This is a genomic window from Paenibacillus sp. HJGM_3, from assembly GCF_045062745.1.
GTDB lineage: Bacteria > Bacillota > Bacilli > Paenibacillales > NBRC-103111 > Paenibacillus_AA.
Genome location: NZ_JBJGED010000034.1, coordinates 1 through 57,671, shown reverse-complemented (window position 1 = coordinate 57,671; position 57,671 = coordinate 1). Strand labels below are relative to the sequence as shown.

The following is a 57,671-nucleotide window of genomic DNA, read 5'->3' as shown; positions in this document are numbered from 1 at the left end:
TTATCGTGGATACGGCTTTCCGCGATGCCACGTCGGAATCGGACGACCCCGACGCCGAAGAGCCGGATGCCGTGTCGTATTCTACAGAGCTGACGGTGGAAGTGAAGGTGACCGACGAGCTTCCCGGCGAGGTGAAGCGGGTCAGCCTGTTCTATAAGCGGAACGGCGCGGCCGCGTACAAGAGGGTGAACCTGCTGCGTACCGGAACGGATACGTATGCGGCAGTCGTTCCCCGTTACGATTTGATTTACGCGGATTATATGGACTACTATCTGACCGCCTCGGACGGCTTCCAGTCCGTATCGACACTGGATAACGGCGGTGTTGCGAAGCGGCTGACCTTCGAGCGTCAGACCGAGCCTTTGGCGCTGAATGTCGAAGCGAATGCCTACATCCGCGGAAGCCAGGTGCTCGAGGGCATCAGCAAGACCGCCGGCAGCGCCATGACGCTGTCGATCGACGGGCAGCCGCTCGACGCGCAGTCTTCGCTGCCGCATGATGCTTACCTTCAGTTCGACGCGCATGACATCGAAGGTCCGGGCTACAAGAACGGCCTGTTCATCAACGATCAGCTGGTGACCTTCCTGCCGGCGGCAAACAATTACACAAAGGTGACGCTCGCACTGCCCAAGGGAATGCTGAAGCCCGGCGACAATACGATCTCCATCACATCGGGGAACAAAATCGACCCGAAGGGGCTGGAGGGCAATAACGACGACTTCTGGCTCGCGAACGTGCAGATTCTGAACTGGAACGGCGAGAATGTCGCGATCACGTCCGCCAAGAGCGTATCGGATCAAGGCGTCGTCAAACCGATCGCCGATCCCGCCGCACGCATTCAATTGAAAGATGCGCTGCCGCAGGTTCATTACACGATCCAAATGCCGGCTGATTCCTTCACGGCGGTATCCGCCACCGTAAATACGCAGGAGCTGCAGGACGGAGAGCACCTCTTCGGCTTGACGGACACGGCCGGTCATCGGGTCGAAACGAAAGCCGTCGTCGACAATACGGCTCCGGTCATCCATCGTCTGGGTGTAGAGGATGGCAAATCGTACAAAGGGCCGGTAACCCTGGAGGCCGACGCAGCCGACAGCACGTCCGGCGTGCAAGAGATCACCGCAGAGTTGGACGGACAAGCCGTTGAGCTTCCCGCCAAGAAAGATCTGGAGAAGGGCACCCATACGTTCGCTGTAACGGTGAAGGACCGCGCAGGAAATACGACGACACGATCGGTTTCCTTCGACACGACCAATGATCGTCCCGACCAGCCTTCGAACCCGCAGCCTTCCAAGGACATGACGGTTCGCGACGGGCATAAAGCGGACCTGAGCGTCCAGTTGACCGATCCGAACGGCGATGCGATGGACGTGACGTTCTATCAGGCGTATAAATACGATTTCGCCGGAGCCTCCGCTTCCGCGATCCATGCCTACTCGAATTCGACCGACCGCGAGCCGCCGCTGGAGCTGGCACCCGAAGGAGAGACGCCGTTCTCGGCCGATGCCATCGCCAACGTGAAGGAGCAGGACGGCAAGTATTTCGTGACCGATTCTCCGGGGCAGTTCCCGTATCATCGGTTCGATTTTACGCTGGAGGAAGATCCCGCGGCGGATGACGAGGTGGAAGTCACCTGGAACGGACACTCGCTGCCGGGCCGCCAAGTGACCATGTATACGTGGAACTACAAGACCAAGAAATGGGTATGGGCGGCTTCGGGCAACGGCGACAAGGATTTCGAACTGAAAGCAAAGGTCAACGCCGGAGACATGGTAAAGGATCGCGTGCTTCATGTGCTGATTCAAGACCTGTTCCCGTCTCCGGACGATGTGGACTTCACATTCGCCTGGGTCAGCGATACGCAGTACTATTCGGATTCGTACCCCGAAATTTACAAATCCATGATGCAATATATCGTGGACCAGAAGGAAGAGAAGAAGATTATCTACTCGATTCATACGGGCGACCTGATCGACGACTGGGACCGGCCGGACGAGTGGAAGGCGGCAAGCGACAGCATGAAGCTGCTGGATGACGCAGGCATGCCGTACGGCGTCGTGGCGGGCAACCATGACGTGCATTTCGCCGAGGCGGATTACAAGGAGTACTATAAGTACTTCGGCCGAAGCCGGTTCGAGAATCAGCCAACCTACGGCGACGATCTGAACAATAACCGGGATCATTACGACCTGGTCTCCCAGAACGGACAAGACTTCATCGTCATGTACCTGGGCTGGGACATTCGGGAGGAGACGGTGAAGTGGGCGAACGATATTCTGAAGAAATATCCTAACCGTTACGCGATCCTGGCGACCCACTCCTACATTTCGCCGAGCGGAGCTTATGGAGCGGACGGGTACGGGCAAAAGATTTGGGATGAAATCGTAGCGAAGAACAACAATGTGTTCATGGTGCTGTGCGGCCATTTCCACGGAGCGGCCTATAATGTCAAGCACGTCGGCGACCGCACCATTGTGGAGATGCTTGCGGATTACCAGTCGGGACGTCAGGGCGGATCGGGCTATATCCGGTTCCTGCAGTTCGACCTCGACAACCAGAAGATTCATGTCAATACGTATTCGCCGTATCTGAATGACGAGAACTTCTACGACGAGCCGGGCAAGGACGAGTTCGACATCGACTACCCGACGCGTCCGGTGGAGAAGCAAGTCGCAACCGATTATATCGGTGTCAATGTGTACACGAAAAAGGTCATAGGCGCCCGCCAGAAGGTGAAGAGCGGAACGACGGCCAGCGAAGACTGGAAGTCCCTGCCGTGGGATAAGGAGTTCAGCTGGTACGTGACCGTGAATGACGGCTTCGGCGGAAGCCGGGGGTCCGACGTCTGGCGATTCCGGATGGAAAAGCCGGGAAACTCCAGGAAGTAACGACTTAGAAAGTGATGGTAACGAGGCAGGCAGGGGGGGAAGCGGTCTTGGCGGACCGCTTTCGCCCGCCGCCTTCCAAATTGCTTGATTCGGAGGGTACGGATATGTTGGCTTGGCTTAACAAAACGCCTGCCGTCCGCAAGCTCCTGACGGTATGGGGCATTGCGGCTCTGCTGGTTATCGTTCTACCGCAAGGCGCCTTGGCGCACATGTCGACCGTCGGCTATTCGGATATTCAGGTGGCGGATCATGCCATCGATTATAAGCTGTATCTTGATCCGGCCGAAGTGGCGCAGTGGGTTGACAGCCACTCCGACGGCGTCTTCGTGCTGGGAGGCGGGAGCGAATCGAAAGCTTCCGGCGAAAAGGTAGGGTGGACGGAAAAGGACCTGCTGCCTATGGTCACCCGCTATCTCGAGGTACGAAACAACGGCAAGACGGGAACTCCCAAGTTAACGGACATCTCGCTGCAGAAGCGGCAGGGTACTTCCTATCTCTATATGAACCTTCACTATGCATTCAACGACCCCGTCGATACCTATACGATCCGGTACAACTTCTTCTTCGACGATCTGGATCCGCAGCATCAGAATTTCGCGACGCTGCATGCCGGCGATGCGAAGACGGACATCATCTTCAAGGCCGGGAACCGCACGGCCGAGGACCGAGCAGCGGCTACGGCGGGCCATCGGGTCACCACGAAGCTGACGGTGCCTGCCTGGGTGATGACCTTCACGGCATACGTCCGTCTCGGCATCGAGCATATCTGGACCGGCTACGACCACTTGCTCTTTATCGCCGCACTCATCCTGCTGAGGCAGCCGGTGCGCAACTATGTAAAGATCATAACGGCCTTTACGATCGGGCACAGCGTGACGATCGCGGTCGCCGCGTTGGATCTCGTCAGCATACCGCCCCGCATCGTCGAGCCATTGATCGCGCTCAGCATCGTGTATGTAGCCGTCGAAAACCTATGGAACAAGCAGCTCCAGTGGCGGTGGGCCGTGGCGCTCGGCTTCGGCTTGATCCACGGCTTCGGCTTCGCCCAAGTGCTGCAAGGCTCGCTCGGCGACCGCTATCTGTTGTCTTTGTTCTCGTTCAACCTCGGCGTCGAGCTCGGTCAGCTCACAGTGCTTGCCGTTCTGCTGCCGCTGCTCCTTCTGGCCAGCCGCACCGCTCGGTACCGCACCGCCGCCTACGCCGTCTCCGGGCTGATCGCCGCGGTAGGGCTGGTATGGTTTGTGGAGCGGACGGTGTTGTGAGGCGGTTCCAATTGTCGAACACCGATAAAAGGTGAAAGAAGGGTTCCTTCAGCCAATTATGGTTGTCGGGACACCTTCTTTTTTAGTTACGCTTTGATCTTTGCACACTAGCCCGAGGCGAGCGCATTTGAGTCACCTTTTCCATAAATAAAGTCACATTATCAAATAGCCGAAGACGGCGGTCAGTTGATTTAATGAAGACAGTGAAGAGGGAAAGGGGGGAACGCAGCATCCAATCGACATGACGGAGGGAGATGAGAGTGAACGGCCGGTACGGGAAGGGGCTGCATAGGCGGAAGAAAAAGGGATCATCCATCTAATTACGTGTGAAAGAGGTGTTCTTATGAAAAAAACGTTATCCATCCTGTTGTTGACTGCGCTGATGTTCGCATCCGTCGTTCCGTTCTGGGAAAAGGCGGCGAAGGCGGCTATCGTTGTAGTGTACGCGGAAGACTTCGAAGACACGAGCGTCGGTCAAGTGCCGGATGGCTGGACGGCCAGTACAGGCGCCAATTTGGTCGGCGTCGTCGAAGACGGTACCGGTAATCGGTATTTGGCATCGACGGAGAACGCCAACAACACGTCGAATGTGGCCAGCGTGAGCTTCTCTCCGGTCTCCTCGACGGTCACGGCGGAAATGCGCATATTGGCCCAGCAGACGACCGGGACGGCGTGGTTCACGCTGCGGGACAGCAGCGGGAACAAGGCGGTCGAGCTTGCGTTCGACCAGAATCGGTTGGCGCGCAAGCTGCCGAACAACACGCACAGCCAGCTGCGTACCTACACCGCGAACCAGTGGTACGCCATTCGCGTGGATATCGATTTGGCAGCACAGAATTACGATGTCGCGATCGATGGGGTTTCGTACGCTGCCAATGCACCGCTGATGAACACGGTTGCCGACGTTGCGCAATTCGACTTCTCGACGTACCGGTATCAGAGCGGCACGTTCCGGGTGGACGATATCGAAATCAGTGGAGAGAATGCGGTGCCGCAGGCGTCCAATGTCATGATCGCGGGCTCGCCCGAACCGGGTATGACGCTGACCGGCCAATACGCGTACACTGATGCGGAGTCGGACGCAGAAGGTGCGACAACGTTCCAATGGTATCGGGGGACATTGGCCAATGGCTCGAACAAAATCGCCATTAGCGGCGCCACATCGCAAACGTATACCGTGACGGCCGGAGATGAGGGACAGTATTTGTTCTTCGAGGTAATACCGGTTGCGGCGACGGGTGCCGCTCAAGGTACGGCCGTGCTGAGCGCTTCGTTATTGATCCCGACAGCGGCCGTGTATTCGGAGGATTTCCAGGGCACTACCGTCGGTCAGCTACCAGCGGGGTGGACGGCCACCACCGGCGCGAATGCCGTGACGGTAGCGGCCGATAGCGGGGGCAACCGGTATTTGAGCACGACCGAAAACGCCAACTCCGTTACGAACGAAGCTAAAGTCGGTTTCACGCCACTGACAGATGACGTTTCTATGGAAATGCGCATATTGGCCCAGCAGACGACCGGGTCGGCCTGGTTCACGCTGCGGGACAGCAACGGAGTAAAGGCGGTCGAGCTTGCGTTCGACCAGAACAGGCTGGCTCGCAAACTGCCGGACAATACGCATAGTACTCTGCAGAACTACACCGCCAACCAATGGTACGACATTCGCGTGGAAATCGATATGTCTGCACAGGTTTACGACGTGGAGATTAATGGAGTCCCAATGGCGAGCGGCGTTGCTCTAATGAACGCTGTCAGCGATATCGCCGAGTTCGGAGTTTCGACATACCGGTTCCAGAGCGGCACGTTCTTGGTAGACGACATCGTGATCGACGAGGAAGATTACGTACCGCCGCCGCAGGACCCGAATACGCACACCGGCTCGTGGGCGATGCGTTACGTCTCGGAAGGCAGCGGGCTTTGGTCCGGGCCGCATCAGGTCGTACAGGGCTTGCAGACTAACACCGTTTATAATGTATCCGCTTGGATCAAAGGGGTTAGCGGCATCAAGCTCGTGGCGAACACGACGAACTGGGCAACGATGATCGGGTCGAGTGCATCGGTTGCCGCCAACAATACATGGCAGCAAGTCTCGTTCTCGTTCAACTCGGGCTCTAACACGGCGATCGTCCTGCAAATTCAGACCACAGTAACGGGCGAAGGGGCGCTGTACATCGACGACTTCTCTTTGAACGCGCAGGGCGGCGGGTCTAATCTCATCTTGAACCCGTCGTTCGAAGGAGGCAATACGAGATGGAATGAAGTAAAGTCGCCTTACTTTATCGTGCGTCCGGCCATCGACCCGATCCCGGCTCCGCCGGCGAAGCCCTACTACAAGGGGGCCTGGTCCACGTATGAAGCGGAATGGGGACTGTTAGCCGGAGGTGCGACGCTCCGCACCCATTCGCCTGCGTCGGACGGCAAAGTGATCGATCTCAATGCAGTTAGCGAAAGCGTCCAGTTTACCGGTGCAGACGGGGGCAACAAGCTGAATCTCCGCTATTCGTCGCAAGCGGCAGGCACGATCAGCCTGTATGTGAACGGGAGCGACGCCGGCAATATTACGCTGGCGAACACTTCGGGCGCTTACGCGGAGCTGAGCATGCCGATCTCCATTGCGCCCGGGGCGACCGTGAAGCTGCAGTACGACAGCGGCGACACGGCCATCGGTTTCGATCTGCTGCGCATCTACTACCAGTATGAAGCCGAAAGCCTTACCCTGGGAGGGGGCGCGACGTCGTACGCGGATCCTTATGCATCCGGCGGCAATGCTGTCGGCGTCACGGCGAGCGGTGCCCAGGTCACTTTCACGAATGCAATGGCGATCGACGAGCTGGCCATTGGCTATGCGGCGACGAGCAGCGGCAGCGGCAGCCTTTACGTGAACGGCACGCATGTTAAAGATATTTCCTTCGCGGCTTCCGGCGCGATGAGTGGGCAGAACGCGTATTACGAGCAGAGCGTCTATGTCGACATCCCTGCAGGTGCTCAAGTGTCGGTACGGAGCAATGCGGGAGTGACGCCGTTTAATTTGGACTATATCAAAGTGGTACCGCGGAAGACGTACGATTCCAGCTACACCGACATGCCGGACGCTCCGACAATCATCGGAGCTTACGTAGGAAACAGCGTGTCGGGCGCCAATCAGTTCATGGGCTGGCTCGGACGGAACGATGTCGCTTTCCTCGGTTACGGCGGCGACGCGAGCTGGACCGACTTCAATAACAGCATATCGTGGGCGTCGGGCAGTGCCGTGTGGGGGCAGCTGAGCAACCGGATTTTGTGGTCCGTGCCGCTAATCCCGCATGAACGCCCGATGACCGGACAGTACGCCAACCTGGAGGACGCTGCCAAAGGCGTTTACAACGCCCGATACAAACGGGCAGCCGAGGTGTTGCTGTCGCGTAACGCCGATTTCGATGAAATTTATATCCGCACGGCTTGGGAGTTCAACGGGGGTTGGTTCCCGTGGACGATCGTCGCCGGCTCGGGCGAAATTCAGGAGAAGAAGCTTCAGGATTTCATCGGCGCCTATAGACAGTTCGTCAAGACGTTCCGGTCGGTATCGAACAAGTTCCGCTTCGACTGGTGCTTCAACGTCGGATCGCCGCCGTTAGGTCCGGAAGGAGCCTATCCGGGCGATAACTATGTGGACATCATCGGCATGGATATTTATGATGAACAGAACTACTCGCACATCTCCGATCCGGAAGAGCGGTTCCAGTATGCTCTGACGCGGCCGTACGGGATGAACTGGCATCGCGATTTCGCTTTGGCGCACGGGAAGAAGATGGCTTACTCCGAATGGGGAGTCGGCGGCAACGGTTCGGGGGACAGCGCGGACTACATGGAGCTGATGTACAACTGGATCGACTCCAACGACGTGGTGTACCAGACGTACTGGAACGCCACCTCCTCCTACAACGGCAGACTGAGCGACAATCAGTACCCGCAGGCGGGAGCCGTGTACCAGGATTTGTTCGGCAGCTACACCGGCGCTCCTCCCACGCAAAATACGACGGGCAATGTCATCGTGGGGGTGACGAGTCCGCTCGATCGGGGCGAAGGAGGCCAGCAAATTACGGTCACGACCATGCCTGCGGAGTTCAGGGGAATTGCACTCGACCCTGATGGTAATCCGTATGTGACCGGCGTCACCGTTACGCTGCAGAACGGCTCCGGTCAGTACATCAACCTGTCGAACGGAGCAACGAGTTCCACTCCAGTGTACAATAACACCACGTATAACAGCGGTACGGCCTACTGGAGCGTATCCTTGAACAGCCTCAGCTTGCCGGACGGGAATTACGCGATCCGGGTGTATGCGGATGACGGGGACGACAACATGATCGGCATCTGCAACTTCACGCTCGATACGTAGCGGAAAGAGAAAGGAGTTAAGCGCCGGCAAGGTGCTAACTCCTTTTTCTTATGGGCAGTGTTACGCAACTTTCCAAGTGCTGGAAGTGTAAAAGAATAAGGGGATAAAATGGTTACGTTCTAACTACATTCCCCGTAAGGGAGGAGATCACATAAAAAAGCTGTTAATACTATGTTCATCTCTAGGACTTCTTTTAGGTTGTTCGCATAGTGAAATGAAGCCCGATAGCCCAATACACACCACTCACCTGATGAAAGTCTCAATTGATCAACAAGATTACAAGCGCTTTACTCAGTTGTTTTCTGAGGGTAGGGCAAATAGTGTGCAAAAAACCGAATTTGAAGGGTTCAAGACACTAACCCCCGCTAGGACAATCTTCACTAATTATGAATTGTTAAGGTTTGATAATGGAAATATGCTTTTGGTTAGACTGACTCCCCCAAATGAAGATGGTGAAATTGAAATTGAGGATGTGAAAATAGTTCCAGAGGAAATGAAAAGGTTATTTGCCGACGAATAATTCAGAAGCTGTTGAGCTCTAACGTAGCGATATATTCCAGGAGGAGTAGCAATGAAATCAAATGTCTCGGAAATTGTCGTTGTCGAACGCCCTGAGATGAAGGCAATCGTATTGCGTACGATCGCTAACCAACGTGATGTACGTCAAGCATGGAAAGAAATTGAAAACGTTATGGCGGATCACTCTGGTAGGCTGAATACAGACGAAGGGCTAGTATTCATACCGGAGTGGCAATGGGCGACAAGGGTCGAAACCCTGTGGGTAGGAGTGGAAGTCAGATCTCTGGATCGTGTTCCGGAAGGGTTTGAAACGATAACCATCCCAGCTAAAAAATATGCCAAAACTACAGTGCGCGGTGACCGCAGTCAAATGGATCGCACTTACGATTCTTTGTGGAAATGGTTTGAAAGTGTGGGTTTTGAAAGAGATATGACAATAGGTTCGTATGGATATGAGATGAATCGTCTCATACCGGTAAATCCATTTCACATACCTGCAGATGTAATCGAGTATTTTGATTTCGATATTTATGCACCGGTAAAATAACGGACTCTATAAGTTCTACGAAAAGAGGACCGATGCAGCATTAGCGCTGCGCGGTCCCTTTTTTACTAGTCCGTCGATAGTAAAGGAAACGCCGGACACCATCTTTACGGTTGAAGCGTAATCGAAGCGATGCTGCCGTTTGTGCGGAAATCGTTGGTGTATGCGATCGTGGCAACCGCGTTCACAATCGTGCCGTCCGGCCCCTTCACCTTGATCGTCGGATTCGAGGTGTACCCCGAGCCGGGGTTGGTGATCGTGATACCGGTCAAGACCCCATCGGTCACGACGGCGGTGGCCGTTGCCCGTTCGTGCTTCCAGAGCTGGCCCTTGCTGCCGTTATAGCGGTAGTAATTGGACACTTCGTCCAAACGCTCATTCGTAATGCCGTAGGGAGCGAGGATGCTCATCAAGGCGGCTTTGTTGCGCTGAGCCTCTTCGGCCGTCGGGCCGCGATCCAGGCCTGCAGGCTTCACACCGCTGAACGCCTCTCGGAACACCTCCGTCGGGACGCCGAGGGCGGCTGCGATCAGGACGACCGGACGCCCGTGATCGACGGGATCGGTCTCGAATCCGCCGGAGATGGCCACCGTTTCATCGCCTTGCGGAGTGGCAGCGGGCTCGTGATTGGCCCCTGTGCCGCCCGGTGCAGGTGCGGGACGACCGCCGCGACCTCCGGGACCGTCGGATCCGGCAGCAGCGCCTGATGCAGTTGGATCTTGGCAAGGCTGGTCGCCATTCCTCTCACCCTTCCGTTCTCCCTGTTTAGGCTTTCCTTGCCCCGGAGGCTTCCGCTGGCCATCTTCCCGAGGCGGGGCTTTCTGCGTGCCTGGGTCAGGCGCGGTGTCGGCAGTCGCGACAGGGTCCGCCGCCAGCGCTTGGTTCCAACCGATCGCACTGCCTCCGCCTACTACCAACAGGGCTGCCACTGTTCCAATAACCATCGCTTTCGTTTTGTTTTTCATTTTCCTCGTTCCTCTCTTCATTTGGATTGTTCTTCCTTGACCCCTATCCTACAGAGACTTGGTGAAAATATGGTGAAAGCCGCAGGTCGTTCCGTTATACTTTTTTAAGAATCCTATTATTGGAAAAGGGGCTAAGGTATGAAGCTCTTGTTGGCGGAAGACGACCTGCGGTTGGGCGAGCTCACCGTGCACTTGCTGAAGAGGAAAACCGGCTGCACGATCGACTGGGTGACGACGGGGAGCGAAGCGTACGACTATGCGCAAGCTTCCAGCTACGACGTGGTCGTGCTCGACTGGATGATGCCGGAGGGAGACGGCCGCGAGACGTGCGACCGGTTGCGCAAGTCCGGGTACGGCGGAGCGATTCTCATGCTGACGGCCCGGGATGCGCTGCAGGACCGGGTGGAGGGGCTGGATGCGGGAGCCGACGATTATTTGGTGAAGCCGTTCGAGATGGATGAGCTGCTAGCGCGATTGCGGGCGCTGATGCGGCGCACCTTCGTTCCGCTGCAGGAGGATGTCATCCAGGTGCAAGATCTGGAGCTGCGGCGTACAAGTCAGATCGTCGCGTGGGGGGATCGAGTCATCCAATTGTCACCGCGCGAGTATCAGATTTTGGATCTGCTGCTGCAGAACAGAGGCCGCACCTTGACCCGCGAGGTGATCCTGGACAAGGTCTGGGGGCTGGACGCGGACGTGAACCTGAAGACGATCGACGCCACCGTGAAATTAATCCGCAAAAAGCTGGAGCCGACGGAATCCCGCGAGCTGATTCAGAGCGTGAGAGGCGTGGGGTACAAAGTCGATGCTTAAGTGGAGTTCGATCTCGAAGCGGCTCCTCGAAGCCGATCTGTTCGACCGGACGCGCCGCACGCTAACCCTGCAATACAGCGGGATGCTGATCCTGTTCCTCAGCCTGTTCGTCCTAATCGTTTATAGCCTGCTCTACCTGTTCATTTGGAACGATCAATTCCACCGTTTGAACGAGCTCGCGAACAGCGAGATCGACACTTTGCAGAGATGGGCCGATAAGGAGAGCGATCCCTATCGGCGTCCGCCGCGCGAGATCGAGGATGCGTTCTCGATCAGTTCGGACCAGTCGTTCTACTATTGGATCGCCGAGAACAGGAGCCTCCAGCTGGGGGATGAAATCCAGCCGGAGCTTCGCCCCCAGGTGATGGACCAAATCGCGCAAGGCCGGGTCAAGGGGAAGGGCATCAACAAGATCGCCCTGCAAACCGTAGTGAAGCCTTCTGCCGGGATGAAGGAGAGGCAGGAGGAGCAAGCCCGCTTCATCGTCGCCGTTCGGGAGCTAACGAAGAAGGGGGAACGCATCGGCACCTTGTACGTGGGCAAAGAAGTCACATTCCAGCATGACCTGTTCCGCTGGCTGCTGCTCCTCTTGATCGGGCTGGCGCTGCTGTTCTTCCTGCTGGCGCTCTGGTTCAGCCACCGGATGGCGCGGCGAGCGATTGTCCCCATCGCTCAGGCCTACACCAAACAGCGTGAATTCGTGGCCGACGCCTCCCATGAGCTGCGGACGCCGCTCAGCGTCCTGCTCTCCTCCATCGAGGCGCTTCAACTGGAGGAGGCGCTGGAGCGCGAGCCGTTCACCCGCCAAATGCTGAACGGGATGAAAGAGGAGGTCCGCTCCATCACCAAGCTGGCCGCGGGATTACTCCAGCTGGCCCGTTCCGACTCCGGAGAGCTCGTGCTGAACCGCTCGCGATTCTCGCTGAACGACGCGGCGGCCGAGGTCATTCGGAAGCTTCAGCCTTTGGCTCAAGCCAAGGATATTACGCTTCGTCTCCATGCACCGGGCGCGATCGAGGCGGATTGGGATGCGGAGAAAATGAATCAATTGCTCGTCCTGTTAATCGATAATGCCATTAAATATACGCCGGAGCGGGGGGACGTGGACGTGAGACTGGCCGAGAGCGCGGAAAAGGGGACGCGGTGGCTGACCGTCGAGGTGCAGGACAGCGGGATCGGCATCGAGCCAGAGGCTCTTTCGCGCATTTTCGACCGGTTCTACCGGCAGGACAAATCCCGAACTCGCCAGGAGGGCGGGCACGGGCTCGGCCTCTCCATCGCCAAGAGTCTCGTGGAGGCCGGACGGGGAACGATTCACGTCGACAGCAAGGTAGGCACGGGGAGTACGTTTAGGGTGAGATTGCCCCTGTAGCGCGGGTTCCGCCGGCGGAGCCGGAGCCTGGTCAGATGGGGGGCTATCGGGATCCAAGTAGGGGAACGCGTGGTGACAGTGTCGGGAGGTGAGTTAGTTTGATGGACGTGATGCAAAAGCAATATGAACTCGTTAGAAGCTCGAGGGGAGTTGTATTTCAATATTGTGAAAAAATGAGTTCATTCGATTTTGTCCAAGAAGTCGAAGCTTTTGGAAGAGGGAGTATTCGGAATACGCTCGTTCATATTGCAAACGTTTATGAATCATGGATCGGAAGGTTTTCGCTGAAGTCGTCTGACCCTTACACCCAACCTGATGAAATCTCAAGATATGCATCAGATGTTCCAACTCTTCCAAAGAATGGATTCGATAGTCGATATCTTTTTGCGGGAATATGGGGAAAGATTGGATCACCGAATTATTGGCACTCTTTCTTGGCGTTCAGAAGAGTTTGACCTGACAGCATTGGAACTGATGAGTCATGTGATAACACATGAATTTCACCATAAGGGGCAGATCATGACCATGGGGAGAATCCTTGGATACACTCCCCCTGACACGGATATTATACGTTTCCCTGATGAATAATTCCGAGCAGTCGCCCGGGGTTAGAAACGACGGCGTCTAATGAGGCGGCGCAGCGTTATGCCGGGCCCGGATATTAAACCTTGAGATTCAGGAGGTCTGGCGCATGAGTCAAGATAAGTTAATCCGAAAATTCGACAAACAGGCGAGCATATACGAAGCGAGAAGAAGACAGCGAACGGAAAGAGAATGGCGGGAAAAACTGATCCGTAACGCAAAAGGGCGAGTCCTTGAAGTTGCGGTCGGTGCAGGTGCCAATTTTCATTATTATCCCAAAGGCGTTGACTTGACGGCGGTCGATTTCAGTCCGGAGATGCTGAACAAGGCCAAGACGGCAGCCGCCGAGTATGGCATTCGTGCTGAATTTATTCTCTCCGATATTGAGTCGCTATCCTTTCCCGACGAGTCATTCGACACCGTTGTTTCCACATTATCCCTATGCGGATACGAAGACCCTAGCATCGTGCTCGAAGCCTTTCAAAGATGGTGCAAGCGCGATGGTCAGATCCTTCTGATGGAGCACGGAATCAGTTCCAATCCTCTGATCGGCGGTATCCAGACGCTAGTGAATCCCCTGTTTAAAAAGGTGATTGGCTGTCATTTCAATCGCGATATGGTTAAGATCCTTCAACAGTCCAAATTAAAGATTGAGAAAATCGAACACTATATGTTGGGTGCCGTTCACTTGGTTTGGGCTACGCCTGATAAGCATAATTGAAGCGCCGTAGAGGTGCTTTTTTCATTGATAGATAAGAATTGATATCCTAACGGTGGGCACCTACCTAAAGTGATGGGAATCCGAAGACCCGCCAGGATCCCCGAACGGCATTAGGGTGAAGCCCGTACTCACATTGCGCTAACTTTAGAGGGAAAACCTCCCTCTCATTGGGCCGATTTTACGACTTCCGGCGGCATCAAGGGGAAAACCTCCCTCTCTTTCCGAGCGAAAGCCCCGATTAGACCGATTCCGATTGAAAAAGAGGGAGAAATTCCTCTTCATGGAGCCGATCCGGCGGCCCAGCCATCGAAAAGGGGGAGAAATTCCCTCTCGTGATGAGAACGCAACGCAAAAGCAAAATTTTGGGCAGCGGTCGGAATCCCTCTGCCTGCCCACCTCACGCGCCAACTATACGCCAAGGCCCGTTTTTCTTCGAAATCCAGTCACTTCAGAAGGGTACGGAATTCCGGATATCCTCTCCAATCACAGTTCGCTGTTCCTTGAATTGTTTCAATGCGGCCACAATCAGGAAGCTGACGATGACGAGCAAAAGCCAGGAGCTGATCTTACCGACATCGACGAGACGCCAGGTGTCGGATTGATTCGGGTATTCCCACGCGCTATAGAAGGTCGCGATATTCTCCGCAATCCAAATAAAAAAGCCGATCAGCGTGAAAGAAAGGGCAAGCGGCATCCGGTACCGATAACCGCCGATCTCAAAGGTAACCCAGGTTCGCCAGAATACAAGCAGCACCAAAGCCGACAACCACCAACGAATGTCGATCCAATAATGGTGCGTGAAGAAATTCAAGTAGATGGAAGCCGCAAGCGGGGTTACCAGCCAGAACGAAGGCCAATGAACAAGGTCGACCTTCAGGCGCCGCCAGGCTTGGCACAAGTAGCTGGCCACGCTGGCATACATAAATCCGCTGTAGAGGGGGACTCCGCCCACTTTCGTCCAGCCTTCCTCCGGGTACGACCAGGACCCCTTGTGGACCTTGAACAGTTCCAGAGCCAAGCCGATCAGGTGAAAGACGGTGATCACTTTCAGCTCGTCGCGGGTTTCCAGTCCGGAACGCAGCATCCAGATTTGCATGGCTAGGCAAATGAGTAGCAGCCAGTCGTAACGGGGCAACCAAGGCAGGGGAATGTGTTGGGTCAGGGCCAGTGAGGCAAAGATGACCACGGGAAATACGCAGGACAGCGCTTGCTGCCAGCCGAAGCGAACCAGCTGCAGCAGGGGATGCCGTAAACGGCTTTGCATAAGTTTCTCCCTTTCTAGATGAATAATGGCGAGCTTCTGTATTACATTGTATAACAGCTAAAATATATTGTAAAACGATAAATTTTATGTTAAATTCAATGTGGCCAACGTATTCATCCATTTAAGGAGGATCTTGATGAGCAGCGAACCTATCATCAGCTTGCGTCATGTGACCAAACGGGTCGGCCGGACCACTATAATTGACGACCTTACGTTTGACGTGCCGCCCGGCGAGATTTTCGGCTTCCTCGGCCCGAACGGGGCGGGCAAAACAACCACGATCCGCATGATCGTCGGACTGATGTCGCTCACCAAGGGGCAAATCCTGATCAAGGGAAAAGATATCAAAACCGAATTCGAGCAAGCGATCCGGCACGTGGGCGCCATCGTGGAAAATCCGGAAATGTACAAGTATTTGAGCGGATACCAAAACCTCGTTCATTACGCCCGCATGGTGCCGGGAGTAACCAAGGAACGCATCGACGAAGTGGTTTCACGGGTCAGGTTGGATAACCGCATCCACGACAAAGTGAAAAAGTACTCCCTCGGCATGCGCCAGCGTCTGGGTGTCGCCCAAGCGCTGCTGCACCGGCCGTCCCTGCTGATTCTTGACGAGCCGACGAACGGTCTGGACCCTGCGGGAATTCGCGAGCTGCGCGATTATTTGCGGCATTTGACCCGTACGGAGAAAATCACCGTTGTCGTCTCCAGCCATCTGTTGTCCGAGATGGAGCTCATGTGTGATCGGGTCGCTATCCTCCAGCGGGGCAAGCTGGTCGATGTGAAGCCGATTCACCAGTTTACCCAGGCGAGCGACCGGACTCATACTTATCTGATCGAAGCGCAGCCGCCGGAGCAGGCGCTGGAAGCCCTGAGGCAGATGGATAGAGTCCAGGGGGTTAAGCTCGCCCAGGAAGGACTCGTCGAGGTCACGACCGAGCGGGATTGCATCCCGGAGCTTCTGGCCGGGCTGATGCAGAACGATGTTCGCATTTTTGGCGTGCAGCAGGTTCGTCTGTCTCTAGAGGATCGATTCCTGGAAATAACGGGGGGTGGGCAGATTGGTTAATCTGGTGCTCAATGAAAACATGAAAATCTACCGGCGGGCGAGAACGTGGATCTTGATCGGACTCATGGCCGCTTTAGTCCTTTTGGTCAACATAATGCAATGGCATTCCGATGGAAAAAAGGCGCAAGGGGAAGGCTGGCGGACCCAATTGCTGCAGGAAAAAGAGCACCGGATCGAACTTCTGAAGAAGCCCGATCTGGAAGAAGGGAACCGAACGTACAACCTGCAGCGGATTGCCGTCATCGACTATCACTTGGAGCATAATATACACACGACGGAAGGCACATTATGGGATGGCGTGAACGGTTCAGCCAATCTGGTTCTGATCATTACTGTCTTCACGATCATCATTGCGGGAGACAGTCTGGCGGGGGAATTCGCGTCCGGCACGATCAAGCTACTGCTCATCCGGCCGGCCAGCCGTTTCAAGATCCTTGTATCCAAGTATATCTCCATGCTGTTGTTCGGCATACTGCTGTTGCTCACGCTATTCCTCGTATCGTTCGCGGTGAACGGGATCTTGTACCGCTTTGGATTCATGGATCTGCCTTTAATCAGCGTCACTGCGGAAGGAATCGTCGTCGAAAAAAATATGGTGCTCAATCTGTGGAAAACGTATATGCTGAACGGGATTTCCACCGTTATGTATGTCACCATGGCGTTTATGATCTCATCCGCTTTCCGCAGCAGCACGATGGCCATCGGGATTTCCATTGGAACCTATTTTGCGGGCAATATTTTACTGGAGGCGCTGCATCGGTTCGATTGGAGCAAATTCCTGTTGTTCGCCAACACCGATCTTACCCAATACTTATCCGGGCATCCCTACCAAGAGGGAATGACGTTATCGTTCTCCATCGGGATGCTGGCGGTTTATTTCCTCGTGTTCAACCTGATTTCCTGGCTCATGTTTACACGAAGAGACGTAGCGGCTTAACATCGGATCTCAATCGAAAAATCGCAAAAAGTTTACAAGTTGGCCACTTCCCTATGAACTCTAGCATGTATAACTAGAGGAGGATCATAGAAAGTCCAGGGAGGCCAACATGAACACACCCCGCAAACGCAACCGATTCTTCCGACTAGTTCGCTTTGCTGCTTTTCTCCTCTTCCTCGCCCTACTAGCCGGCAAGCTAGTCAGCTGGGCCTCCGGAGACACGGGTTTATCTCCTTATCTCATGGCCAATCCGGACGAACGCCCTTCCCGAGCCACTTCCTCCAATGCCAATCCGAATCAAAAGATCAGAATCGTGATCGATCCGGGCCATGGCGGCAAAGATCCCGGCGCGGTTGGCAAAGATGGTAAAATGGAGAAGGACTACACCTTATCGCTGGGTTTGAAAGCAGCCGATCTGCTGCGCCAAGATTCACGGTTCGAAATCAAAATGACCCGGACGGACGACACCTTCGTCGAGCTGGAGGACCGGGCGCAGCTGGCCAATGAATGGCAGGCTGACGCTTTGATCTCCATCCACGGGAACACATACAAAGACCCGGCGGTGGGCGGGACGGAAACGTATTACCGCTATGAGAACGGATTGCCTTTGGCCGAGTCGCTGCATCGGCAGGTGGTGCAGCAGATGGGGTTCCGGGACCGCGAGGTCAGGGAGGATCGCTTGAAGGTGCTGACGCTTAGCGAGATGCCGGCCGCCTTGGTGGAAATCGGCTATTTGACGAATCCCGGGGAGGAAGCGGAAATGCTGGGTGCGGCCGGACAAGCCCGGGCGGCACAAGCCATTGCCGATGGCGTGAGAGACTATTTCAACAAACAGCCTTGAGCCTGCATATGAATTGGCATTTCCAACAAATGCTAACCGCAGCGGAAGGAAAGTCCGGTAGTCCAGTTAGCGAAAAAGCGGGAGGGCGAATGGAGAGGCACAAAATTGGAATTATCGAAGACGAGAGAGCCATCGCGGATCTCCTCGAATACGGATTGAAGCGGGAAGGCTTCTTGACCCGGAAGGCCTATAACGGCGCCGAAGGCTGGAGTATGGTCGAGTCGTTCCGGCCGGACCTGCTCCTCTTGGACTGGATGCTGCCGGATACGAGCGGGCTGGAAATCTGCAAGAAGGTGACCGCCGCGTACAACATCCCCATTGTCATGATTACGGCCAAATCCGATATTACCGATAAAATCCTGGGTCTTGAATTCGGAGCGGACGATTATATAACGAAGCCCTTCGATCTGCGCGAGGTCGTGGCGCGGATCCGCACGATTCTGCGGCGAATCGCGCAAGCGAACCGAACCGGAGCCGGAGCGGAGTCCCAAGACCCGGTCATCCGGATCAAGGACATTGTGATTTCCATGAACGAACGGCTCGTTCGCCGGAAGGAAGAGTGGGTCGATCTGACTCCGAAGGAATACGATCTGCTGCTGATGCTGGTTCAGAACCGGGGGGTCATTTTCAGCCGAAGCGAGCTGCTGGACCGCGTGTGGGGTTACGACTATGCCGGAGATACGCGAACGGTGGATACGCACATTCAGCGGCTGCGCAAGAAGCTGGGGCTGGGCGACCTGATCACCACCGTATTCAGCATCGGCTATAAATTCGAGAAGCAAGTGGACGTGTAGCATGCTGCGAACGATAAGAGCCAAGCTGCTCATCGGGTTTTTCCTGATCTTCCTCGTCTTCTTCCTGATCCTGAATCAAATGGTGGCCCGGAATATCGAATCCGGCAATCATAAGATCATCACCGACAACCTGATCGGCTTGAAAATCAACAGCACCGCTTACGTGCGTCAATCGTTTTTGATCCACCATTTCGCGAATGACGAGCTGTATTTCGGCCAAATCGCCGAAGAGATGGCCCAAGACTTGCAGCATGACACGTCGACCCGAATCGGCATGTACTCGCTGGCCGGGGAATTGTTGTATACGGACGACCCGACACTTTTCACGGCCGAGGGCGACGACCTGAAGCAGGCGTTACAAGGCAAAACCGCCTATACGATCACGGAAGCGGAGGGTACGGCTTCCGTGCTCTTCGCCTTCCCTGTCGCGGTTGAGGGCACCAAGGTTGGGATCATCCGGTTTGCCAAAGACTTCACGGTGCTCTATGAACAAAGTAATCAAATCCGGCGCACGATCTTCACGATCGCCATGGTCGTGTTCGCGGCCGCCTTCCTGTTCACCTATCTATTGTCGAGACACATCACCGTCCCCCTGGTCAAGCTGTCCAGAGCCTCCACGGAGGTCATGAACGGCAAGCTGGACACTCGCCTCTCCTTGGGACGCCAAGACGAGATCGGCCAGCTGTCCGCCAATCTGAACCGGATGATGGAGCGTATCCGGGATCAAATCGCCAGAATAGAGCAGGACCGGGATCAGCTCGAGGAGTTGAATCAAGTACGCAAACGGTTTTTCGACAATGTGACCCATGAGCTGAAGACGCCGCTCACCACCATCATGGGGTACGCCACCCTGATTCACGAGAACGAAGCCCGGGACCCCGAGCTGTTCGACAAAGGCATGACCCACATCAAGGAGGAGAGCCGGCGGTTGTACGACATGGTCCTGGAGCTGCTGGCCATGTCAAAGGAGACGTACGGGACGGAGACGCGGAGCTCGGTGGATGTCGGGGGCGTGCTGCGGGATGTCTGCGAGACGATGACGATCAAGGCTCAGCGGTATAAGAAAACGATTCGTTGCGAAGCCGAAGAAGGCTTATTCGTCTTGGGGCAGCCCGACAAGCTGCGCCGGCTGTTCATCAATCTGCTCGACAACGCCATCAAATACGGGTTTGCACACACGGATATCGAGGTGATCGCCCGGCTCGACCCCGGTAAGGTCCGGCTCGTCTTCTCCAATCGAGGGCCTGCGATCAGTCCCGAACAGCTGAGCCGTATCGTCGAGCCGTTCTATCGGGCGGATCCCCGGGTTCATGAAGCGGACAGCGCGGGACTCGGGCTTAGCATCAGTCAGGCGATTGTCGAGGAGCATCAGGGGAGCTTGCGGATCACCAGCGAGGGAGAGTTTATCCGCGTCTATATAGACCTTCCTTATGGGACAGCAGAAAAGGAGGGGAATGAATGATACGACGTCAGGCGAAGCTGGTTTCGCTCTTATTGGCCGTAACTCTGTCGCTTGCGGGCTGTATGGGCTTGGGTGGGGCGAGGTCGGAAACGATCGTCATCCCGGATACCGAGGAGCAATCGCAGGCCGGCGGTGACAATGCGCCGTTCGACGTCAAGACGATCTATCGCGTCATGAGCCAGGGGACAGTGGCAGGGGTTCCCCTGGGATGGCTCGACCAGGACGCTCTGCTCAGCCTAATGGGCGATTCATCCGGCGCTTCCAGTCTCGAGCGGGTCGATTATCCGTACGAGTCCCATCTGAAGTGGCGAGTGGCCGAGACCAAACCCGATTACATGTCCCTGTCGCCGAACGGACATTCCCTTGTACTGCTCGTCCCTCAGGCGGATGGCAGCTTCGCCTTGAAGCTCGTCTCGACGGCGAATCAGGAAGAGACAGCCCTCGGTCAGATCGGCATGTATCAGATCCGCTCTGTGAAGATGGGCTGGTCGAACAACGGCCGCTATTTCATCTACCTCAGCCGCAATGCCGTGCCCGGCGGAGATGAGATCCACGTTTACGATACAGCGACGAAATCGGCGAAACAATACACGGCTCCGGACTGGAAGCCGACGGATACGATCGCCTCCATCCATCTGTCGGACGACGCTGAGAGCGTGGCGGTGGTCAAGATATCGAACAGGACGTCGTATGTCCAATTCGGCGGCTGGAGCGGCTCAGAGTTGTCCACGAGCTATGAGCATTTCGCGGCCCGGGACAGTCGAGTGGAATGGATCCATGACGACCAGATTGCGTTCCTGGGACCGGAAGGGACCTTATACGCCTACGACCGGCGGAATGCCGCCCTGTCGATCCTGCTGGAGCAAACCGGCATGTTCCGCCTGTCGCCGGACCGCAAGTCGGTCGTCTATACGCAGGACAAGGATACGCTCTATGTGGCCTCCCTGTACGGCAACAACGTGCTGAACAAAACGCAAATTTTCCGCGGGCTCGTTCCGACGCTCATGGAGTGGAGTCCGGACGGCGGGAAGCTGCTGCTGGGCGGCTGGAAGCTCTATGAGCAGGAGAACCCGCGTCCGAGTCAACCCGCCCCGATCGGCATGCAGAACATGGTGATTGAATTCAAATAACGAAAGGGCCACTAGCGATTCCCAAAAATGCAATTTAGAAATGCAGACCGTCCAAAAAACGCTCTGCGTGCCGTACGGAAACCAGCTGTGCTTCGGTCGTCACACCGTAGCCGAAGCCGTGCTTGACCCCGGGAAGCACAACGAGCTTAGCGCGGCCGCCGGCTTCCCGCACTTTTTGGCAGTAAGCTTCAGAAGCTGCTAGAGGCGTCGTCGTGTCTTCGTCGCCGTTGATGACAAGCATGGGGATGTTGGCCGGCTGCGGCCAATCCACGGGCGATGCGGATCTATACAGCTCGCGGGCGTCAGCGAACGAGCTCCCGATCAGCTGGGCGTAAGATTGCTTTTCTCTCTTCAAATCCGTCACCGGGCAGTAGGCAATAACCGCACAGGGAAGCGTGTTCTTCTCCGTCAAGCCCGGCACGCTTCCCATCGAATCTCCGGGCTGAATAAGAGCCAGCAGCAGCGCCAAATGACCGCCGGCCGACGAGCCGAAGGCGGCGATCCGCTCCGGTTCGAACAAATACCGATCCGCATTCCACTTCAGAAAAGACATGCCGAGGCGGGCATCCTCGATCTGAGCCGGAAATTTGTATGGGCCGGATAGACGGTAACTCAAGGAGGCGCATGTGTAACCCAAGCCGCAAAAATGGGAGGCCAGGGAGTGAAACTGCTCTTTGCTGCCCGCGGACCAACCGCCGCCATGAATAAACAGAATGCACATCTTGGACGGATTACGTTCGGGCACGAACAGATCGATGTAGCGCATACCGTCGTCCGTGCCCGTGTATGGAATATTGAAATACGTGTTCATTTCATGCCTCCTGAATCGGAATGAAGCCCGCATGCCGTGCCGACAGGCACGGAAGCGGGCTTAGGGTCGTTACCGGCTGCCGCGCAAGGATTCGGAAAGCGCGCGAGCATCCGCTTCGAGAACGCTGCGGGCGGCATCCGTAGTTCGTTCGGAGAGCGCCGGATTGTTCAGGTGCTTAAGGAAATCCTCCAAATGCTTCGACGCTTGAGCGGGGATTTCTATCGCGATGAAATGCTCCGCCTGCTTCAGCGAATTCGTCAGTTGGGAGGAGATCGCAATGCCGATCTGGCCGTCTTGAACATATCGTTCCAGCTCGGCCTGAACCGTTTCCATCGTCACGGTTACCGTCACGGTTACCCGATTGGTCACGTACGTCACACCGTCAAAGACGAACGAGGCCCATACTTCGGCCGTCCCTGGATCGGCGGCCTTCAGCTTGCCGTCTTCGACACGAACCACATTCGAGTTGCTGCTGAAATATTGCGGATTTCTGCGCTCGATTTTGTCGACTGATCGGCCTTGCTCGAGCAGCAAGCTGACGGAAGGCTGTACGGGTTGCCCGCGGCTCAGCGACGTCGATTCCATTTTCAGCACGGCGCCGACCGGATCAAGAACCAGCTCCGGTATCGAGAGGCGGAGCAAGCTCGTGTCCTCCGTCAAATAGAAGTTTCCGAAATTGTCCTGTGCCAACCAGTTGCGGATTCCGACATCGCGAATGACCGTCATTTTCTTCGTTTCGGCATGGATGACGAAAAACCTGTTCGATTGCACCCCGTAGACGTTTCCGTCCGTGCCAATCTCGAATTGCGCATCCCGCCATACAGCCCCGGTGTATGTCCGCTGCACGATCGTCTGCGTATGGATTACCTTGCGGGTGTTCGGGTCGAAAATGAACAGAACGCCTTCCGCCGCTCCCCATATGTTCCCGTCGGGGCCGACGATCAATTCGGTAATCGCTCTTTTGCCGGGAACGGGCGCGATTTCGAACACCTTCTGCTTATTAGCCATGTCCCAGATGAACAGCTTCGCCTCTTTTGCGGTCGGATCCACGCCCAGTCCGCCCCATACATTCGAGCCGCCGTAAACAAGTCCGTCCTTATACGTGACGGCCGTCACGCTTTGTTGGTCGATGACGTTATGGTAAACTTCGCGCTCGCGCGTGGCAAAGTCATAAATGACAAGGGCTCCGCCCAAAAGGCCATACTTCGGAACCGTTCCGAGCACGAGCTTGCCTTCCTCCTCGAGAACGATGCCCCGCCCGCGGTCCTGCTCGCCGACGTCACTGACCGAGAACAGCAATCTCGGGTTCGGATCCGTTTGGTTATTGCGGTCCCACGGCCCATATTGGTCGAACTCGAATACTTTCATATTCGGGTAAGTGATGTAATACATGCTGTCCTTGAAGCTCAGAATCTTATCCGTTTGAGGAAGCCTTTGGCCGAGCCCCCTCGTCTCGTTCGTATATTCCTCCCGTTTGCCGGTCAGCGGGTCGTAAATGGCGTTGCCGCCCGACAGGTAGCCGCTCGTATGCACACGGCCGTCGTTCCCAACCTCCACCGTCTGCAGCTCCCCGGGTTCGCCTTCAATGTCGAGAATCGTGTATTTGGTTGTGCCGAGCTGCAAATTGTGCTTGAAGATCCGGCCTTCTCTGGTGATTCCGACCAGCGTGTAGCCGGGGAGCGCCGGATCGGCCAGCTGCGCGAAATGGAAGGCGTATGCTTCGCCGTCCGTATAGGCGTCAAGCGTCGTGTATTGCCTGGTGGCGGGGTCGTAGAATCCTACCTGGTTGTCGGACGTAAAGTACACTTTGCCGTCGACAGGCGAAGCCTGAGAGACAAGTCGAGAGGTTATGATGCCTTTGGTTTCGTCGAACTGGCCCGTTTTCAAATCGTAGCCGATCGTACCGCCCGGAGAGAAACGCATAAACAGCTTGTCGCCGGCGATTTCCATATCAAATATAAAATTCGATTCGGCAAATTGCGCGGGCACCGCAATTTCGGTTTTGACTCCGGTGTCCCGATCGAGCTTCACAAGCCGAGCGTTCGCGCCGATTCCGAAATAAGCGTCGTTGCGTGCGGCGTCGTACGCGACGGAGTAGGCGTAATATTCGTCGTCCAGAATGCGGCCCAGGCTTTTGTATTCGCCCGTGGCGGTGTTGTATTCGAACGCTTCGCTCCGGTTGTAGGTGCCCCCGATCAATATTCCGTCCGGTCCGGCCTTCATGTCGAACACCTGAGATCCGGCGACTCTGCGGATGTACTCCATCTTTTCGGTGCCCGGCACATATTTGAACATATGGCTAGGAGTTCCGGCCAAATAGACGGTGCCATCGGGCTCAACGACCAGCCCCCTAACGTAGGTGGACGAATATTCGGTGCCGTTTACGTTCGCGCTGACCGGAATTTGGGCGAGCAGCGTGTCCGTTTCCACGTCGATCACCAGAAGCTTGGCTACCGCGCCGTCCAAAGTGGAATAAGCGACCAGCCGGCCGGAGGCGTCGGTGCCGAACGCCGCGCGGTGCGTATTAACGGTATGAATCGTAGACCCTAAATTCGTCAAATCGTATGGAATGATTTCTCCCTGCTCTTCAGGCTTCAGGCTGAAATGCAAATCATCAAAGTAAGCCGCTCCCGTCGAGGCGGATGCCGTATACAGCAAAATTCGGGCGTAAGCCGCTTCGGCCGGCGCCTGCGCCTCCAAGCCGAAATCCGTCCATGTTAAGGAAGAAGGAAGGGCAATAAAATTCGCCTTCGGGATGAAGCCTGAAATGACATTGTCCGTCTCTTTCTTGTAATAGCGGAGGCCGGCGTAAATGGTGCCTCGCGCCTCCTTCGCTTTGCCGGCCAGCTGATACGTTCGGCCGGGCGTTACCTCAATCGGATCGCTGTACAGAACGATCGCGGCATTCGCGGCGTCGTCGGCCACATGCAGGCTGCTGTTGCCGCTGCTGCTCGTATCGTTTGTCACCTCTACGGCAATGCCGGGCTTAATCGCGGACGTTCCGCCGTTGATGTTCCAGCCTGGAATAGCGCCTTCTTCCTCGGACGGCGTTTCAAAGCCGGGGTTTGCCAGCAAATTCGGCATCGTTTCGTCGGCGTAGGCGCCGGAAGCGGGGAATACCAATGCCGCAATTAGGCTAAAGACGAAAAACAGACGGACTGCAAATGCTGCTTTCGCATGTTTGTCATTTATCTTCAAGGTAACGACCTCCTTGACGAGAGTGTTTGCATCTGAACCGGACGCTTTGTTATTTTCCGCTCTTGGCTAAGTCCATCGTTCTCTGGAGCCGGTCATTCGCTTCGCGCAGGGCCGTGTTGATATCGGTCCCGTTCAAGTAGGCGTCCAAAGCGGCCAAGGCTTCCTTATCGGCCGCACTTTGCTGGTTCGATTTCAACGTGGCGGGCGCGTACTTTTGCGGGAGGAACGATTTCGTATTGCGGCTCTCCAGCCAAGGTTTTCCTTTGCCGTAACTGCTGTTGATCGCCGGATCCTTCAACGCGGAGTAGCCTTGGTTTTCCGCGAGCTTCCATTTTTGAAATTCGGGAGATACGAGGTATTCGATAACCTCATACGCCGCCTCCTTATCTTTGCTGAGGCTCGTCAAATAGGCGTAATCCGTACGCGCCTGAGGGCCTACGCCCGGCTTCTCGGGAAGGAACGGCAGCTGCACGACATCCCAATTCATAGCGGAATCCTCGGCCGGAGCGCCGCTAAGGGAGGCGTACATCGCCGCGGTCTTGGTCTTGCCATAGGCGTCCGTCTGCGAGGCAAGGGTATATTTGTTGTTCGGGGGCTCATTCCCCGGGATCTTGTAGAAACGCGCCAGGTTCTCGAACGCCTTTTTGAAGTTCTCGTCCGTCATCAGCGCCTTGCCCGCCTTGTCATCCGTAAACGCCGCGGAATGCTGGTTCAAATACATCATGTGCTGGAACGACATGACGAGCCCTTTGTATTGAACGCCTCCTTCGTTGCGAGTCATCGTCCGGGCAAGCTCGTACAGCTGGTCCCAAGTCATGCCCTCTTTTGGGTAGGCAACGCCGAATTTGTCAAAAAGGTCCCGGTTGTACATCAAGCTGGCGGAGTTGATCCCTATCGGAAGTCCCCAAATGCCGCCGTTCGCCATCGCTCGCTGAAGCTCGATCGTGGTAGGTTCGAACTGAGTCAGATCGGTTTGATTCTGCTTGACGAGCGCGGTAATATCGTACTGGAGGTTATATGGAGTAAGAAAGATCGGCGTAAAAGCGTCGGAGGTAATGATGATGTCGACTACTTCCCCCGCGGCGAGCAACTCGGGAATACCGTTGCCGCTGCTTTGCATCACGTACTTGATCGTATAATTCGGGAATTTCTCCCGAACCTTGTCCCCGTATCTCTTGTCAAAGGTTTCCACGGCGACATTGTTCGTCGTCAAATAAAACGTAATCTCCGCCTTACGGTCCGTTACGCTCGGCTTATTCGCCGCAGACGGCGCACTCGTTCCCTCCGAGGACTTCGGTGTCCCGCCGCCGCTGCACGCGGCGGTAAACAGTAGAACAGCCGCTGCCGATAAGGCCAGCCAATTTTTCTTCATGCATAAAACCTCCCCATAGCTACATTTTATTTATTTGATCCGCATACCCTTGTTGCTCGAGACAAACGGTTCAAATCCATCAATGTCTTCAAAAAAAAAACGGTCGACGTAATCTAAGGAGTATTATGTAACCGATTTCATACTTGCGCGCTAATTGTTATCTAATTCATTTATAACGTATAATTCATCGATGATTTTGTCAATAATAAATTCATATTTAATTCACATTAATAAGATTCTATAACGCTATCTTCAGGTGACGAGGCTAGACGGAATCGAGCCACCAACCCGATTGTTAAAATATTAGCATCGGGCCAACCTGTTTCCGGACAGGTTTTATGATATAATCCAGATACGAATTACACCGCAAGCAGGATGGGGAGAATCAAACGATGACGCCAAAAAACAAGCCGAGCCGGAAAACGTTCCAGCGCCGTCTGGACGAGATGGTTGAATTGCTGAGAAAAGATATATTATCGGGCAAGATTCCTGCGGATAAGTTTTTGCCGTCGGAGGCCGAACTGGGGAAGCTTTATCAACTTAGCAACAATTCCGTGCGGAAAGGGCTCGAGGAGCTCGTACGCGACGGCTTGATCGAGAAAATTCCCAAAGTGGGCAACCGTGTTCTTCCCGTCGAGCCGGAATCCAAAACGGTTGTCCGGTTTGGCTATCATACTACGATCAATACGGAAACCGACATTGAATATTTGATTGGCGAGTTTCATAAGCGCTATCCGCACATCCAAGTACAGACGCTTAGTATACCGACCAACCACTTCTACACCTTCGCCAAAGAATATATGGATGCTCATCTATTGGATATCGTTACGATTAACGACTACAATTTCCAGTTACTTGAAGAGAATGAAGCCGTCGATATGCTGGAGCCGGTCCGGTATGATCCGGATCATTATCCATTCTTGGCCAAGCCTTTTACCTGCCAGGGCGAGCAGTTCGTGCAGCCGTTCATTTACGCGCCGCTGGTGCTCTGCTACAATCGGGACCACTTCGCGCAGAACGGACTGCAGGAGCCGGACAGCGGCTGGACATGGTCCGATCTGTTCCGCGCCGCAGAGAAGCTGGCCATTGAGAACGAAAGGTACGGCTTCCATTTTTCCATGCTGGCGCGGAACAGATGGCCGGTTTTTATGATCCAGAGCGGGATGTCCTTTGAGCCGGATCAATCGGGAAACTATAACCTTTACGGCACCAAGCTGATGGACAGCTTGGACATTTGCAAGGAGCTTTTAACGATGAAGGGCGTCTTTCCGACGGTGCTCTCGAAGAGCGAGGAGGATGCCGAGGAGTTATTCGCCCAGGGCAAGGTTTCGATCATCATGACGACGTATGCGGGCCTGAACGATTTGCGAAATGCGGACATCTCCTTTGACATTGCACCGTTGCCCACCAATTACGACTATAAGACGCTGATGATCATTATAGGGCTTACCGTTAACCGGAAATCAAAGGTAAAGGAGGCGGCGAGTCTGCTGTGTGAGTTCCTCACCTCCTATGAGGCGCAACTGATGATCCGTAAACGCACCCTTAGCATCCCGGCGAATAAAAGTGCGGCCGAGTGGACCGGGGAGGAAGCGCCGATGAACCGCCCGTCGCGATTCCGGATGTTCCGCGAAATCATTCCTACCTTCAGGTTGTCTTCCGACTTAAAGCTGAAGACCAAAGAGTTGAGTATCGTTTTGCGAGAAGCCCAGCTTTACTGGTCGGAGCTTCACGATAAAAAGACGATGTGCCGGAATATCGAGAACAAGCTGAGAGAATCGAGGCAGGAGCCTGTGAGTCAGTAATTGAATGGCTAAACGACGGAACCGGAATGCTGAACAATGACCTTGTCGTGCGGAGTGAAAGCCGTGCGAGCGAGGTCTTTTTTGTTGATATAAATTAAATATCAATTTGTATTGACAGATAAACGGAAAAGTCATACATTTTATATGAATTAGATACATGTTAGAAAGACGGTAAAGGAGGAAATTGGGCTTGAAGGCTGTTGTTAGTCAGCTTGGCAAAGTATCGCTAATGGAGCACCCGATTCCGGAGCTGAAGAAAAACCACGTGCTCGTGAAAACCTGTTATTCGACCGTAAGCCCGGGAACGGAATTGACCTCCATCAAGTCCATGCGGGAGCACCCGACACCGATCGGGTACAGCGCTTCCGGTATTGCGATCGATATCGGAGAAGGAGTTTCCGGGATCGAGAAGGATCAGCCGGTTGCCTGTTACGGCGGACCGTTCGTCCGGCATTCGGAATATATCCTCGTACCCAAACAGCTTGTGGCGCCCGTACCCTCTTCTGTAAATTTATCCGACGCGTCCACTGTCGGCATTGGAGTAATCGCTATGCATGCGCTCAGGCTGTCCGGGCTTCAATTCGGTGAAAGCGCTGTAGTAATCGGCCTCGGAATAATCGGGCAGCTGCTATGCAGAATCGCCGCATCTGCCGGTATTCATGTCATAGCCGTCGACCTGCTCCCCAATCGCAGGGCGGCCTTAAGCGCCACGCCTTACGTGAACATTTGCGCCGGCACGGAGGAGGTTCCGGAGTTGCTGCGAACGATCACCCGGGGGATAGGGGCGGATGCCGTATTCCATTGCATCGGCGGGAAGCAGAAGGAGCTGCTTGACAACAGCTTTAAGTGGCTGAGGGATCGGGGGAAAATGATCATTGTAGGCGATCTGCAGATGGAGTTTACCCGTTCGGCGATGTTCCATAAGGAAGCGCAGCTGATCGTATCCCGTGCCGGCGGCCCCGGCCGGTACGATGAGGTCTATGAGAAGGATGGAATCGATTACCCGTCCGGTTATGTGAGGTGGACGGAGGGGCGCAACATGCAGGCTTATCTACGTATGCTGGAGCTGGGGCAGGTCCGGCTGGAGCCTGAGCTGCTCCGGCACTTCCCCTTGGAAGAGGCGGACCGATTGTACGAACGCTATCTGGAGACACCGGACAGTTTGATCGGAGCCGTTATCCAATATCAGTAATTCATCGACTTTCGGCAGGCAGACTCAATCATCCGGAATGATGGAGGTTAATGACGATGAAAGTAAAACGATGGTCCATTGCGGTAAAAGTGATGCTGGCACTATGTTTGCTATCCCCCGTTTGGGCTGGAGGCTCATCTGGCAGGATCGTGCAGGCGGCGGGGCCGAACCTGCTGCTCAATCCCAGCTTTGAGATGGAGGGAGACAGCGATCGGCCTATCCCGGGCTGGAATCTCCGGACGAAAGCGGCGGGCATCACGATGGAAGTAACCGATGCTCTTAGCGCAGAGGGAAATAACAGTTTGATCGTCGGGGATCAATCCACTTCGACCGCAGTCGTCGCTTACAGCGACCCGGTGGAAATTAACGGCGGCGATTCGCTGCTGCTCCGGTTTAAAGCCATTCAAACGACAGGGACGGTTTATGTAGGGATCCGCACTTATACAAGCGCCGCTGACAATGTGGTCAACGCCTCGCTTACGAACAAATTCGTTCAGCTAACGCCTGCATCGGCATGGACGGAGTTTATGGTTGAAGCGGATGCGGCGGAAACGGCCACCGTCGCCAGAGTTCTGGTGTATAGCCAAAATAGCGGGAAAGGATCTGCGATTGTGGACGATATGCATTTAAGTCTGGTTGAGGATTCAAACATTCCTTACGAATTAACGAACCTGGGACAGTTCGTACACAACGTGGATATCTCGCGGGCGGTGTTTCATCGCGAGCCGTCCGGCCGAACGCTCGCATACGCGACCTTATCGGGAATCCCGGCGAAGCTGCTCGTCATCGATGTGGAGTCGGAAACGGTACTCAAGCAAATCACGGTAGAGGACACGATAGGCAGCACCTATTATAAAGGCGAGCATCTGCGCGGTCTTGCGGTTCAGCCTGATGGAACGGTGTACATAGCCGGAACTCCGACCAATCTGTTCAAGTATATTCCGGGCGAAGACAAGGTTCATTTCGTTAAAAAGCTGCCAGGCTCCGCCATGTTCGACCTAAAAAACGGACCGGAGGGCATTCTGATCGGCGGAACTTATAACCGCAACGAAACCTTCGAATACAACACAGTTACCGGAGAGCTGATCAATATGGGCCGTGCGACTCCGGAGGAGTTCTATGCCTACTCGGTTGCTTACGACGAGCTGCGAAACGATTATTATTTCGGCATCGGCTCCCATGCTCATGTCATCCGTTACGACCGGGACACCGGGGAAAAGTCCGAAATTGCGATTCCCGAAAAATTCGCGTCCGCCCAGTTCGTCTGGGATATGAAGGTCGTCCAGGATAAGATGTTCATGAGACTTTCTCCAGGAGCGACGCTGGCGCTGGATCTCAAGACCGGCGTGTTTGAGGAGACGGACGCTCAGATCACATCCAGACTCATTTCGCCCAAGTCCCCCGATGAGAACAGGGTATACTTTACGGCCGCATCGGAGCTCGGCTATTACGATTTCGATTCGAAGGAGTATCAAATGCTGGGAATCGATACGCTGGCGGACGCTAACGGCTTCACCTTTGCACAGCTGTCCGATCCGGAGTTTCCAGGCTATTCCCTAGTAGGAGTTATGGAAGGCCGGTTATTCAAATACAACCCCTCTACCGGAAAAGTGAAAAATGGATTCCTGCCGATCGCCGGGGAACCTAGCGGCTTGCATACCGTTTCAAAAGGACTTGACGGAGTTATGCATACGAGCGCTTTCCTGGTAGGCGGCGTGGCGATGTACGACCCCGTAACCAGCATCAAGCAAGAATATTCCAAAACGACCGTCGGGAAAGAACAGACCGTACCGGGTACGCAAGCCGATAAAATTTATAGCTACAAGGATAAAATCTATTATGTGACTTATACCGGTATGCGCGTCTACGAATATGATCAGTCGCTGCCTTGGGATATGCAGAGTCCGACGGCGCCGAATCCGAGATTTTTGTTCACCGCGTCCGATGTGGGTCTTCAGGACCGTGGGCTTGCGGGAACGATCATGCCGAATGAGGGCAAGCTCGTCATTGGAACCGTTCCGAAGTACGGATATCTTGGCGGTGCCCTGGTGATCTACGATTTGGAGTCGCACGAGCGGGAAGTTTATCACAATGTCATTCCGAATCAAAGCGTAACGGCCGTTACGTACAAGGACGGTCTCATCTATGCCGGCTCGAACGTATGGGGCGGACTGGGCATCAACCCGACCGAAACGGAAGCGAAGCTGTTTATTTGGGACCCGGTGAAAAAAGAAAAGGTGTTTGAAATGGTTCCGGTTCCCGGCAAGAAAGGGATTACCGAGCTGATTGTCGGACCGGACGGCAACATTTGGGGCTCAGCGGAAGGCGATCTGTTTATCTTTAATCCCGAAACCAAAGCAGTGGTGCATAGACAAAATCTCATGTCCCGCTCTTATACCAGCGCGGTATGGCGGGATGCCGAGTTCCAAGTCGGAACCGACGGCAACGTTTATGGCTCCCAGGCCGGTCAGTTTTTCGTCATTGACGCCGTCACGAAGCAAAAGCAAGTGATTCGAAAATCAGGCAAAACCAATAAGCTCGGGCAGGACGATTTCGGACGGTTTTATCTGACGGAGGATACCGATTTGCTTCGGATAACGATTCCAGGCGTAGCGGTAAGCCCTATTGGCGCGAAGCTCGACTTATCGGCAACAAGCCTGACGAGAGGCGCGACGGCGAATCCGTCGATCACGGGACTATTGGAAAAGAACCGCGCCATCCAGAAGCTGGAGCGTAGAAGCCCGGAATATTTCAGCAGCGATGCTTCCATCGTTTTCTTCGAAAACGGCAGGTTGGTTGCCAAAAACCCGGGAACGGCGGAGGTCTGGGCGAGAATTGCCATTGAAGGAAGCACATTCGAAACCAATCGGATCCCCGTTTCCGTTACGGTGACGCCGGACTCGCTGCAGCAAGAGCTGCATGCATTCATTCAAGCCGGAAAGATCCAGACGGCACCGGCGAGCCAGCTCGAGAATGCGTTAAAGCAAGCGCGCTTCTTCCTGGATCAAGGGGAGAAGGAAAAAGCCGTCAAGCATCTGGTGGATTTCCACAAGCATTTGGTGAACCCGGCCATGTCCGGCCAGCTGACACAGGATGCAAGAGATCCATTGGGTATCGACGTGCAAAGCTTGTTGGGAAGCTAGCATGGAATAACTTCTATCTTAGGGGGCTGTAAAATGAAGAGATTGAATCAGATCGTCGCTCTGTCGCTGACATCCGCTTTGGTGCTTGCGGCATGCGGGAAAAGCGAGGTGCCGCCTGCAGACGCTCCGAATAACGGCAGCAGCGCGAAGCCGGCGCCCGAGACGAAAGAAAAGCTTTCGCTCAACTTTATGATTATCGCTCCGGCCAACAAGGATCTTCTTGCCGATAAGAGCCAGGATATTATCTTGAAGAAAATCCAAGAAAAGTTCAACGTCGATCTGAAGATCGATTACATTTCGAACCTAAACGATTTTCAAACAAAGCTGAACCTTCGTCTTTCTTCAGGCGACGTCCCGGATATGTTCCAGTCGGGCGGAGCCGAATCGAATAAGTACATTATCGATAAAATAACGGCCGATCTGACGAAATACGTATCGCCGCAAACGATGCCGAACTATTACAAGTATTGGATCAGCGAAACCGAAATGCAGCGATTTCAGGTTCAGAACGTTTTCATGAGAGCGCCGATTCTCTTTGACCGCGAGCAGTTTCTGTCCCACTATGTGAGAAAAGACTGGATCGATGCTTTAAATAAAAAAGACCCCAGCTTAAATCTGAAGGTTCCAACCAATTACGACGAATTCGTCGCCGTTGCGAGAGCGTTTACATTCAATGATCCGGATGGGAACGGGAAAAACGATACGTACGGCATTACGGCCGCCGCCGGCGGAGCCGCTATTCCTAAGGATTTTCCGGCATGGCTGAAGCATAACTTGAATCCCGGCTTTTACGTCGATGCCAATAATCAATTTATCGATTCGGGCAGCGATATTCGCGCATCCGCCGTATATGAGGATATCCGCAAGTTGATCGACATGAAGGTTGTGGATCCGAACTGGTATTTGCAAAAGAGCCCGCAGCACCTGGATAAGGTTCAGCAGGGGAAAGCCGGGATCTTCTACTCGACCGCGCGCGATGCTGTGTTCGAAAACGCGCCCAACAGCGTACAGAAAAAAACGAGGGACGTAACCGGAGTGGCCGCGGAGTTCGTGCCGTTCAACATAGCGCCGAACAACTTTATGAGCTATGCAGCGCTGCCGAGCACCCCGTTCATGATCAGTGCCAAATCGGATGAGAAAAAAGTGAAGCGGACGATTGAAATTCTGGATTGGCTGGCGAGCGAAGAAGGCTTTCTGTTGACCCACTATGGTGTGGAAGGGACGCACTACAAACGCGACGGCAAAAAAATCATTGTAGATGCCGCCGCCTATAAGAAGGATTTCACCGATAAAAATGGCTATAACGAAATTTACGCTGCCGTCTTCGGCAAAATCAGCCTCTCGCCGCTGGCTCTCGGGTTGGAGCTGGTGAATTCGGACGAAACCGACCGCGACCGTAAAATTTTGGAGCAGCTTCGGACTTACAAATATTCCGATCTAGGAACGAACGTGTCACCTGTTGAAGGGTATGACCTGGCGGGGTTCCGGAAGCAGCTGTACATTTACCAAGCGAAGGTGTTGCTTGAGGAGAAGGATTCCTCCAATTGGCCGAAGTACCGCGAAGAGCTGATGGGCCCAAAATATCACGGCAAAGAGTTGTTCGAGGGTTATGCGCAGCAAATCGGGGCCGCGTTGAAGAAGGACATTAAGTTTAAGTCCGCTAACTAATCGGTGCCTTTAGCCGAGAATGCAATTAGGAACTTAAGATCAGCCTGCAGAAATGCGGGCTGGTCTTTTTGTATATCCGGTGAAAGCCCGGGTCCGATGGTCCACCCGTTCGGACACATTTAGTTGACAACTTGGAGAAGGGACTGCCACATCCATAGCTTACAGTGGAATAGACGGCACCCCAATCTATTGGATAAGGATGGAGAGAAAGGATGAAACAAACGAAAATTTGGCTGGGACTCGGCTTGAGCTTGGCCATGATCGGGATGTCGGCTTGCAGCTCCAGTCCCTCGGGCGGCAATCCGCAAGGAACCGCCGGGACGGATACGGGACAGGCGGGCGAGACGCTCGCTCCCGTCCAGACGGGGACCGCTCCCGAGAGTTCGGGGAATGGCGGGAAGGCGACCATCGTGTTCTCCACCTTTTTCCCGAACGAACGACTGCAGCAGGCCAAGCGGAGCTATGAGGCGGCCCACCCGAACATCACCATCGAGTTGAAGGAAGTGAATGCGGACGATGCGCAGCTGGAAGCGGAAATGGAGAAATATATTACTTCGACGAACACCGCCATGTTGTCCGGCAAAGGCCCCGACATGCTCACCCTGGACGTCCTGCCGAGCGAAAAGTATGTGGGCCAGCACCTGCTGACCGATCTCAGCGGGCTGCTGAAGAAAGATCCCGGGTTCATCCGGGGCGATTATTTCAACAACATTCTGGAGAACAGCCAGACGAACGGCGGGTTGTACGGGATGCCGATCTCGTTCTTCCTGAACGTGCTGATCGGGAATGAAGGGGCGATCCAGCCGACGGGCGTGCAATTCGACGATAAGACGTGGACATGGGAGACGTACGCCGAGACGCTCAAGCAATTGAATCAAACAGGGCCGCTCAAAAGCGAGGCCCCCACTTCGGCTGGAATCATGCCCGCACAGGGCACAGAAGCGATGCAAGCGTTGCTGAGCGAAATGGTGAAGGAAAACTATACCCGCTTCGTGGACGAAGAAATACGGAAGGCCAACTTCGAGACGGCCGCTTTCACCGAAATGATGCAGATGGTGAAACGGATGTACGATGATGGAGTTTTCGCCGCGCAACGCGGTGGGGCCTACTTCACGCCCAGAAATATCAATTCGGCTTGGGATTATCTCGTGTCGATGAAAGAAACAGGTAAACAATCCAGGTTGTATGCCAAGCCTAGAGCAGAAGGAACGAAAGCCGGTGGCTATTTCTACCCTTACCTGAGCGTCGGAATCAACGAGAAATCACCGGTGAAACAGGAAGCCTGGGCTTTTCTCCAGTATCTGATGTCGGAGGAAGTGCAGCCTGCGCCGGAGCGGGCCGGCTTCCCGATCAACAAGAAGGTGTATCAGAAGCAAGTGCAGCAGCTCCTGAGCAGCGGCACGGTCAAAACCTATGAGCTGGGTCCTCTGCACGGAGCGTCGATCCCCGTCGATCCCGCCCAGCTGCAGCAGCTCGAAGGCTACTTGTCGGAATCCGTCCATCCGGTAGCGTTCCAGCCGACCAAGATCGAAGAGATCGTCCTGAAGGAGAGCCAAGCGTTCTTCAGCGGCCAGAAACCGGCGAGCGACGTGGCGAAGCTGATTCAGAACAAGGTTACGACGTACTTGAATGAATAAGCTGCGAAGGCCGGCTTGGCTGGGGAAGGACGGGGCGGCCGCTTGGCTCTTCTTGGCCCCCAGCGCAGCCGGGTTCCTCTTGTTCTACATCCTCCCATTCGGGATGGGGCTCTTGTATTCGTTCACCGATTCCACGATTGGCGGCCAGTTCGTAGGCTTCGACAATTACGCGGCGCTGCTCGCCAGCAGGTCGTTCCACAAGGCGGCCCTTAATACGCTGTTTTTCACCGGTGTGAGCGTCCCGCTGCTGGTGCTATTGTCTTTGAGCCTGGCGATGCTCTTGAACCGGCAGCTGATGCTGCGGAAATGGCTGCAGACGTCGTTTATCCTGCCGTTGGTCGTGCCGGTAGCCTCGATCATTATGGTTTGGCAAATCTTCTTTGATTGGAACGGCGCCGTGAACGCCTGGTGGAACAGCCATTACGGGAAACGCATCGATTGGCTGCAATCCGATGGGGCGATGGGGGTGCTAGCCGTTCTGTACATTTGGAAAAACATCGGCTACGACATGATCTTGTTCCTGGCCGGACTTCAGTCGATTCCCGTCTCGTACTATGAGACGGCGAGGATCGAGGGGGCGGGCCGGCTTCGCCAGCTATACCACATCACGCTGGTTTATTCGACCCCTACGATGGTCTTCGTCGTGCTGATCTCGATTCTGAATTCGTTCAAGGTGTTCCGCGAGACCTATCTGCTCGCCGGCGATTACCCGTATGACCGGATCTATATGCTGCAGCACTACATGAACAATATGTTCTTCACGCTGGATATCCAAAAGCTGACGGCCGCAGCCACCCTAATGGTCGTATGTATCCTGAGTCTGGTGTTCGTCCTGCTGGCCGTGGAACGCCGGTTCCAAAGCTTCATGGAATGAGAGGAGGGGACGGCGATGTTCAGACGGATTCCCGCTCTAAGCGTGACGGCCGTTCTAGCTATCGCGGCCTTGTTGACGCTCGGGCCCATTGTGCTCACCGTCACGAATTCGCTGATGACAGAGCAGGAGATCGAGCTGAATTATGATCCGGTCGGCAAAATGGCGAATGTGGCCGCCGGGGCACAACCGGCATTCGCGAATCTGAAATGGATTCCGGATTGGGTCACCTTGGATCAATATGCGGAAGTGCTGGTACGAAATCCGAAATTCCTGCGGATGTTCTGGAATTCGGCGGGACTGGTCGCACCCATCCTGCTGGGGCAAATGCTGGTCGGGTCGCTAGCGGCGTATGCTTTCGCCAAACTACGCTTTCGGGGAAGGGAGACCTGGTTTTTATGCTATTTATTGACGATGCTTATGCCTTTCCAGGTGACGTTGGTCCCGAACTATATCGTTTTGGACAAGCTGGAGCTCTTGAATACGAGAGCCGCAATCATCCTGCCGGGCATCTTCGGCGCGTTCGGCGTTTTCATGCTGCGTCAATTCATGAGCCAGATTCCGGGGGCGCTGTCGGAAGCCGCCCAGATGGACGGAGCCGGCCACCTCACGATATTCGTCCGGATCATTCTGCCGCTCGTACGGCCGGGACTCGCCGCACTCGCCGTGCTGCTGTTCGTCGATTACTGGAATATGGTCGAGCAGCCGCTAATTTTCCTGCAGGACGCCGTCCTGCAGCCGTTGTCTCTCTATCTGGCGCAGCTCGGCCAAGAAGCGCGAGGCGTCGTCTTCGCCGCCTCGGTGCTCTATATGAGTCCCATGATCTTGGTGTACCTCTACGCTCAAGCGCAGTTCATTGAAGGGGTACAGCTCTCCGGAATCAAGGGGTAGAGAGGAGGCGGGGACGCATCGAAGCGAACATCCGGATGGATGAGGAGAAGACCGGGAGCCGCAAACGTTGGCTTCATTGGATCTCGGGCTGCATGCTGGTCCTCTTAGCAGGCAGTACCTTGCTCAGCAATACGTTGTACTCCATGACATTGCCGAAGGTAAAGACGCAGACGGCCGGTCCGGGTCAGCTGGATCAGACGTATACCGGTCAAGGGATCATTCAGCCGGTGGAAGTGCGGGAACTTACGGGAAAGGCGGGTAGGATCGTTAAACGCGTGCTTGTAAAGGAGGGCGATACGGTCGAGAGAGGGGAGAATCTAGTAGAGTACGATACGCGGGATGCCTCGAGACAGCTGGAAACGGAGGAGGCGTTGTTGAAAAAGCTCCAGCTGTCGATCCAGCAGCTGGAGTACGCTTATATCATGGCCGAACAGAGCGGAGAGCAAGGGGGCATCCTGGCCGCCAAGACCGCCCTGGAGAGCGCCAAGCTCGATATCGACATCGAGCGGCTGCGGATCGAAGAGATGCAGGCCCAGCTGAGCGCGAATCAATGGTTGAAGGCGCCTTTCAGCGGGAAAGTATTAACGGTAAATGCCGAGGAGGGTGGGTCCGCTAACGCAGGCGATCCGGACATTCGGCTGGAGAATACGGCCCAAGGGTATCAGTTGGAACTGCAGCTTCCATCCGTCCTTGCTGCCGGATTCAAAATTGGAGATCCGATGGAGACGCACTTGCTCGGGCTGGATAACCGCACCTTGTCCGGCCAAATAGCCGGCTTGACCGTTTCGGCAACCGGCGACGCTATCGCGAAAGAAGCGGTTCCGATGATTCGGATGAAGGTGGCCCTTCAGGATGCGTCGCTCACGGGAGGAGAACAAGCCGAGGTGAAGGTTGTCCGCGCAGGAAAGCCCGGCACGCTGCTGCTCTCCAAAGCCGCAGTCCATAGCGATCCTGCCGGAACCTACGTGTACACGGTAGAGGAACGCAAGGGACCGTTAGGCAACGCCTTCTACGCCAAACGCAGAGAAGTGACGCTAGCCGGATCAACGGAGCAAGTGGCCGCGTTAGGCGAAGGGCTGTTCTCTCAAGAATCCATCATTATGGAAAGCAGCGAGCCTCTTCTGGACGGGAGCCGAGTACGAGTGCTGGGCCCGTAACGGACAGAATTCACGACAATAAGGCACTCTTCGCATTCTTTTGCGGGAGTGCCTATTCGCTATTATTTTCTTGAGAGAGCGGAGCTAGCGAGAGGCTTATGGACTCGTCGCTTGCATCCGCTGATCGAGCTGATCGAGCACGAGCGGCCAAGCCTGCTCGTGCCGATTCCGAGCCTCCTCCGAGGCGAACCCTTCGTGGACGAGCTGCAGTCGCGTTCCATTGTCGGATGCTTGCAGCTCAACCGTTACGACGGTCTCCGCGCCCTCGGTCCCGCCCGCGCCCGTCACCCAGGTCAGCTGGACGAGCCGGGAGGGCTCGAGTCGGAGGAATCGTCCGTAATGCGGATGACGCTGAGCGGCCGACTGCTCATCGACCCGGTAGACGGTCTCGAAGTAGAAGGGAGCGCCCGCTTCCGCTCTCATGCGGACCGTGCCCGGCTCGGCGAACCAACGGTCGAATTGTTCGGTCCAGGCTCGGTACAGCACGTCCGGCGAGGCTTGGAGATTGCGTGAAACCGACAGCCGATGCGGTCTTCCGGATAGATCCGGCGGCACGAGTGCAGGTCCGGTCAGCATATCCCGCAGTCGCAGCAGGCGCTTCTCCGTCCTATCGCCGAGCGTCTCGATCCACTTCTCCATCTCACCCAGACTATTAGGGGGAAGTGAATAGCGCTTGTCGCGGCCCTCTTGCTGAACCGATACTAAACCGGCCGCCTGCAGGACATTCAGGTGCTTGAGAATGCCTTGTCGAGTGATGGGGAAGAAGGCCGCCAATTCGGTGGCGGTTTTGGGAGTATGCTCGGCGAGCGTCTCCAGCAGCTTCCTGCGGATCGGCTCGCCCAGAGCGTTAAAGATGCGTTCCGCGCTCAATAGGGCAAGCTCCTTCCTTCCGCATGTGCCTTCAAGTTCTCCAGCGACATGGAGTATCCTTGCTCGACCCGCTCCCCTTCCTGCTGATTCGGATAACCGTTCTCGGTTATGGTCACGCGGGTCCCGCCTTGCTCTTCTTGAAGTATAAATGTGGTCACCATCTCGGGGGCCGTCGCATCCATCTCCCATCGAAGGGCAAAACGATGCGGCCGGTCCACCGTGACGATCTGAGCGCGAAGCGTTACGACTTCGATGCCGGAGTGGTAGGCGTTCGGCGAATGGTGGAAATACACTAGAGCTCCCACCTCCAGCTTAGGGATCTCCCAAGGCGAACCCGGTGCGTACCAGAGGGAGAGCTGCTCCGCTTCGGTAACCGCCAGCCAAACGCGTTCGCAAGGCGCTTCGACCCAGATCGTGCGTACAACCGTATACTGCTCCATGGCCTGCAATCCTCCTATGTGAAACTCTATAGTTGCACATAGTTTACCAAAAGTGCGTTCTATTTGCAACTCCTCAGTTGCAGGGCTTGCAGCGTTTCCCGCGGCCAATCCCACCAAGCAATCTCGATCAACCGGTCGGCTGCTTCCCGGGAGAACCGTTCCCGGATAAGCTTGGCCGGCACCCCGGCTACGATCGTATACGGATCGACGTCCTTCGTCACGACGGCTCCGGAGCCGATGACCGCTCCCGTGCCGATCGACACGCCCGGCATGATCGTCGCCCCGTGCCCGATCCAGACGTCATGGCCGATCGTGACCTTATGGGAGCGCCGCCAGTCGAAGAAATCCGCATCGTCCTGTTCCGCGAACCCGTACGAGGCTCGCCGGTATGTAGCATGATGCTGGGTCACCCGCCACATCGGGTGATTCCCCGGGTTGATGCACACATGGGAGGCGATCGAGCAGAACTTGCCGATCTCGGCGTAGTTGATCTGCACTTCATCCACGCAGTAGCTGTAATCGCCGAATACGACTTCGTTCAGACGGCTTCTGGCTCCGATCGCGGTCCACTCGCCGACGTAACAATTGTGCAAGACGGCCGATTCATGCACGGACGGTGCCGCCGACAGCTTCTTCTTGGGACCATCATAATTGATGAACGTCATGGCCATACTATCACTCCCTCGCGTTTTTAACTAAGATTAGCTTGTCGACATCTTCCGGGCGTTAAGGAGGAGTTAAGGTTGTGTAAAATTGAATCCGAGGGAGATGGGATGATAGATTTCCGTTTGGGTGGGCATCTATTTCTTGTAAGGTGAAAACTTGGAGAGAGCGGAGGGTTGAGATGGAGTACCAACGCGTGAAGCATATCGAGAACATTCAGATTCCGGTTAGAGCTTTGGACGAGTCCATAGCCTGGTACGAACAAAATCTTGGGTTTCGGTTGAAAGGGTATGGGAATAAGAGCTTGGCTTTCCTCCAGCTGAACGAAACGAATCACGTCAACTTATGGCAAACGGACGAGGACACGACGATCAATTTTTTCAAGGATGGTCAAGCCATGCCCGCATTCGTAATGGTGACGGAGCATATAGAGAGGCTCTACGAGGATTTGAACCGAACGAACACCACGATCGTCGCTTATTCCGACGAGGGGTTTGCCAGAGGATTAAAGTTCCTCGATCCCAACGGCAATCTGCTGCTCGTCTTGCAGTATAAGTGAGGCGGATTCTATCCCCACATAGCCATCCGAACAAAGCCCGCTGAGACTCTCAGCGGGTTATTCGGTTATCGTGCGCTTGAACAATTACTTCACTTCTGTTCCTTCATTTTGTTCATTTCAACCAAAGTCATTATGTTGCACTTCCTGATAAAGTCCAGGATTAAAAGCAATTCCTGCTCGGAGTAATCCGACATAATGGCAAGCGTCGACTGCATGATCGATTGGAACAGGGGCGAGATATGGGCCGAGCCCTCCGGTGCAGGCTTGACCAGAACCCGTCTTCGATCGTTCGGATCCTTGTCCCGGATGACATAACCGGATCGCTCCAATCGATCGATAACACTGGTCACCGCCCCTGTAGTCAATCCGGTTAATTGGGCCAGCTGGCCGGCCGTTACCGGACCGGTACGGTTCAGGAAATCCAGGCATTTGTGATCGGTGACGTTCAGGTCCAATTTCTCGGAGATCAACTGATGGAACATAACCGCTCGTGCGCTGTTTTGCCGCAATTCTTCGAGCAGTATGGTCTGAGTGGAAGTGAGATCGGGAAAATCGGATGGGAAATTATCGCTTGACATATCGGCGCCTCCAAGGTACGATACAAATATCTTAACGAATTAAGATATAATATAAATCAAGATATTTGAATGGTTAAGATTCTTATGTTGTTCAGTATAACACGGACTTAGGGCACCGCCAACCAAAACTCCCATCAAGAGAGGACGATTGAAAATGACAAATCAAGAAGATCTGAAGTCGATCGGCGCATTATTCGCGGAATTAAGTGATTCCTGGAACAAGGGCGACGGGGAGGCATACGGCAATTGCTTCACGGAGGACGCCGATTATGTGACGTTTATGGGCCAGCATCTGAAGGGGAAGAAGCAGATTGCCGATGTCCATCAGATGCTGTTTAACGGACCTCTGAAAGGCTCCGTCCTAGTATCCAGCGCTTCTTCCGAGCTACAACCGCGGTTTGTCACGCCCAATGTCGCGATTGTTCATGTGGTTGGAGAGGCACGGGTCACTGAGCCGGCTCAAGATCCGAACGACAGAGCATCGATCAATACGAACGTCGTGGTGAAGCAGAACGGACAATGGAAACTGACGGCATTCCATAATTGCCGGATCCAAGCGATGCCTGGAGGCCGGCACTGAGCGAAGAAGAAGAAGAAGAACGACAAGACCGCCCGGGGCTAGGACCGGACGGTCTTTTTATTTGCCGTTGCCTTTTGTTTTCAAGAGGTCATCGACCATCATTCTCATGGACCCAATCATCGTTTTCTTATATCGGACCGCAATCATCAGTACTTTGATCTGCTGGCTGACGGACAGCTGCCGGAATCGCGGCTCCTGCTTCAAAAAAGAGCGGATAATCGACAAGCCGGCCGGGGTCATCCGTTTTTTGTCTATGTTCGGAAAGAAGGACAGCAGCCGGCGGTTGCGCAGGCGGTACATCCAGGATTGCAGCACGATGGCCGTATCGCGGTCTTCGATAATGCACGGTGCATACTTCTTGTTCGTGTGCTTGCTTAGGTATTCGTACCGGTCGAGCCCGCTCACCACGATATAGCTCCCGTCCTTGCCGTTCTTGCGTACGGCCAAGATGTGCATGCTGTCCCACATCAGGCGCCGGAGCTTCTTGAGGTTATCCGTCATTTTGACGCTCAAATCCGGTTTGATTTTGCTCATGGGGATATACTGCACGATGAACTTCATCCATACATCCTCTCCTTACGGGAGTATATGTGCTCCGGCCTTCGTCCTATACATTATGCGGCGTTCCGCCACTCTGCGACGACCTCTTGTGATGCCTCCTAATATCCAATTGTGATGCCAAAATAAGGATGATATGATTAGGCTCATACTTATGAATGGTGGATGGAGTGTTTGTATTGAGATCGCTTTTTTTGTACGGGGACATTGGCCCTAATTTTGATACGACGTCCTTCCCGTTTGTGGAGAAGGCTGGCGGTGCGGCAGCTAGAATAGTCGTGCTGGGATTAAGAGTCCCGACCTGGGATGTTTATTTTAACCGGGTTTTTCGCGAGCGTTGGGCGACCGGGGGTACTCATGATGTGAAGTCGATTACACCCGACGAGCATTATGAATTTGATTCCTGCGCCTACGAAACATTGCAAACTTGTACGGGCTTGCTCATCTGTGGAGGGGATACCCGTCAATACTATAAAGCCTGTGTAAGTAATGTGAAAATGAAAGAAACCATTAACGATTTGTACACTCGTGGGGCACCCATTGCCGGCGTTTCTGCTGGAGCTTTGATCGCTACGTCTCCCTGTACGATCTGGGGAAGCAGGGTCACGGGCGCGAATAATAAGTATACCGTAAGAAGCAAGTACGACCCTGCGTGCCAAGAACAAGAGTTAGTGACTGGCGAGGGGCTGGGGCTGCTAAGTGGGTGTATCGTAGAGCCGCATTTCAGTGAATTTGGGGGCTTTCCGCGCTTAGTGGCCTCCATGCAAAAAACGTCTGCCGAAATCGGCTTGGGTGTGGATGAACCGATTTGTCTGGAAATAACGGATGAATTCCGCGTCGTCGTTCATGGTACGGGGCGCGCGTATTATATTAAAAAACTTACGGACGATTTTACTGTGAGAGTTTTTGAACCAAACGAAGAATTTCGCCTTCTATAAGGACCCCTAAACTTCCATAAATTCACAAGATCGTCACCCTGCTCGAGTGCATTGTATGGGAGAGTATTATTGTAATCACTTTCAATGGGGAAGGGTGGTCGCTGCAGTGGGTAATGTTGAGAAGCTCGATGATCAAGTTTGGAGGATTCGATTAAAGCAGCCAGTCCCAGTGGATGTATTCAGTTATTTGATCACTAGCTCGAAAATTACACTGATTGACTGTGGTCACAAATCTCCTATTTCTCAACAAGATCTTTTGGCCGCTTTTGAGGAGATTGGCATAGTACCAAGCGATGTAGATCAAATCATTTTAACTCACTGTCACGTGGATCATATCGGCGCATTGGTTAGTGGAGGTCCGTTGTTTAAAAATACTCCCGTAATTGCTTGCCATGGAGCAGCTGAATCCGTTGTCGGTTTCGATCATTTTAATTCGATCAGACATAACGTTCCCGATGACAAGATCTTTAAACGGATGATTGACGACACTCTTATCAGCTCGAGCGCCGATTATTATAAGTTAGAAGATCCGCTTATTATCCACCGTGAAGTAAGGAGTGGCGACCTAATTGATATCGGTGGGGATACGCTCCGAGTGATTGAAACCCCCGGACATAGCGAAAGTCATATTTCCCTGCTGAGGGATCGTTCGGCTAGCCTGTTCGCCGGGGATATTGTTTCTTCAACCGGTCCTCCAGGTCTCATTGTCGATCTTGAACAATATATAGGTACACTTAATAGGCTAAGATCTATGACTCTCTCACGCATCTACCCTGGCCATGGTCCAATCATTAATCAACCACAAGAAGCCATAGAACTTGCTCTGAATCGAATCCAACAAACAGACGAACTGATCATGGACTATATCAGTAAGAGCGCAACAACCCCTTTTGAAATAGCCCTACAATTTACAAGAGGGGAAGTGAACCAACGCACTCGTTTTTTTATTAACATTACATTGATTCATTTGGAGAGACTTTCAAAAAAGAAAAAGATTAACTTGGAATACCAAAACGGGATCATCAAAAACATTACTTTGGCGTAATTCGACTTAACGAAATTGTTGTGGATTCGTCAATGAAATTGGGATGAAACGTTCTTCCCTTTCTTCAAACCTACGTTTGTGTAGAGGTCCTCGGTGTACGAGTCGAACGCCATTTGCAGCGGATGTTCGCTCTGAGGGGGTTCAATCGTGCGACTGAGATGCAATTCCACAGGAGTAAGCGCTACGGGAACTTCGGAGTCGGAAGTGCGGATCAGGATGTGCCCTCTGAGCATCCACCGGACGAGGTCGTCCTTGGAGCTGTCCAATGGAGTGGATTCCATCATTAGGGAGTTAAGCATATTTCAGCGTGTTGGAAATATTGACTAATGATTTCAGATAATACAACTTCATGGGCTCGCCATCCACTGATACGGTTACGATCGTAAAATCGGCGTTGTCCGACATGGATTTTTCGAGAGATCGTTCCCAGTCCGACTGCGTGCTTGCATTCATCGTTTTCACCTCATCCATATTTTGCATCTGTTTGTCATGCAATTATGTACAAGGTGTAAACGAGGTGTCGCGTGGGGCGAGAAGTACTGGCATGCCGGAATAACTATAATAAAACAATCGGTTGCAGCCGAATGCGGGCTCTACTACAATGAGGGGTACAACTCGAATTAGATCGAATAAGCTACAGCACAGATTTCCCCATCTAGACTTGCCACATAATAAAGAGCCCTGAACTTGAACTCAGGGCTCTTGCTATAATTACTGCTTACCAAACTCGCCAACGGAAGACAAAACCCGGCCAATGAAACTTGGATTTCCCCACAAGATATAACGTCCTTTTTTGGCATCCTTATCGTAGTAATATTGCGATTTAGCCGGACCGTGGTCTTGGTCTTCATTCATGTGTTGCATTACAATCTTTGAGATCTCGAATGCTTCATCTTTGTCGTTCACATAACAGTCGAGAACCGTACAAACTTGAAATTTGCCTGTCACCTGTCCGTGAAAACCATCGATGTAAGATTGCACGTCTTCGATTGCATTTTCGTGTAATTCTTTAGCATTTCCACCCATGAACATTTCTGCATCCTCCTTGCGAATACGCCATTCTCCGCCTACCTTGGTCGCTTTCAATTGGCCGTTTCGAATATAACGTCGTACAGTTCTGGGATGCATGTCGAGTGTTTGTGCAAATGAATCGACCGAATAAAAATCATTCAATGAACACACCTCCAAGTTCTGGATGTACATATTGTATCTTATTGTTACATTTTATTCAATATAATTACACTAACAGGACAATTCGTATTTATAAATTTGACTTTGAGTGGTATCAAGATAAAGAGCTTCGCAAAAATAACGATAGAAAGGACTTTAAGTTCATGAATAAACCGATGTTACGCGCAGAGGGCATAGTTCTCGATTCAGCTAAGATGAAAGTTCTTGTACAATGTGACATGGAAGAGTCCTTCTACAGGTTCCCTGGTGGGGCTGTTGAATTTCGTGAGACGGCGGTACAGGCCATAGAAAGAGAACTGATTGAAGAGTTTGATCTGCCAGTCGTCCTTGACGAACTTGCTGTAATCAACGAAAGTATCATCGAGTATGACGATAAACAGAGACATGATTGTACATTAATTCATTGGTGTCATCTCAACTCGGAAGAAACGTATTCCTTCCCCATCCAGCACAAAGAGCGACACGGGATCATCCTAACATGGAAGTCGATAAAAGAATTACACCAAAAACAGGTTTATCCAGAGGGAATACTCGAAGTGATTCGATCAAAAATGTTCAATAAAATCCATCATATCACGACAATAAAAAGCTACTAGCTCGATAAGAAAGAGGGGGACGGCATGACAGTTGTACGCTTGGCTGCATTAGACGACATCGACGAACTGGTTCAAATGCGATGGGACTTTTCGGAGGAGGATTATGGCTCTAGTACGGTTAGGTTCGAGGAGTTTCATCGGACTTGTAGGGAGTTCTTGGTAAATGCGATTCCAAGCGGCAATTGGTTCATATGGGTAGCAGAAACAGAAGGAATGATTGTCGCTCATATGTACCTGCAACTCATCCATAAAGTACCTAGGCCGGGGAAATCCGAAGAGCCTTATTTCGGGTACGTGACTAATGTCTACACGCGACCTCCTTTTAGAAAACAAGGAATCGGAAGCATGATTCACAATGCTATGGAACAGTGGTCGAAAGAAAATCAAGTCGAATTTCTTATCGTTTGGCCCAGCACCGAAAGTGTGCAGTTTTATTCTAGAAATGGCTTTTCCCGATGTGAAGAAGCCATGGAGAAGCACTGGTAACGAAATCGAGATAGGGAGATCTATTGCGTTTAGACACCAGGTTAATATGGAACTTTTACTCAGTTGCCAGCAAGGGAGGGATCGACGATGGCAATAACTACGGATGCAAAAGGAAATGTCTTCCTGGAATTTATGGCAATCCAAGAGGAAGGTCTCGAACAGGTTGCTCTAGATGCTCCATTGACTCACTCTCTGATCGTGGTTAAGTGTCAGGGAAAATTCCTATTCATGTATAACAAATGGAGAAAGAGCTGGGAATTACCAGGAGGTGTCATTGAACCAGGAGAAACTCCAAGGGAGTGCGTGATTAGAGAGCTCTTAGAGGAAACCAACCAACGAATCGAGAAGGTTGAGTTCAGGGGGCTGATGAAATTTGATCTTCAACCGAGTTATCACGGACCAAAAAGAGTGGAGTATGGTGCTTTATTTTATGGTGAACTCGATACGCTCTCTGAGTTTATGGAAAATGACGAGGCTGGAAAAATCATTTTATGGGACGGTTCTTCGGATATCGGAGAGATTGAAGAAATCGATAGGAAGCTGATTGAGTTTGTTTGAGGTTTTGGATCTACGAACTACCAAAAAGATAGGTGACTTACGTTTTCCTCGTGATAAAATATAACTTCTTCGACTATTTCCTGGAGGGATGCGGGTGCAAGAAAAACTATCAAGCGCGAATAAGATGGCTTGGGAAACTAGAGCCTATCAGGCTTGGGTTCGCGAGTTTGGGACACCGGATGAACTTGCAGTGAAACTGAAGGCGGATCACAAGCATCATCTGCGCCATTGGCTAAAGTACATAGGTAATCCATCAGGCAAGCGAGTACTGAATCTCCTCGGTTCACACGGCAGGAAGGCCATTGCTTTAGCCTTACTAGGCGCTGACGCGACCGTGGTGGACATTTCGGAAGAGAATCGCTTGTACGCCATGCAGACGGCCGCTGCGTGTGGAGTCCATATCCATTACATCTGTTCGGATGTATTAAATATCCCTGAAGAAGAGGATTTAGGGGTTTTTGATATCGTGCTGATGGAATTCGGCGTATTGCATTATTTTTCAGACCTCAGCTCTATCTTCTCAGTGGTGCGTCGCAAATTAGGGAAGGAGGGTCGCTTTATTCTGACGGACTTCCATCCTTTCGCACGTACATGGATGAAAACCAACAATCTAAAAGATCCGTCGGGCAATTACTTTGACGATCGGATTAAGGAAGGCGAAGTGGCCTTTGCAAAACTGCTTCCCGAAGAAGTGCGCTCTGAATGCCGTAAAGTTCTAGTAAAAAGCTGGACAGTCGGTGACATAATCTCGGCCATCGGGACGGAAGGATTCGTAATAAGGACGTTCGAAGAGATACCCGGCTCTACTGACCCGAGGTTTCCGGAGTTTTACACTCTAATCGCCGATCGAATTGAGCTAGAGTTACCCTCCATACATCCCTGACCATATATCCATAGCGTAAGCGCAACGGAACAATCCAGGGAGGTGAGAGATGAGCGGAAGTTGGCACGATTTCTACGGAAACGAGGGTGCTGGTCTTGAACTGGCAGCCTCTTTCTTTTAATCTTGGAATCCAAGTGAATCCGTGAGATGATTGAACTAACGAGTCAGCCAGAGAGAGGCATTTAATGATGTTAACTAGACGAAACTGAACTATCTTTTTGATTATTGGATTAGTGGTTATGTGGGCTGCGGTACCTGTTTGTACAACACCCATAGGGAAAGCAACCGAACTTCACCTGCCCTCAAATAAAGTCACAGCTTCCCCAGAGTCAAACGGAATCGAAATGACCACCGATAAGGCAAAATATGAACAATCGGATAAAAAAATTGATTTACTAATAAAAAATACAGGATCTGAAGAAATAACGTTTAATGAACTTTATCAGATTGAAATGGACATGAACGGCACATGGTCTAGAATTCCTTTTCAAGAGAATCTGGCAATCCCTTTACTTGCCTATGAATTAAATCCAAATGCAACCGCTACAAGTGCAATTTATTTCAATAACTTAAACCTACCCACAGCAAGCGGCAAGTTTCGAGTCGTAAAACAATTTACTCTTGAAACCTCACAAATAAGGCTAGTCACTGAATTTGAAATAGAATAACTGGAGGCAGATCTAAGGATGAACCAGCCTTACCGTTTTAAACAAAATGAAATCGACCGTATCACAAACCGATTTGGAAAACCATTTTATGAAAAAGTAGCGAGGGAGATCGTAGAATATGCGGAGAGGTGGGCATTAAGCTCCTTTCAACTTATTCCTTCCTATTCGGCCAACTTAGTTTTTACCTGCTACTCAGAAGCTCAGGGAAACGTAGTGCTCAAAATAGGTAATCCTGCTTCTGGAGAAACAAGTAAAGAATATCATACGTTACGTCATTACGTGGGGAGACGATTTTGCAGAGTGTACGAGGCCGATCTTGCCCAGGGCGTCATCCTGGAAGAACGTATTCAACCAGGTACTCCTTTAAGGCATGAGAGTTCGCTCGATAAAAGACTATCTGTTTTTTGTTCGCTACATAAAGACTTACATTTGACGCCAGGTAATACGGTAGTATTTCCGACTTATTCAGAGTGGGTAGGCAGAATAACAGAGTACATGAGCAACCGGCAAGATTGTGAACCATTATATTTGTACATGAAAAAAGCTGAAGCGATATGTACATCCGTTTCCAATTCGTATTCACAAAGGATGCTGCTTCACGGCGATTTTCACCATGATAATATATTGCTTGGCAGTGATGGAGAGTATGTAATCATTGACCCTAAAGGCGTTATAGGTGATCCAGTCTTTGATGTTCCGCGGTTTATTTTGAATGAATTTGGTGATGAAATAACGGTGAATTTATTTGATAAAATAAACTATATTATTGGAACCTTAGAAAACAACCTTCATATTCCAAGCTACATAATAAAACAATGCCTGTTCGTAGAAACGGCAATGGGCGTATGTTGGAGCGTAGAAGACGGCGCGACCCCTGAGGAATACCCGAAATTACTGCAACATGTTGCTTTCGCAGACACCGTTATGAATTCTTAATTCCATAATGCGGACGGAGGTGAGCTGTGCTGGAAAAGATACGGCTGCGGGCATGTGCGTTGATCATTAGAGACGGGGCTATATTACTGATTGAATATGACAATGATCAGGATGACGGGGTGCATTACAACCTTCCTGCCGGCGGTGTTGAACCGGGCGAAACCTTCATGGAAGCGGTCAAAAGGGAGGCGAAAGAAGAGGCGTGCGCCGATGTGGAAGTAGGTTCGGTTGCTTTTATTTATGAATACCAGCCGACTAAAAACAACTACATTTACGGAGACACACATTCTGTTGGGATAACATTCGAATGTCAATTAATCGCGGGCTCCACTCCTCAGCTCCCCGAGACCCCAGACCCCAAACAAACGGGTGTGAAATGGATCCCCATCTCGGAGTTGAATACCATTCAGCTCTACCCAGAAATAAACCAAGACATTATCGATTATTACGAGGGGAAGAAGTACCGCAATTACGTGGAAGAACAAGAGATTCAACTCCGTAAGCTTTTACGCTAACGATCGAATAGGGGACTTGGTGATCTATGTTGGAGAATCTGAAGTCGTGGGCTAAACAGCTGAAAAGAAAAGTATTCGTCCTTTACTATGCCTACCAAGATAAGCGCACCCCGTGGTATGCCAAAGTATTTGCGGTTTGTGTTGTGGCATACGCTTTTAGTCCAATTGACTTGATTCCCGATTTTATTCCCATCCTCGGTTATCTGGATGATGTAATTCTAATCCCGCTAGGCGTCGCACTTGCGTTGAAAATGATACCTGCAGCCGTCATTCAAGCGTGTACCGTAAAAGCAGAGGCGCGACTGCAGGCGGGAAAACCGAAAAACTGGCTAGTAGGCAGTTTGATTATTTTGGTGTGGATCGCGGTTCTGATTTGGATTTTATGGTTAGCCTATCGGTATTTCGGTCCGCTTTAATGCGGTCGATGCGGCGTCGGACGGCGTAGAAGCGTTGTTATCGAGGTTCCCTACGCTTGTTTAACCAGGTGTTCTGCGATGCGGAAGGCCATGGCGAAAATCGTCAAAACCGGATTAACTCCACCATTGGTCACGTGTACGGAGCCGTCGCTGACCCAGAGATTATCGTATCCGTGTACACGCCCATACGGGTCTGTGACGGATGTCGAAGGGTCGTCCCCCATGCGCAGCGTCCCTGCCTGATGCTGTCCGGCACTGAGCCCGCTGCCTGGCGATGTTCGCCAAACCCGACGTGCTCCCGCCGCCCAGAGCCAAGTCTCCGCTTGTTCTCCTAGCATGGCGGCGGCTCGAAGAGACTCGGGATGGACACTCCCCGAGAGTTGGGCTACGGGGATTCCGAAGCGGTCTTTCACAGTCGGTGAGAGCCGCACTCGGGACTGAGGGTTCGGGATATCCTGGATGGGTCCCTGAACATGGCTAGTGCGCACATAACCGTCCCGCATCATTTCCTTCCCTGCGCTTCCCCACCGAGCGGCATCCGGCGGTAGCGCCCGGTTCCAGTGAACCAGAGGCAACCGGGTGAATTCGTTGGCAAGCATCCCGCCGCCGATGATCCCGCCTGCATTGCCATGGGCAAACCGACACGTCGCAATACTCACCCCAGGCCCAAGACCGTCTTGAACCGGTTCATCAAAAAGGGCGTAGGCTCCCGTATAAACATGCCCTTGTAGGTGTCTTCCTACTTGATCGTTCCGATTGCCAATCCCGGTCGGTTCCGCATCGCTGGCCGAGTTGAGGAACAGTCGGGCGCTTTCGATCGCTCCGGCCGCGACGACCACATGCGCTGCTTGCACTTGCCGACGTCGGATCGAGCCGGCGACCTCCTGCACAAGGCGAACCCCGGTGGCATGTTTCCCTCCCTCGGTGTCGATACGCTCCACCATGGTATCGCAGATAAGATCGCATTTCCCCGTTTGGAGCGCGCGCAATAACAGGGTATTGTGGCCGCCGTTCTTGCTATCGGTCGGGCAGGCAAAGCCGACACACTGTCCGCATCGCCCGCAAGCCCGTCGCCCGTCGCGCTCGACCGAGTTGATAAGAAGAGGAACCGGCCCCGCGTCCCATCCCAATTTTGCAGCCGCCCGGGCCAAGCGTTCCGCTTCCATGGTCCTCGGCAAGGCTGGCATAGGATAAGGACGGTTCCGTTTACCGCGTCCCGGGTGGGCATCGCCATCGCCAGAAACGCCGACTTCCCATTCCGCCCGTTCATAGTAACGCTCAAGATCCTCATAGCTTATCGGCCAATCACTCAGCGAACTCCCGTCCGGAATCCCATAGCGAGTAGCCATTCGGAAGTCATCCGCATGAAATCGCCAGGCTTGGGCTCCGTATACGCGTGTGCCGCCGCCTACAGTCATGGCGTTATTATGGTAGTCCGCCTCATGAGGTGCTGTAATCCGCTCATCTCCGCCCGCCGTAAGAATCGTACGAGGATGACCTTCGAGCCCTGGACCGGTGTTATGACCGTATTTGCTAAATCGATGATTGCGTGTATGGTCGTTGCCGATCTCACCGTATCGCAACCAACTTCCCCGTTCGACGACGAGTACACGTTGTCCCGATTCGGCCAACAACGCCGCCGCTACCGAGCCACCGGCTCCTGCCCCCACGACAATAGCGTCATACCGGTCCCGGAGCTGATCGAGGTTCAGCTGCGGCAGCTCGGCTTCCGGGACGGGTTCGTCGAGTCCGGAGACGGTCCCCGGACGAAAGCCAATCATGGTCCATGACTTCCCATCGCGATTCCCGCCAGCACCCGGGCTTCCATAATACCCTTCGACTACCAGGTTCAGTAGGGTAGCGAAGAAAAGTTTTTGCGAAACCGGAAAGTCTCGAAGACGATCATGCTCCAGGTCACCCAACAGTTCGTCTTGCTCAGTTGCCGTCAGCTCGGTGAACGGCCGGCCGTAGGAAGCGCTTGCTTTTGCATCCAATCCGCGGAGTCCAGGTACAATCAAATTGTGCCAGAGCGCGCGGTCTTCGGCTGATCGATGTTTGAGATAGGTCAAGACACCTCCATGGGTTGCAGATGGCCATGCATCTTCAGGAATCATCCGATCGGCGACTGCGTCTAACATAGAAATCAAATCGTTGGACCAATACTCTGGATCACCCGGCTTCATCCACGATCACCCCCCTTATGGTTTTCGGCTAGCAGCATTCAATCTCAATGCAGTTCTAACCCCATTATATATCGCGTCCCGGATTACCAGCTAGATATTTGGCAACAAGTGGGCCCTGCCTGCGAATGCGATATTGGACTTACCGTGAATTTTATATACATTTAAAAGCATATACCTTTACAAGTATATATCTTTTATGGTATATTCCATGCATGAAATCAACACTATATGCTCTTGCCGAGCCAAATCGATTCCAAATTGTTGAGCTTTTGCGCAAAGGACCCCTTACAGTGGGCGAGATTACCGATCGACTTGGACTTATTCAACCGAAAGTTTCGAAGCATCTTCGTATCCTTAGTGATACCGGTCTGGTTGAGGTACGAGTGAAGGGTAATCGGAGAGTGTATAAGCTGCGCCCCGACCCATTCCGGGAACTGGAAAGTTGGATAGAGTCCTATCGCCTCATCATCGACGAGAGTTTCGATCGTATGGACGATTACCTGCAAGCAATTAAAGAAGAGGAGAAAAGTCATGACAAACATTAGCTCGAGGGGAGATTACAATGGCTAAATCTGAAATTGCGGCTGAACCCAACAAACAAGAGATCCTAGTAACACGCGTCTTCGATGCACCTCGTGAGCTCGTGTTCAGGATGTACTCCGATGTTCAAGCCATTCCCAAGTGGTGGGGACCGCAGTACCTTACTACGGTTGTGGAGAAAATGGAAGTTAGAAAAGGAGGAATCTGGCGATTTCTTCAAAAAGATGCCGATGGCAACGAGCACGCCTTTAATGGCGTCTATCACGATTGCGTTCCTCCTGAGAAGCTTGTCCGAACCTTTGAATACGAGGGAAATCCAGGCAACGTGATGCTTGAAACGGTCACACTGGAAGCGTTGCAGGAAGGAAGGACGAAGCTGACTGCTCACACAATCTTTCAGACACTGGAGGCCCGCAATTGGATGCTTCAGAACGGAGCGGAAAAAGGAGCCAGTGAGGGTATGGATCGGTTGGCCGAGCTTCTGGCGAATATAAAAAACCAACCAAGATGAAAGGAAATAATGAAATGAAAATTGCTATGCAAAAAATTACACCGCATTTGTGTTTCGATCATCAAGCTGAAGAGGCCGTAAATGAATATGTCTCGATTTTTAATAATTCCAGGATTATAAACATCACTCGCTATGCAGAAGGGCCAGGGGAATATGCAGGCACCGTAAGAACAATCCGTTTTCAACTTGACGGACAGGAGCTTATTGCGGTAAACGGAGGACCCTCTTTTCAATTCAGTGATGGCATATCGCTGTACGTAAGCTGTGAGACGCAGGAAGAAATCGATCGTTTGTGGGAACGACTCTCCGAGGGCGGAACCAAAGAGGTGTGCGGCTGGCTGAAGGACAAATACGGCGTGTGCTGGCAAATCGCTCCCACGATTGCATGGGAAATGGTTAATGACCCCGATCCTAACAAAGCCCAACGGGTTGCGGATGCCATTGATCGAATGACGAAGATCGAGATCGGACAATTAATTCAGGCTTACAATGGAGCGCAATAGAAGGAGGAGTATAGGATGGGAAAAGCGGTATTAACGATGCATATGTCGTTGGACAGTGTGGTCACCAATGAAGATCAATGGATGCACATAAGCGATGAAATTCTGGAAGAGTATCTTGACTATTACAACAGGATAGATCGGATCGTCGTCGGAGGAAATACGTATGCGCAGTTGGCGGAGTACTGGCAAAATGCCGAGCAATCTTCCGAATCCGAGCTCGAGCGCGCGATCGCAAAGAAAATAAACGACATTCCCAAGATTGTCATCTCCCGTTCGCTCAAAGATCTTGTATGGAGAAATTCAGAGCAAATCTTGACCCAAGATATCGAATCGCTCGTACGGGAGTTGCATGTACTGAAGAATACGGCAGGAACAATTTCCGTTGAGAGCGGATTGAAAACGTGGCAGCTCTTTCTCGAGCATGAGCTGTTCGACGACCTTTGGGTATTCGTTCATCCCGCTATCGCTTCTCAAGGCGAGAGACTGTTTGGCTCTTCGGATAAACAGCACAACCTGCAACTAACAAGCAGTAAAACCTATAGGAATGGCGTGCTCGGGTTGTACTATCAGAAAAAGTAATCTTGTGGCGGAGCCACGACTATTGCGAGCGGATCCCTTTCCCCCGACCAAAGTCCAGTTCAAATAACGTCGCTGGTCTGTTCTTGTTAATACTGGTACTCCTATATAATAAGGATAGACAAAGTGCGCTAAACAGTCGGGAATAACCTAATTTGAACATACAGAGGTGCTTCAGATGGATTTTCTGAAAGGTATGGGGAAGCTGGCGGGTGACGTGACAGGCAGGGTGCTGGGTGGTACTGTGCGGGTTGCTGGTGAACTCGTTAATAGCCCTTACATTAAAGAGATCGGCAATGATGTGGAAAGAATAACGGCCAAGACGGGTGAAATTGCAGGGCAAGCAGCGAGCGGTGTCTGGGATGTAGGCGCAGGCTTGTTAACGGCGGATAAGCAGCAAGCTAAGACGGGACTGGGCGAGCTGGGAGATGCTGCAGCTACAACAGCTAAAGGGGTTGTCTATGGGGTCGAATACGTGGTCGAAAGCGGGAAAGATATGGTGACAGGTATCAAAGAAAACGATAAAGAGTTGCTGAAAGAAGGCGTAATGAAGCTGGGGAAGGCAGCGGCAATCACCGCGATCGGCATCGGCGTGGTAGATATTGTCGATGGCCCAGACGGAACGGATACGTCAGGTTCGGCCTAAACGACACCACCTGCATCGAATCGTTTCATAGCACGTTAAGCACCTGCGGCCAAGGCCGGCAGGTGCTTTTTTTGCTAATCCTTGGAACTGCTAATAAGGTAATGCGCTAATGGACGTTCCCTAAAAATGCCATGGATACATAATAGTCTATAAAAAAATTCAACATAAGTCTATTACTTTTTTTGTATAAATTGTATGTTAATTAAGCGACCGCGGCGCGAAAAGAGAAACGGCTAATGAAGGGAGAAGTCCTGCATGATTACGCTCAGAAAAATCACGCTGGAAAACCGACGTGCCATATTTAATCTGGAGGTTTCAGAAGATCAGCGCCGCTTCGTTGCGTCCAATCTGTCAAGCGTGGCGTCGTGTTATGTCCTTGCAACCAATGGGGGGCATCCATTTCCGTTTGCCATTTACGCAGATGAACAGCCGGTCGGGTTTGTTATGATTACTTATAGAATCACCGGGTACGAACTCCCGACAATCGCACACGACAGCTATTGTATCCTGCGGCTGATGATAGACAAGCAACACCAGAACAGGGGCTATGGCCGGGAAGCGATGAACAAAATCCTGGAATTTATTCGCACCTCTCCGGCCGGGCCTGCACATTATTGCTGGATCTCCTATAAGGCCGATAACGCGGCGGCCAAAAAGCTTTATGAAAGCTTCGGTTTCCGTGACAACGGCGAAATCATCGGGGATGAACGAATAACCGTATTGCAACTCTGATTTGCCGTTTGTATCATGAGTCATAATAACGGAAAGGGGTAATGGCATGATTCAATCCATCGTACATATTGCGTTAGTCGTGAAAGATTACGATGAGGCGATAGAGTTTTATACACAAAAGCTGAACTTCACATTGATTGAAGATACGTATCAGCCCGAACAAAATAAACGATGGGTCGTTGTAGCTCCTCCCGGTTCGGTCGGGACTACTCTT

At 53.1% G+C, this 57,671-nt stretch carries 54 protein-coding genes and 1 pseudogene (1 of these 55 running past the window's edge); 43 read left to right on the top strand and 12 right to left on the bottom strand.

Translation table 11 applies throughout. The features are described 5' to 3' along the window. From ACI5FR_RS28635 to ACI5FR_RS28615, 5 genes are all read left to right on the top strand, one after another. Positions 1 to 2,888, top strand: partial view of a lamin tail domain-containing protein gene (locus tag ACI5FR_RS28635; protein WP_405460883.1) — the 3' portion only. Its footprint begins 1,594 nt before the window's first position; only the last 2,888 of its 4,482 coding nucleotides appear in the window; the start codon falls outside the window, past its left edge; the stop codon is at positions 2,886 to 2,888. A 104-nt stretch (positions 2,889 to 2,992) separates the two neighbouring features. Next, a complete protein-coding gene (locus ACI5FR_RS28630; protein WP_405460881.1) occupies positions 2,993 to 4,150 on the top strand; it encodes a HupE/UreJ family protein in 1,158 nt (385 codons plus the stop codon). A gap of 343 nt (positions 4,151 to 4,493) precedes the next feature. After that, positions 4,494 to 8,528, top strand: a complete 4,035-nt coding sequence (locus tag ACI5FR_RS28625; protein WP_405460879.1) for a glycosyl hydrolase — start codon at positions 4,494 to 4,496, stop codon at positions 8,526 to 8,528. Positions 8,529 to 8,742: 214 nt separating this feature from the next. After that, positions 8,743 to 9,048, top strand: coding sequence for a hypothetical protein (locus ACI5FR_RS28620; RefSeq protein WP_405460877.1), 306 nt, complete (start codon positions 8,743 to 8,745; stop codon positions 9,046 to 9,048). A 51-nt stretch (positions 9,049 to 9,099) separates the two neighbouring features. After that, a complete protein-coding gene (locus ACI5FR_RS28615) occupies positions 9,100 to 9,594 on the top strand; it encodes a GyrI-like domain-containing protein (RefSeq protein WP_405460875.1) in 495 nt (164 codons plus the stop codon). Between the two features lie 104 nt (positions 9,595 to 9,698). Here the strand turns inward: ACI5FR_RS28615 and ACI5FR_RS28610 are convergent, their stop codons facing one another. After that, positions 9,699 to 10,556, bottom strand: coding sequence for a hypothetical protein (locus tag ACI5FR_RS28610; protein ID WP_405460874.1), 858 nt, complete (start codon positions 10,554 to 10,556; stop codon positions 9,699 to 9,701). A gap of 138 nt (positions 10,557 to 10,694) precedes the next feature. On the opposite strand from ACI5FR_RS28610, the gene ACI5FR_RS28605 reads away from it, so the two are divergent. The 5 genes and pseudogenes from ACI5FR_RS28605 (at position 10,695) to ACI5FR_RS28585 (ending at position 14,044) form a co-directional block, all read left to right on the top strand. Continuing rightward, the gene (locus tag ACI5FR_RS28605; RefSeq protein ID WP_405460873.1) at positions 10,695 to 11,369 is read left to right on the top strand and encodes a response regulator transcription factor; all 675 of its coding nucleotides are present in this window, start codon (positions 10,695 to 10,697) and stop codon (positions 11,367 to 11,369) included. Further along, positions 11,362 to 12,741, top strand: a complete 1,380-nt coding sequence (locus ACI5FR_RS28600; RefSeq protein WP_405460871.1) for a sensor histidine kinase — start codon at positions 11,362 to 11,364, stop codon at positions 12,739 to 12,741. The genes ACI5FR_RS28605 and ACI5FR_RS28600 overlap by 8 nt, the downstream gene beginning before the upstream one ends. Positions 12,742 to 12,842: 101 nt before the next feature. Continuing rightward, positions 12,843 to 13,031, top strand: a pseudogene (locus tag ACI5FR_RS28595) (DinB family protein); the annotation flags it as partial. A 25-nt stretch (positions 13,032 to 13,056) separates the two neighbouring features. Further along, positions 13,057 to 13,329 (top strand): DinB family protein, encoded by a 273-nt coding sequence (locus ACI5FR_RS28590; protein WP_405460869.1) that lies wholly within the window; start codon positions 13,057 to 13,059, stop codon positions 13,327 to 13,329. 103 nt (positions 13,330 to 13,432) lie between these two features. After that, positions 13,433 to 14,044, top strand: coding sequence for a class I SAM-dependent methyltransferase (locus tag ACI5FR_RS28585; RefSeq protein WP_405460867.1), 612 nt, complete (start codon positions 13,433 to 13,435; stop codon positions 14,042 to 14,044). A 448-nt stretch (positions 14,045 to 14,492) separates the two neighbouring features. Here ACI5FR_RS28585 and ACI5FR_RS28580 read toward each other — a convergent pair whose 3' ends face one another. Continuing rightward, positions 14,493 to 15,308 carry a DUF817 domain-containing protein gene (locus ACI5FR_RS28580; protein WP_405460865.1) on the bottom strand — a complete coding sequence of 272 codons (816 nt, stop codon included), beginning with the start codon at positions 15,306 to 15,308 and terminating at the stop codon, positions 14,493 to 14,495. A gap of 136 nt (positions 15,309 to 15,444) precedes the next feature. On the opposite strand from ACI5FR_RS28580, the gene ACI5FR_RS28575 reads away from it, so the two are divergent. The 6 genes from ACI5FR_RS28575 (at position 15,445) to ACI5FR_RS28550 (ending at position 21,541) form a co-directional block, all read left to right on the top strand. After that, positions 15,445 to 16,377 (top strand): ABC transporter ATP-binding protein, encoded by a 933-nt coding sequence (locus ACI5FR_RS28575; RefSeq protein WP_405460863.1) that lies wholly within the window; start codon positions 15,445 to 15,447, stop codon positions 16,375 to 16,377. Then, entirely contained in the window at positions 16,370 to 17,314 is a 945-nt protein-coding gene (locus ACI5FR_RS28570) for an ABC transporter permease (RefSeq protein ID WP_405460860.1), read from the top strand. Before ACI5FR_RS28575 ends, ACI5FR_RS28570 begins: the two co-directional genes overlap by 8 nt. Before the next feature lie 109 nt (positions 17,315 to 17,423). Continuing rightward, positions 17,424 to 18,155 (top strand): N-acetylmuramoyl-L-alanine amidase family protein, encoded by a 732-nt coding sequence (locus tag ACI5FR_RS28565; protein WP_405460858.1) that lies wholly within the window; start codon positions 17,424 to 17,426, stop codon positions 18,153 to 18,155. Between the two features lie 89 nt (positions 18,156 to 18,244). Then, positions 18,245 to 18,949 carry a response regulator transcription factor gene (locus tag ACI5FR_RS28560; RefSeq protein WP_405460857.1) on the top strand — a complete coding sequence of 235 codons (705 nt, stop codon included), beginning with the start codon at positions 18,245 to 18,247 and terminating at the stop codon, positions 18,947 to 18,949. A 1-nt stretch (position 18,950) separates the two neighbouring features. Then, positions 18,951 to 20,411, top strand: coding sequence for a sensor histidine kinase (locus ACI5FR_RS28555; protein WP_405460855.1), 1,461 nt, complete (start codon positions 18,951 to 18,953; stop codon positions 20,409 to 20,411). Next, on the top strand, positions 20,408 to 21,541 hold the full coding sequence (locus tag ACI5FR_RS28550; RefSeq protein WP_405460853.1) for a hypothetical protein: 1,134 nt from the start codon (positions 20,408 to 20,410) through the stop codon (positions 21,539 to 21,541). Before ACI5FR_RS28555 ends, ACI5FR_RS28550 begins: the two co-directional genes overlap by 4 nt. 34 nt (positions 21,542 to 21,575) lie before the next feature. Here the strand turns inward: ACI5FR_RS28550 and ACI5FR_RS28545 are convergent, their stop codons facing one another. The 3 genes from ACI5FR_RS28545 to ACI5FR_RS28535 all read right to left on the bottom strand — a co-directional run bounded on the left by ACI5FR_RS28545 (position 21,576) and on the right by ACI5FR_RS28535 (position 26,922). Then, complete coding sequence (locus ACI5FR_RS28545) at positions 21,576 to 22,352, bottom strand: alpha/beta hydrolase (protein ID WP_405460851.1); 777 nt, start codon at positions 22,350 to 22,352, stop codon at positions 21,576 to 21,578. Between the two features lie 69 nt (positions 22,353 to 22,421). Further along, positions 22,422 to 25,550 carry an FIMAH domain-containing protein gene (locus ACI5FR_RS28540; RefSeq protein WP_405460849.1) on the bottom strand — a complete coding sequence of 1,043 codons (3,129 nt, stop codon included), beginning with the start codon at positions 25,548 to 25,550 and terminating at the stop codon, positions 22,422 to 22,424. 49 nt (positions 25,551 to 25,599) lie between these two features. After that, on the bottom strand, positions 25,600 to 26,922 hold the full coding sequence (locus ACI5FR_RS28535; RefSeq protein ID WP_405460847.1) for an ABC transporter substrate-binding protein: 1,323 nt from the start codon (positions 26,920 to 26,922) through the stop codon (positions 25,600 to 25,602). Between the two features lie 392 nt (positions 26,923 to 27,314). Between ACI5FR_RS28535 and ACI5FR_RS28530 the strand changes: the two genes are divergently transcribed. From ACI5FR_RS28530 to ACI5FR_RS28495, 8 genes are all read left to right on the top strand, one after another. Beyond that, positions 27,315 to 28,727, top strand: a complete 1,413-nt coding sequence (locus ACI5FR_RS28530) for an extracellular solute-binding protein (protein WP_405460845.1) — start codon at positions 27,315 to 27,317, stop codon at positions 28,725 to 28,727. Between the two features lie 190 nt (positions 28,728 to 28,917). Further along, on the top strand, positions 28,918 to 29,919 hold the full coding sequence (locus tag ACI5FR_RS28525; RefSeq protein WP_405460844.1) for a zinc-dependent alcohol dehydrogenase: 1,002 nt from the start codon (positions 28,918 to 28,920) through the stop codon (positions 29,917 to 29,919). A gap of 56 nt (positions 29,920 to 29,975) precedes the next feature. Continuing rightward, positions 29,976 to 33,062, top strand: coding sequence for an FIMAH domain-containing protein (locus ACI5FR_RS28520; protein WP_405460842.1), 3,087 nt, complete (start codon positions 29,976 to 29,978; stop codon positions 33,060 to 33,062). Between the two features lie 33 nt (positions 33,063 to 33,095). Then, complete coding sequence (locus tag ACI5FR_RS28515) at positions 33,096 to 34,730, top strand: type 2 periplasmic-binding domain-containing protein (RefSeq protein WP_405460841.1); 1,635 nt, start codon at positions 33,096 to 33,098, stop codon at positions 34,728 to 34,730. Between the two features lie 212 nt (positions 34,731 to 34,942). Beyond that, entirely contained in the window at positions 34,943 to 36,367 is a 1,425-nt protein-coding gene (locus ACI5FR_RS28510; protein ID WP_405460838.1) for an ABC transporter substrate-binding protein, read from the top strand. Next, positions 36,360 to 37,241, top strand: a complete 882-nt coding sequence (locus ACI5FR_RS28505) for a carbohydrate ABC transporter permease (protein WP_405460836.1) — start codon at positions 36,360 to 36,362, stop codon at positions 37,239 to 37,241. Before ACI5FR_RS28510 ends, ACI5FR_RS28505 begins: the two co-directional genes overlap by 8 nt. Positions 37,242 to 37,256: 15 nt before the next feature. Beyond that, the gene (locus tag ACI5FR_RS28500; protein WP_405460833.1) at positions 37,257 to 38,129 is read left to right on the top strand and encodes a carbohydrate ABC transporter permease; all 873 of its coding nucleotides are present in this window, start codon (positions 37,257 to 37,259) and stop codon (positions 38,127 to 38,129) included. A 35-nt stretch (positions 38,130 to 38,164) separates the two neighbouring features. After that, positions 38,165 to 39,286 carry an efflux RND transporter periplasmic adaptor subunit gene (locus ACI5FR_RS28495; protein WP_405460831.1) on the top strand — a complete coding sequence of 374 codons (1,122 nt, stop codon included), beginning with the start codon at positions 38,165 to 38,167 and terminating at the stop codon, positions 39,284 to 39,286. 96 nt (positions 39,287 to 39,382) lie between these two features. Here the strand turns inward: ACI5FR_RS28495 and ACI5FR_RS28490 are convergent, their stop codons facing one another. From ACI5FR_RS28490 to ACI5FR_RS28480, 3 genes are read right to left on the bottom strand one after another with little or no spacing between them, the layout of a single operon-like run. Further along, positions 39,383 to 40,156 carry a metalloregulator ArsR/SmtB family transcription factor gene (locus tag ACI5FR_RS28490; protein ID WP_405460829.1) on the bottom strand — a complete coding sequence of 258 codons (774 nt, stop codon included), beginning with the start codon at positions 40,154 to 40,156 and terminating at the stop codon, positions 39,383 to 39,385. Next, complete coding sequence (locus ACI5FR_RS28485) at positions 40,153 to 40,596, bottom strand: SRPBCC family protein (RefSeq protein ID WP_405460828.1); 444 nt, start codon at positions 40,594 to 40,596, stop codon at positions 40,153 to 40,155. Before ACI5FR_RS28485 ends, ACI5FR_RS28490 begins: the two co-directional genes overlap by 4 nt. 59 nt (positions 40,597 to 40,655) lie before the next feature. After that, positions 40,656 to 41,261 carry a DapH/DapD/GlmU-related protein gene (locus tag ACI5FR_RS28480; RefSeq protein ID WP_405460911.1) on the bottom strand — a complete coding sequence of 202 codons (606 nt, stop codon included), beginning with the start codon at positions 41,259 to 41,261 and terminating at the stop codon, positions 40,656 to 40,658. A gap of 179 nt (positions 41,262 to 41,440) precedes the next feature. Between ACI5FR_RS28480 and ACI5FR_RS28475 the strand changes: the two genes are divergently transcribed. Then, positions 41,441 to 41,818, top strand: coding sequence for a VOC family protein (locus ACI5FR_RS28475; protein WP_405460826.1), 378 nt, complete (start codon positions 41,441 to 41,443; stop codon positions 41,816 to 41,818). An 89-nt stretch (positions 41,819 to 41,907) separates the two neighbouring features. On the opposite strand, the gene ACI5FR_RS28470 is transcribed toward ACI5FR_RS28475, so the two are convergent. Beyond that, on the bottom strand, positions 41,908 to 42,396 hold the full coding sequence (locus tag ACI5FR_RS28470) for a MarR family transcriptional regulator (RefSeq protein ID WP_405460824.1): 489 nt from the start codon (positions 42,394 to 42,396) through the stop codon (positions 41,908 to 41,910). Positions 42,397 to 42,550: 154 nt separating this feature from the next. Between ACI5FR_RS28470 and ACI5FR_RS28465 the strand changes: the two genes are divergently transcribed. After that, complete coding sequence (locus ACI5FR_RS28465) at positions 42,551 to 42,976, top strand: SgcJ/EcaC family oxidoreductase (RefSeq protein WP_405460823.1); 426 nt, start codon at positions 42,551 to 42,553, stop codon at positions 42,974 to 42,976. Positions 42,977 to 43,033: 57 nt separating this feature from the next. Here ACI5FR_RS28465 and ACI5FR_RS28460 read toward each other — a convergent pair whose 3' ends face one another. Next, entirely contained in the window at positions 43,034 to 43,537 is a 504-nt protein-coding gene (locus tag ACI5FR_RS28460) for a hypothetical protein (RefSeq protein ID WP_405460821.1), read from the bottom strand. Between the two features lie 176 nt (positions 43,538 to 43,713). Here ACI5FR_RS28460 and ACI5FR_RS28455 point away from each other — a divergent pair, with 176 nt between their 5' ends. Both ACI5FR_RS28455 and ACI5FR_RS28450 read left to right on the top strand, forming a co-directional pair. Further along, the gene (locus ACI5FR_RS28455; protein ID WP_405460819.1) at positions 43,714 to 44,472 is read left to right on the top strand and encodes a Type 1 glutamine amidotransferase-like domain-containing protein; all 759 of its coding nucleotides are present in this window, start codon (positions 43,714 to 43,716) and stop codon (positions 44,470 to 44,472) included. A gap of 106 nt (positions 44,473 to 44,578) precedes the next feature. Beyond that, positions 44,579 to 45,517, top strand: coding sequence for an MBL fold metallo-hydrolase (locus ACI5FR_RS28450; protein ID WP_405460817.1), 939 nt, complete (start codon positions 44,579 to 44,581; stop codon positions 45,515 to 45,517). Between the two features lie 711 nt (positions 45,518 to 46,228). Here ACI5FR_RS28450 and ACI5FR_RS28445 read toward each other — a convergent pair. Further along, positions 46,229 to 46,690, bottom strand: a complete 462-nt coding sequence (locus tag ACI5FR_RS28445; protein ID WP_405460815.1) for a helix-turn-helix domain-containing protein — start codon at positions 46,688 to 46,690, stop codon at positions 46,229 to 46,231. Between the two features lie 161 nt (positions 46,691 to 46,851). Here ACI5FR_RS28445 and ACI5FR_RS28440 point away from each other — a divergent pair, with 161 nt between their 5' ends. The 8 genes from ACI5FR_RS28440 (at position 46,852) to ACI5FR_RS28405 (ending at position 51,766) form a co-directional block, all read left to right on the top strand. Then, positions 46,852 to 47,304 carry an NUDIX domain-containing protein gene (locus ACI5FR_RS28440; protein ID WP_405460813.1) on the top strand — a complete coding sequence of 151 codons (453 nt, stop codon included), beginning with the start codon at positions 46,852 to 46,854 and terminating at the stop codon, positions 47,302 to 47,304. 24 nt (positions 47,305 to 47,328) lie between these two features. Beyond that, complete coding sequence (locus ACI5FR_RS28435) at positions 47,329 to 47,790, top strand: GNAT family N-acetyltransferase (protein ID WP_405460812.1); 462 nt, start codon at positions 47,329 to 47,331, stop codon at positions 47,788 to 47,790. 87 nt (positions 47,791 to 47,877) lie between these two features. Continuing rightward, positions 47,878 to 48,348 carry an NUDIX domain-containing protein gene (locus ACI5FR_RS28430; protein ID WP_405460810.1) on the top strand — a complete coding sequence of 157 codons (471 nt, stop codon included), beginning with the start codon at positions 47,878 to 47,880 and terminating at the stop codon, positions 48,346 to 48,348. 94 nt (positions 48,349 to 48,442) lie between these two features. Beyond that, a complete protein-coding gene (locus ACI5FR_RS28425; protein WP_405460808.1) occupies positions 48,443 to 49,231 on the top strand; it encodes a class I SAM-dependent methyltransferase in 789 nt (262 codons plus the stop codon). Between the two features lie 239 nt (positions 49,232 to 49,470). After that, on the top strand, positions 49,471 to 49,899 hold the full coding sequence (locus ACI5FR_RS28420) for an immunoglobulin-like domain-containing protein (protein WP_405460806.1): 429 nt from the start codon (positions 49,471 to 49,473) through the stop codon (positions 49,897 to 49,899). 18 nt (positions 49,900 to 49,917) lie between these two features. Further along, positions 49,918 to 50,835: an aminoglycoside phosphotransferase family protein gene (locus ACI5FR_RS28415; RefSeq protein ID WP_405460804.1), complete on the top strand. Its 918-nt coding sequence runs from the start codon at positions 49,918 to 49,920 to the stop codon at positions 50,833 to 50,835. A 26-nt stretch (positions 50,836 to 50,861) separates the two neighbouring features. Next, complete coding sequence (locus ACI5FR_RS28410) at positions 50,862 to 51,350, top strand: NUDIX domain-containing protein (protein ID WP_405460803.1); 489 nt, start codon at positions 50,862 to 50,864, stop codon at positions 51,348 to 51,350. Positions 51,351 to 51,376: 26 nt separating this feature from the next. Next, positions 51,377 to 51,766 carry a YkvA family protein gene (locus tag ACI5FR_RS28405; protein WP_405460802.1) on the top strand — a complete coding sequence of 130 codons (390 nt, stop codon included), beginning with the start codon at positions 51,377 to 51,379 and terminating at the stop codon, positions 51,764 to 51,766. Between the two features lie 50 nt (positions 51,767 to 51,816). Here ACI5FR_RS28405 and ACI5FR_RS28400 read toward each other — a convergent pair whose 3' ends face one another. Beyond that, entirely contained in the window at positions 51,817 to 53,904 is a 2,088-nt protein-coding gene (locus tag ACI5FR_RS28400; RefSeq protein ID WP_405460909.1) for a gluconate 2-dehydrogenase subunit 3 family protein, read from the bottom strand. Positions 53,905 to 54,161: 257 nt separating this feature from the next. Between ACI5FR_RS28400 and ACI5FR_RS28395 the strand changes: the two genes are divergently transcribed. From ACI5FR_RS28395 to ACI5FR_RS28365, 7 genes are all read left to right on the top strand, one after another. Next, the gene (locus ACI5FR_RS28395; RefSeq protein WP_405460800.1) at positions 54,162 to 54,494 is read left to right on the top strand and encodes an ArsR/SmtB family transcription factor; all 333 of its coding nucleotides are present in this window, start codon (positions 54,162 to 54,164) and stop codon (positions 54,492 to 54,494) included. 17 nt (positions 54,495 to 54,511) lie between these two features. Then, positions 54,512 to 55,000, top strand: coding sequence for an SRPBCC family protein (locus ACI5FR_RS28390; RefSeq protein ID WP_405460799.1), 489 nt, complete (start codon positions 54,512 to 54,514; stop codon positions 54,998 to 55,000). Positions 55,001 to 55,014: 14 nt separating this feature from the next. Beyond that, entirely contained in the window at positions 55,015 to 55,503 is a 489-nt protein-coding gene (locus ACI5FR_RS28385; RefSeq protein ID WP_405460798.1) for a VOC family protein, read from the top strand. Between the two features lie 15 nt (positions 55,504 to 55,518). After that, positions 55,519 to 56,082, top strand: a complete 564-nt coding sequence (locus ACI5FR_RS28380) for a dihydrofolate reductase family protein (RefSeq protein WP_405460797.1) — start codon at positions 55,519 to 55,521, stop codon at positions 56,080 to 56,082. A gap of 175 nt (positions 56,083 to 56,257) precedes the next feature. Continuing rightward, positions 56,258 to 56,725, top strand: a complete 468-nt coding sequence (locus ACI5FR_RS28375) for a hypothetical protein (protein ID WP_405460795.1) — start codon at positions 56,258 to 56,260, stop codon at positions 56,723 to 56,725. 255 nt (positions 56,726 to 56,980) lie between these two features. After that, on the top strand, positions 56,981 to 57,457 hold the full coding sequence (locus ACI5FR_RS28370) for a GNAT family N-acetyltransferase (RefSeq protein WP_405460793.1): 477 nt from the start codon (positions 56,981 to 56,983) through the stop codon (positions 57,455 to 57,457). Positions 57,458 to 57,503: 46 nt separating this feature from the next. Then, a partial coding sequence (locus tag ACI5FR_RS28365; RefSeq protein WP_405460908.1) for a VOC family protein occupies positions 57,504 to 57,671 on the top strand: 168 nt, incomplete at its 3' end.

Excerpts from the sequence above, each read along its gene's own strand:
- ACI5FR_RS28420 (WP_405460806.1), top strand. The coding sequence starts at position 49,471 with ATGTGGGCTGCGGTACCTGTTTGTACAACACCCATAGGGAAAGCAACC.
- ACI5FR_RS28590 (WP_405460869.1), top strand. The coding sequence starts at position 13,057 with ATGAAATCTCAAGATATGCATCAGATGTTCCAACTCTTCCAAAGAATG.
- ACI5FR_RS28575 (WP_405460863.1), top strand. The coding sequence starts at position 15,445 with ATGAGCAGCGAACCTATCATCAGCTTGCGTCATGTGACCAAACGGGTC.
- ACI5FR_RS28510 (WP_405460838.1), top strand. The coding sequence starts at position 34,943 with ATGAAACAAACGAAAATTTGGCTGGGACTCGGCTTGAGCTTGGCCATG.
- ACI5FR_RS28430 (WP_405460810.1), top strand. The coding sequence starts at position 47,878 with ATGGCAATAACTACGGATGCAAAAGGAAATGTCTTCCTGGAATTTATG.
- ACI5FR_RS28625 (WP_405460879.1), top strand. The coding sequence starts at position 4,494 with ATGAAAAAAACGTTATCCATCCTGTTGTTGACTGCGCTGATGTTCGCA.
- ACI5FR_RS28485 (WP_405460828.1), bottom strand. The coding sequence starts at position 40,596 with ATGGAGCAGTATACGGTTGTACGCACGATCTGGGTCGAAGCGCCTTGC.
- ACI5FR_RS28440 (WP_405460813.1), top strand. The coding sequence starts at position 46,852 with ATGAATAAACCGATGTTACGCGCAGAGGGCATAGTTCTCGATTCAGCT.
- ACI5FR_RS28555 (WP_405460855.1), top strand. The coding sequence starts at position 18,951 with ATGCTGCGAACGATAAGAGCCAAGCTGCTCATCGGGTTTTTCCTGATC.
- ACI5FR_RS28615 (WP_405460875.1), top strand. The coding sequence starts at position 9,100 with ATGAAATCAAATGTCTCGGAAATTGTCGTTGTCGAACGCCCTGAGATG.
- ACI5FR_RS28515 (WP_405460841.1), top strand. The coding sequence starts at position 33,096 with ATGAAGAGATTGAATCAGATCGTCGCTCTGTCGCTGACATCCGCTTTG.
- ACI5FR_RS28465 (WP_405460823.1), top strand. The coding sequence starts at position 42,551 with ATGACAAATCAAGAAGATCTGAAGTCGATCGGCGCATTATTCGCGGAA.
- ACI5FR_RS28495 (WP_405460831.1), top strand. The coding sequence starts at position 38,165 with ATGGATGAGGAGAAGACCGGGAGCCGCAAACGTTGGCTTCATTGGATC.
- ACI5FR_RS28580 (WP_405460865.1), bottom strand. The coding sequence starts at position 15,308 with ATGCAAAGCCGTTTACGGCATCCCCTGCTGCAGCTGGTTCGCTTCGGC.
- ACI5FR_RS28480 (WP_405460911.1), bottom strand. The coding sequence starts at position 41,261 with ATGACGTTCATCAATTATGATGGTCCCAAGAAGAAGCTGTCGGCGGCA.
- ACI5FR_RS28375 (WP_405460795.1), top strand. The coding sequence starts at position 56,258 with ATGGATTTTCTGAAAGGTATGGGGAAGCTGGCGGGTGACGTGACAGGC.
- ACI5FR_RS28600 (WP_405460871.1), top strand. The coding sequence starts at position 11,362 with ATGCTTAAGTGGAGTTCGATCTCGAAGCGGCTCCTCGAAGCCGATCTG.
- ACI5FR_RS28405 (WP_405460802.1), top strand. The coding sequence starts at position 51,377 with ATGTTGGAGAATCTGAAGTCGTGGGCTAAACAGCTGAAAAGAAAAGTA.
- ACI5FR_RS28370 (WP_405460793.1), top strand. The coding sequence starts at position 56,981 with ATGATTACGCTCAGAAAAATCACGCTGGAAAACCGACGTGCCATATTT.
- ACI5FR_RS28520 (WP_405460842.1), top strand. The coding sequence starts at position 29,976 with ATGAAAGTAAAACGATGGTCCATTGCGGTAAAAGTGATGCTGGCACTA.
- ACI5FR_RS28505 (WP_405460836.1), top strand. The coding sequence starts at position 36,360 with ATGAATAAGCTGCGAAGGCCGGCTTGGCTGGGGAAGGACGGGGCGGCC.
- ACI5FR_RS28605 (WP_405460873.1), top strand. The coding sequence starts at position 10,695 with ATGAAGCTCTTGTTGGCGGAAGACGACCTGCGGTTGGGCGAGCTCACC.
- ACI5FR_RS28415 (WP_405460804.1), top strand. The coding sequence starts at position 49,918 with ATGAACCAGCCTTACCGTTTTAAACAAAATGAAATCGACCGTATCACA.
- ACI5FR_RS28535 (WP_405460847.1), bottom strand. The coding sequence starts at position 26,922 with ATGAAGAAAAATTGGCTGGCCTTATCGGCAGCGGCTGTTCTACTGTTT.
- ACI5FR_RS28470 (WP_405460824.1), bottom strand. The coding sequence starts at position 42,396 with ATGTCAAGCGATAATTTCCCATCCGATTTTCCCGATCTCACTTCCACT.
- ACI5FR_RS28385 (WP_405460798.1), top strand. The coding sequence starts at position 55,015 with ATGAAAATTGCTATGCAAAAAATTACACCGCATTTGTGTTTCGATCAT.
- ACI5FR_RS28560 (WP_405460857.1), top strand. The coding sequence starts at position 18,245 with ATGGAGAGGCACAAAATTGGAATTATCGAAGACGAGAGAGCCATCGCG.
- ACI5FR_RS28435 (WP_405460812.1), top strand. The coding sequence starts at position 47,329 with ATGACAGTTGTACGCTTGGCTGCATTAGACGACATCGACGAACTGGTT.
- ACI5FR_RS28545 (WP_405460851.1), bottom strand. The coding sequence starts at position 22,352 with ATGAACACGTATTTCAATATTCCATACACGGGCACGGACGACGGTATG.
- ACI5FR_RS28500 (WP_405460833.1), top strand. The coding sequence starts at position 37,257 with ATGTTCAGACGGATTCCCGCTCTAAGCGTGACGGCCGTTCTAGCTATC.
- ACI5FR_RS28460 (WP_405460821.1), bottom strand. The coding sequence starts at position 43,537 with ATGAAGTTCATCGTGCAGTATATCCCCATGAGCAAAATCAAACCGGAT.
- ACI5FR_RS28400 (WP_405460909.1), bottom strand. The coding sequence starts at position 53,904 with ATGTTAGACGCAGTCGCCGATCGGATGATTCCTGAAGATGCATGGCCA.
- ACI5FR_RS28390 (WP_405460799.1), top strand. The coding sequence starts at position 54,512 with ATGGCTAAATCTGAAATTGCGGCTGAACCCAACAAACAAGAGATCCTA.
- ACI5FR_RS28475 (WP_405460826.1), top strand. The coding sequence starts at position 41,441 with ATGGAGTACCAACGCGTGAAGCATATCGAGAACATTCAGATTCCGGTT.
- ACI5FR_RS28550 (WP_405460853.1), top strand. The coding sequence starts at position 20,408 with ATGATACGACGTCAGGCGAAGCTGGTTTCGCTCTTATTGGCCGTAACT.
- ACI5FR_RS28610 (WP_405460874.1), bottom strand. The coding sequence starts at position 10,556 with ATGAAAAACAAAACGAAAGCGATGGTTATTGGAACAGTGGCAGCCCTG.
- ACI5FR_RS28630 (WP_405460881.1), top strand. The coding sequence starts at position 2,993 with ATGTTGGCTTGGCTTAACAAAACGCCTGCCGTCCGCAAGCTCCTGACG.
- ACI5FR_RS28380 (WP_405460797.1), top strand. The coding sequence starts at position 55,519 with ATGGGAAAAGCGGTATTAACGATGCATATGTCGTTGGACAGTGTGGTC.
- ACI5FR_RS28395 (WP_405460800.1), top strand. The coding sequence starts at position 54,162 with ATGAAATCAACACTATATGCTCTTGCCGAGCCAAATCGATTCCAAATT.
- ACI5FR_RS28565 (WP_405460858.1), top strand. The coding sequence starts at position 17,424 with ATGAACACACCCCGCAAACGCAACCGATTCTTCCGACTAGTTCGCTTT.
- ACI5FR_RS28620 (WP_405460877.1), top strand. The coding sequence starts at position 8,743 with ATGAAGCCCGATAGCCCAATACACACCACTCACCTGATGAAAGTCTCA.
- ACI5FR_RS28585 (WP_405460867.1), top strand. The coding sequence starts at position 13,433 with ATGAGTCAAGATAAGTTAATCCGAAAATTCGACAAACAGGCGAGCATA.
- ACI5FR_RS28530 (WP_405460845.1), top strand. The coding sequence starts at position 27,315 with ATGACGCCAAAAAACAAGCCGAGCCGGAAAACGTTCCAGCGCCGTCTG.